Genomic DNA, 57,671 nt, shown 5'->3' on the forward strand with positions numbered 1-57,671 from the left:
GCGATGACTAGAATGCACAACAGTAGAGCAGCAGAGAGAACTTCAGACAGCGGTTCTATAGTCGCGTAGAGCTGATCGAGCTTCATAGAAGTATTACGCACCTGCGCTGATGCTTGGTCAAAACGCTTCTGCTCGTAAGATTCTTGACCAAAAGCCCGAATGAGCCTCATACCATAAAACCCTTCAAGCATTCGGTTGGCAAGATGATCATTCGCTTGTACTGCCTGTTTCCCCAGCTGCTTTGCTTGGCGTGACACTTGCTGAATACTGAACGAAATTAATATCAAGGCTACTGCAACCAACAACGTTAGTTGCCAAGAGACAAGCAGTAACAGCATGACAAAAACAAAGACTGTACAAGCACTAATAATGAGGTCAACCAAGACTGACAGGGCATCACAGGCTCGCCAGGTTTCGGTAGCTAGTGTGTTCAGCAGTTTACCTGATTGATGAGAGTCTAAAAAGCCATAACTTACGTTCAGTAGTTGCTTAAAAACACTGGAGCGTAATCGATAACTGATGTGTGAGTAGAGCCAAGAAAAGAGAATCGCATTGCTGTAGGAAAGGCAATTCTTGAGAAGAACACTACCGAATATGCATAAGGGAATAATTAAAAGACGATGATTGGATGGAACGTAAATAAATAATTGATTGAGAAAATTTAATAATAAATTGCTGCTGACTGATTGAGAAGTTGTTTGCTCCAAACTTTGAAGAAAAGGGATAAATAAACTAATTCCCAATCCTTCCGACAGAGAAGACAATAACCCTAAGATGATAATTAGTGGAATTACCCAAGGATAAGGCTTGAGTAGCGGTAGTAGTTGCCTAATTGTCTGTGCCTCTTTCATTGAGAATAACCTTCCATATAAGTTGGAAGGAAATTAATCTGTTTCACTATATACAAATGGTGATTAGCAACTCAGATATCTTTGCTAACTGAAAGTATTGAGCTTGTTATATTATAAAATTTGCTTTTACGTATCTCTTGAGAGCTTATAGCTGGTAGTAATTCTTAACCTCTGTTAGGTACAAGGAAGCCACACATTCTGATGAAATTTCGCCAATGATGTTGCAGATGCTTACCTATAAGAGACTTGGCAACTTGCTCACTTCTCTCGGGGCTATCACTGTGAAAATACTTAATTTTTTTCAGTCTTCATAACTGTTTTTTAGCTTTATTCATTTTTCTTTAACTTCGCCTACTTTAGTTAAGTATGCAAATGACCTGTTTGCGATCGTGTATATGAATAGGTATAAGTTGTGATCTCAGTACATTACAAAAACTCACAAAAGTAGATTTGCAAGACCAATCATTAATGGATCATTACTTATTTAGCACTACCCACAGCCAGGTCATAGCAACACTACCGTAAAATCACTCAACTAAAATTCACCTGTGCAGAATTTACTGAATTATACTGAAGTACTTCAAGTGACAACGAAAATATAATTTAATCACTAGTTCACAAAAGCTAGTTTTTGTGAACATACCCTAGTTGATTTCAGGCAATTTCAGAAATTATGTACATTATTTGTTGGACAGGAATAAAGAAGCTTCTACTGCCTAGCAAAACTGCACTTGTTCTGAGTATGGCGGTTGGTATTGGTGTTGGAAATTATTCAACAATAGCTGCTAATAAAACTGCTAACTTTAACCGCAATAGCGGTACTAGTGATAATACCATCCTTGCTACGAATAAACTACGTCCTACACGAGATAAGTGGTTGTGGCCTTTTGCATCCACATCTCCTTGGAACATGCCTATTGGCTCAAACGCACGCTACGTGCCAGCAAACATTCAAAAGGCAGAATGGGCGGTGGCGGATGTGGAGTACTTTTACAAGATCCAAGCAAACGATCCCTTAAGGTCAGTCTATGTCCCTGGTGCTTGGGGATCTGGACGCTGCACAGGCACTATTTCTCAAGGAAAGCTACCGGTTCCTGATAATCTAATTGTTCCAGATGCTGGCAAATACAGTACGCCTAACAATCCTGCTGCTTTCCTCTTGCCTGATGGGAAAACGCTCGTACAGCTCAACCCACTTACACGTTGTACTGCGGGAGGAAATGTGTACGGATGGCGCACTGAGGACGTCAGTATATACGGAGATGGGTTACGTGGAGGTCGCGGAGGATCTGGTCTTTCAAGTATCGGTGGCTCAATTCGTCTAGGCGAACTCACGGGTACTAAACCTATTCGTCATGCATTGAAAATAAACCTTTGGGCAAACAAATACTTACACTATTCCTCATCTAATCCAGGATATCGCTGGCCTGCAGATCGTGCCGATGGCTACGCGGCTGAACACTACAAAGGTACTAATCCTAAACTTGTGATGGGGACACTGCTAGCGATCCCACCAAATGTGACAAAAGCGAGCCTTGGTCTTCAAACACCAGCTGGACGAAAACTTTTCCACGCACTGCAAAATTATGGGGGTTACGTTGTCGATGATTCTGCTGGGGACGCACACTACTTATCAGTAGAAAACGGAGTCTTGGAAGAGTTCCGTGCTACCTACAGCTATGACTTTGGTGGCACAAGCGGTATTTTTTACAACGACCTTATGAAGCTATTCAGAGCGCTTCATATTGTTGAGAACAACGGACCGAACAGTGTCGGCGGTGGTGGTACGCCACGAGTTCGTATGGCACCGCCAATTGGAAACTGAAGCGCGTAAGATGACTAGGACGAGTATTAAAGGGTAGGCTTTGCCTATATCCCTACCTTAAAAATATAACTTTACAGCTGATAAGCTTGAGTAAAAAATAGATAAATTTTTCTGATAATGATTTTTAAAATTAAGCCTTGAGTATAGACTTCTAGCAGAATCGAAGGTTATATGCAGATTGCCTTCAATATTTTCCTCACTGCCAATCTCAGACTATCAAAATTACTTTTATACTTCAAATATTGTTTGCTAAATACTCATAATTTGACACGCATTTAGATTAGAATTTTTGAAGCTTAAACTTTTGATAAAAAGGCTTTCGAGCGAGAAAAATAAATACATAACTGCTTAGCCCTATGCAAGTCTCTAGCACTTGAGATATTAATGCTTTAGAGAACCAACTTTAAACGCGCGATTAATCACAGTTAGCATACTCTTACTTTAAATCATACTCTCTAATTTAAATTCGTAAGGACACTATACACAAGTTGGGTTTTGAGGTAAAGCTTTTTCACATACATTTTTATTAGCATAATGAGTTGCTGCCTCAAGAAATAGTTCATATCTAATATAAAAATTCTTACCTGAAAAATGATAGAGCATTTACAAGCCATTTCGTGTTTGAATATAAAATTTCTTTTGGACATCTTTATAGCATAATATCCGTTTGAGTTTTTACATTCAGGGCTATTTACATCAGGAAAATTACTTTGCCAATCTTTCCACCATAGTTTAAGGGCGTATGGAGGTTTTTCTTGCAAAATCATTTTTACATCTTGATTATTTGTTATCATCATCATTCTATTGTGACGAGCCAATGAGTGAGCTTGACCTTTTAACTCACTATACAAGTGAGGTGCAAGTTTCCATTTGTTCTTAAATTCAACATCAGATTCAAATAATTTTCTAAATAGTCCATCAAACCAAAAATAACTATCGGCTTCAGTTCTATTTCTCCAATATTCATCGCATGCACTTTTCCATTTACTTATCATTAAAGAATTTTTTTCAGATATAATTAACCAAATAGCTGGTCCGTTTTTGCCACTCATTCCAGCACCATGACCGTGATACATCCATAAGCCTGCAGGCTTTACGGCTTCTTCTACCCATGTACTTAATGGTTGCATGCATAGCATAGTGGCATCAGCCCAAACGCCACCATAATTTTTTAATAAGCTTAGCCGAATAATATCAGCTTTATGTTGAGGACTTATGTTTTTACTTTTATCATATATGTAGTCTATATCATTAACATATTTATGAATGTTGTCTAATGTAACGTGTTTAATATTCCATTGCGGATTATTTATCTCCCATGATTCTGCAACTTGTTCAACTAACCAAGGCACATTCTCCCATCCTTGTAACCAAAGTAGCCATATAGTTTTATTTAACATATTTCAAAATTATGAAACTATACTTTTTAAAATTATCTCATGAAGATGCAATGCCCTAATCTATATATCCAGATTCTCGGGTAGATTGTCGAAATAGCTAGTTTTGCTGCTAAATTTCCTATGTAACTGTTTGAGAGGATTTGATGCCAGTATTTTTTAATTTAAATTGTCAAAATTGTAATTAATCCAAGGCTTTAAAAGTATTTTGAGTTGCCCAGGTACTAAACAGCAAAGTTAGTATTTGACAAACTAATACCGTTATTGCTACCGATAATACTCCCCCTCTTACAGCCAGTAATAAGGTAGAGGCAAAAACTATGGTGTAGATGATATTCCACTGCAATGTAAGTTTAATTTTTCCTACTGAATTTAGTAGTTGGTAAGTTGCCAAAGTAAATGCTAGAGGAATTGCCGATAGACAAATAATCATTAAAATTGGAATAGCTGAGTTCCATTTGGAGCCAAATACAATTGGTACATACAGTGGTGCTAAGCTAGACTGCAGTAGTACTAAAGGCACAATAATCATTGCTATGGTTTTAAAGCTACTAAAACAGCGTTCTCTAAGCTTCTTCAAGTTATCTCTAACTTCACACAAATAAGGAAATAATGCTGAAATAATAGCATTAACAACATTCTGGCTTATGCCTAATCCAGCACTAAAGGCAAAAAAGTATATACCAAGAGCTTCAATACTTAAAAAGCGTCCAACGATCAGGTAGTCTAAATTTAGTCTGATTTTATCAAGTAATTCGATGCCCAGCATACTGCTACCAAAACTGGTAATATCGCGCCACTGCTCAATTGTAAAAGCTTTTGAAGGTCGCCAAGAATGATTGCGGTATGTAATGAAAATCCATACTGGTGTAGATAAAACCATTGCCCAGACAACTGCCCATACTCCACAACCTAACAAAGCAAGACAGACGATAATAAGATTACTAATAATTGACTGAGTAGCAGTACATATAGCAATAATTTTGAGTCGATTTTCCCGTTGAACCAGGGCAGACTGCACCATGAATATAGGAAACATCAAATACATCAAACTAAGAACACAAATGGGAAAAATTAATTGGCGCTCCTCATAAAATAATGCAACTGGATAAGCTAAAAGACACTGAACTATAACTAGTGCTATGCAAAACAGCCAGTTAAGCCAATAAGCAGTTTGGCATATTGATTCTAGTTGTGGTTCCTCAGCTTGAATAATCTTAGCCCCAATTCCAGCTCTGAGACTAAAGACATCTGCAAAGCTGTGAACAGTGTAAATGATAGCTACTAGACCATAATCATGGGGGTCGAACAAGCGAGCAAGTGTAACTGTTGTACCAAGGCGAAATATACGATTTACCAATTCAGCTATTCCAAGCCAACCGATGTTGCGTGTGAACTGCCCTGTAAATCGCTGTTTTAATTTAAGAGATATCATCCTAGACTTATTAGTCAAATAAACTTTTGGCAAGATGAATCCTGGTAGTTCTAACGAATCAAGAAAGGTCGGCTAATATTTAAGACAGATTGGCGGAGAGAATAAAGCTGCTCTAGCAATTTTTGATATCCGTAAGAACCAAGCCATTGCAGCAGTCTAATCGATAAATTCAGGCGGAGATATTCAACAGAATATTGTCTTTGAGGGGCGCAGGCAATAGCTTCCTTTTGAAAGTAAAGTGCCTGCTGGCAGTCTCCATTCTTAGTTGCCAACCAACTTAAATAAAAATACAAAGAATTGTAAGCTTGTTTTTTTATGTAGAGCAAATCCTTTGGAACAGATTGAAAAGCTTTCTCAATCACCTTACAGGAAGATTTCCACATTGATAGATAAGATTTTGACAAGCTACTGGAGTTTGCTCTGTAGCGAACCAGCGGTTCTTTGATGACAGCAAAAGAATAATTTGCAGCAATTTTTAACCACATGTCCCAATCTTCCGCAGGAGTCAACTCAGAATCGAATAAACCAACTGTCTTAAAACAAGACTTACGGATTAAAGGTGTACTGCCACAGCCAATAAAGTTAAATTTGATTAGCTGCTGCCAGACATCTCCTTCTGCATTAGAGGTAACAAGACGACCAGTTGGTTTTCCGTCTCGGTCTGCTAATGCTGTCCAAGTATAAACTAAGCCTACTTCAGAGTAAGCTTCTAAACAGCAAACCTGTGTTTCTAATTTAGTTGTCTCCCAAAGATCGTCAGCATCTAGGAAAGCAAGATACTTTCCTTGTGCGTGGGTGATTCCCGTATTGCGAGCAGGTGCTACACCCTGATTGACTTGGTTGATTAATTTTAAGCGAGGATCGGCTAGGGAAGAAACATATTTCTCTGTTTCATCTAAGCTGCCATCATTGACAACAATAATTTCAAAATCTTGAAAAGTCTGTTTGAAAACACTTTCCAGGGTTGACTGCAGATATGGCATTGCATTGTAAGCAGGAATAATTATGGTAACTTTTGGCATTTTGCAAGTTCTTATTGTCAATTTTTCTGAAAAAACTCAGCATTCTAATTTAGAAAATACTCTTGGATGAAAAAATATGCAATTTATTCTGAGAAAAAAGATGGGAATTAGATTGTAAAAGTACATGATTGCAATGATTAGCTTTAAGTTATTGTCTAATTAAAGCAACTTGTCCTTTAAATCTTCGTTGTTTTTAGTAGTTTTTTGGATATTTTTCTACTGTTTCATAATTTTAAAAATATTTAGCTAGATGAGATGTATCGGCGGAGTGAGTAGAATAGCGATCGCGTTTTTTCATAATTATTGGATTTGAGCAATCGCATTAACGCGATTGCCATACTCAAACGGATATATTCTTTAGTGAAGCGTAACTGAGGATAGTACTTAAGAGCTTGCTGTCTAAAATATATGGCTTCACGATAATCTTTAAGAGCACTTTGTAACGGCTTCCAAGCTAAACAGAGATAAACAAAACCATAACTTTGTTTTCTTAGATGTTGTAACTCAGAGGAAACACCAGCCAAATTTTTTTCAATAACAAGGCAATAGCTTTGTTCCATTCCTTGCCAGTTTTTAGAGACATTGTTTGAGTGGTCGCGATAATATACTAAAGGTTCCTTAATTACCTTAAAGGGATAGCGAGCAGCTATACGCAGCCACATGTCCCAATCTTCAACATAAGAACCGAGATTTCGGTCAAAATTTCCCACGGTTTCAAAGCAGTGGCGACGTACCATAGCGACGCTACCGCATTCGACAATGTTATGCTTTGTCAATTCTTGCCAAACATCACCTTCTATATAATTAGCGAGAATTTTTCCAAGTGGCTTACCTTTAGCATTAATCAATGTCGTCCAAGTATATACTAAACTAGCTTCAGGATTTTCATCCAGAGATTTTACTTGTTTTTCAAGCTTAGTTGGCTCCCAGAGGTCATCTGCATCTAAAAATGCTACATATTCTCCTTGAGTGAGGGCAATTCCTGTGTTTCGGGCTCCAGATAAACCTTGATTTTCTTGGGAGACTAATTTAAAGCGCAGATCGGTTATCTCACTAGCCCACTGCTTAATGTTATCCGAACTTCCGTCGTTAACTACAATAACTTCAAAATCTATGAATGTTTGACTAAAAACACTATCTAATGTTTCTGGAAGAAAAGTCATTGCATTATATGCAGGAATAATAACTGATACTTTTGGCATAATTATTCTGGATAATAGGAATTAAGAATTTGAATAACAACTGTAGTAGTCAAGGAGCAGCTCGTGACTTAACTTAAAGACTTTCTATTACTTGTGATATTTTAGAAGCAATTATCTGCCAGTTAAGCTGTTCTTCTACTCTGGTTCTGGCAGCTTTTGACATTTTTTCCAAAGTGCCACAATTGCTTAGTAGATCAATAATTTTGCTAGCAAGCATATCGAGATTTTGTGGCTCTAGGACTATACCATTTACCTGATGTTTGATAATTTCTGGCATTCCATCCTGATCCGTAACTACACAGGGAATTCCATAATTCATTGCCTCGATTAAAAATTGACCTAAGGGTTCGCAGCGAGCAGGGGAAACTACTAAATCTGTCTCTAAAAATAGCTTTTCCATTTCTAAAGGCCATGATAGATGTCCTAGACTCGAAACGCCGTCTTCTTTAATCGGTAACTTGTTCCCAATGATAATCAATTTAGCTTCAGGAATAGCTTGTTTAACTTTACGAAAAGCATTGAGTAGTATGTCGCCGCCTTTTCTTTCAAAATGAGAACCGTTAAATAGAATTTGCTTACTACCAAAAGTTTTTTCTCCCTGATAAGGTTTTTGAAATTGACCCGAGGGAGTTACAACTGTTATATTTTCTGAGTTGATACCATAGTATTCAATTAAAGAAGACTTAACGCAATTACTATAAGTAAAAAGGTGTTTTGCATTTTGATAAGCTTTACGTTCGCAGTTTGTCCAAGAAACATATTCTTTGTCTAACTTAAATGGTGCCCAAGGAGACCAATTTTGCTTAGCTAAAGCCATAGTATAGTCAAGGTAATATGTATATGGAATGTCGAGTTTTTGCCAAAAAGGACTAAACATTCCATAAAGTTGAAATACTAAATCAGGACTATAGTTTAATTTTCTAATTCGCTGTTCTACATAACAGGATTGTTCAATATACGTGCGAGAATTTTTGCGTAGTGAGCTTGCTGGTTTAAGTGGAATTAAGGGAAGCCTGGACTGAATACTCTTAACAAAGTTTTTGAGTGCTTTCATATTAAACTTGCTATCAACTGGTAGATAGTCTACAGCTTGATAATAAGAACCCATAGCTTCAAATAAGAAATTATGGCGGAGAATCATTTCTCTATCACCAGTAACCAAAATTTTTTGTGTTTTCATCATTTTTCAAGGTTGAAGTAACAAATCGTTATAAAAATTGAAATTTGAATTATATATAAAAAGTGAAAGCTTAGAGATTAAAGTAATAAAAGATAAAAAAGTGTCTTTTATGATAGATAATAAGTGTTTCATTAAGATGATAAATATTTATTTAGCCTTACCAACTTATAAATTTTATCATGCTTATTTTTTATCCATAAGTTAATTTTGTTTTTGAAAATATCAAAGCTTGATTATTCAACAACAATTATTTTTATTTTTCATAAATCGTTCTGCCATATTTGAAGACTTATATTTTTATGAAGTACCTAAAATTTATTTATAAATTACAGAAACTACAAATAAGATGCATGTTTATTTATTGATGGTTTACTCCAGTCCCAAGAAATAATCGCAAAACAAGTCCACCAGTAAAAGAAAAGAGTAGTATGACTCCAAATATTCTCAGTCAACATTCCTATAATTGTTGCTATAAAAATAGCTATTAAGACCCAACAAAGATTGCGCTGTGGACTTCTATGATCTACAGACCGGAATAGCTGAAGCAGCCGTGAGAACTGAACTGATAGAAAGAGCAAAAAAATGATGAAACCTACAATTCCTGTTTCAGCTAAAGCCCTAATATAATCATTATGGGCATAGTTAGTTAGTCTTGTTAAGAAAGGGCTAGAATGCAGTCCATAACCAAAAAGGGAAGAGTTTTGCCAAGCTTTTAGTAAGAATGTCCACTGCGCAATCCTCCAGTTGAAACTGTTGTTATCAAACTGTGATAGTAAAATCGATTTTGATACGTCGATGTCTGGATTAAAGAGTAGTGTGTTAGTAATTGAGCTGAGGCGTTCTCGTCCAAAATCACTGCTAGCAAATAGTCCTATGGCAAACATTAACAGTATTGTGGCTCCAAGTAGATTAACTATGCTTAACTTGGGAGCAATCAACACCAAAAGAAATACACTAAGCATAACTAATATAAATAATGCTTTGGTCATGACGATGAAAAAGACGAGAGTGCCTAGCAAGAGAATCCAGGGCAAGCGACGATTTGATTGATCGAGCTTCCAATGGGTCAACCCAACAAACAGTAATAGAAACGTAGCAAAGCCATTTGGGTGCCCCAGGGTTCCACTCAGGCGAGAGCCTACTTCAAAAGGAAGTGAGGCAGATTCGCTTCCTCCATATATAAGCATGGGAGGAAGCAGCGAAACAGGCAAAATTATTTGCAGCAACGCTACTGCAAGAGGCAAAACAAGACCTAGAAACAAACACGTAATAACCTTCTCTGGATGAACTCGCTCTCTAAGCTGCATTACCAAAAGGTAAACCATTAACCATGAAAATAAACGTAACCACTCACGAACGCTAACTAGCAAATGGGAACTATCTAGCCCTAATCCACCCAAAGGCAGGAGGATAACCCATAAACCTTGTAGCGCTACCCAGCCAGCAAAAAACCACCAAAAGCGATCAGTCTGTACAGTCCGGTGTGTTAGCAACTGTACAGTTATATAGAGCAAAGTTAAAGCATTAACTCCAATGGCAAATGCAGCTGGAACCTGCTGAGCAGAAAAAATATCCAGAGAACTGCGTAGAATCAGCAAGCCTAGTACTGCTCGCTCGAAGTCTGCAAAAAAGTAGATAATTGCTACTATTGCACCTATAGCTGAACCCAAGTAAAGCGGTTGAGCGCCTGCGAGAAATCCTGCAACTATACCTACTACCACACCTCCGATACTAACCCAGAAGGCTAAACGTGAGGAAGGCAGCTTGAGATCACTGATCAACATTTTCTAATACTCTTCGCTCGTAATTTTGGTGTTCTAGGGGCTGGTCATCTTTGACCGGATAGCGATAGTGCTTTTCTGTCTGTGAATTTATTCCATTTACAGTAATTCCTAAAATAGGTACTTGATTATTAGTTAAGTCGGAAACTACTTGCACCAGCGTGTCTTTTTGCGTGAAGTTTGAACGTGTAACCAGGAGTAAACCGTCGCTATTGTGACTTAAAGCGATCGCATCAACAGAGCTTGTCACTGATGGAGTATCTATAATAACTAAGTCATATTGGGCAGCAGCTTCAGCTAATAAAGTCTGCATTCGGGCTGAATCTGAAAACCGTGAGGGATTAGCGTGTGGTTCACCACACCCTAACACCCAGAGATTCTTGATACTTGTCTGCTGTACTGCTTTAGCCAGGGTAACACGACCATCGATCGCATCTGTCAACCCTGATCGAACAACTAAATTAAATAGTTTTTGCTGTGTAGGACAGTGTAAATTTGTATCAATAAGTAAAGTTCGACGAGACGACATTGCTGCTACGGCAGCTAGATGCGAGGCAACAATAGACTTTCCCTCTCCAGGCTGGGGGCTACTAACAACGAAGACCTGTAGGTGTTTATCGCTGCGAAATTGTATTGTCCAGAGGAGTTTACGATAAGGCTCAACTAATCCTGAATTATTTAGAAATTCGGAGTTCTCCCCATTTAGCGAAGAGTCGGGTAGCACAGGTAACACCCCAATGATGGGTAGCTTTACCAGCTTGCCAACTTCAGTAGCATTACGTAGTGTGCCATCTAAAAAATCTAGCAGCACTACAACGCCAACTGACAGAAACATACCAGCTAGCGTAGCTACGATCAGCACAACTGGTTTATTAGGCCAGTTAGGGTTTACGGGTGGTGAAGCCGTGTCGATTATACTGATATTACTAGCTAGTTGAACCTCAGCAATCCGCGCTTCTTCTAATTTTTTTTGCAACAAATCGACAGAGGCGGCAATGTCTAGGCGCTGACGAGATAAGGCATTTAGTGCTTGCTCTTTAGCTGGAAGTTGATTAACGCGAGCCTGCAACTGTGCTTTGGCATCGCGCACTTGAGCTAGTTTAGCTTCAAGTCCTGCCTTTTCAATCTCACTCAAGATAACTTTTGTCGCCAGCTCCTGGCTAACCGGATCAGATGCTATATCGGCAGAACTGTTAATTGAATTGTTCTGAGGCGACAGCTTAGACAGGTTTTGAGTGTAGAGGGTGCGGGTAGCATCCCGCTGTTCGATTAGCTTAATTAGGGTTGGATTGTTGTCCGTAAACCGCTTACGAGCGATCGCTACTTGCGATTCCAAATCTGCCAACTTAGCACGTAATTGCTTGAGTTCTTCATCTTGACCAGCGCGTACCATTGCGTAGGCGTTTTCGCGCGTGTCAGCGTCTGTTGTCTGCCGCAGCGAGTTGTTACGCACCATTGCATCTTGCAGTTGAGTATATAAGGCTAGTTCTTGTCGATCTAAATCTGCAAGACTTGTGACTAAATTTTGTGTTTGAGCGCTATCATTACCTTCAGAATCAGAGATAGAGACAATACCTTGTGATTGTTTGTATTGTGCGATCGCTGCTTCAGCAGAGGCAAGTTGCGATCGCTTTTTAGGCAATTCAGTTTCCAAAAATTCTCGTGCTGAGCGAGCTTGAGAGCGAATTACTTCGGCATTTTCCTTTACCATTGCCCCTGCAACCGCATTAAGCACGCTAGAAGTCAATACAGGATTTTGACTTTTATAGCTTATTCGCAAAATATTAGTAGCGGGAATAGTGGTGACTTGCAAGTCTTCTTTGAGTGTTTCAGCTTTAGGAACATCATTTACTCCCTTCAGGGAGACTTGGGTTACGGCTTGCACTAAAACTCGTTCTGAGCGAGCTAATTCTGCTTGAGTTGCAATTGGATTAGATTGCCCTATTTCAGAAAGTTGAGTGAGATCGCGACCAATGTCAGAAACGCTTAACTGCTTGTCGTTTAGCATGACTCGCACTGACGTTTCATACTTAGGTGGTGTGACAACAAGGTAGACGAGCGAACCGCAAATAACAGAGATAAAAGTGACTATAGCAGGCCAGCGATGCTGCTTAAAGACTGATTTTAAGGAAGATATACTCTCTTGCATCACTAATAAAAATTGTATTTTTTATACCAAACTTAGAAAAAATGTACTGAGTTAATCGCAATAAAATCTAGCTGTATAATTAATCCATTAAAACAAGTTGATTTTAACATCGCGCCTGCTCTATAAAATCTACAACCATAGGTTTGAAATCAGTCACATTAACTAAACCTTTATCAGAGTCATTATCCTTAATGCATATGTATTTTTTTTAACATGATTTATTTCGTTAGTATGTTTCTTGGGGTTATGTTTGGACTTTAAGATAAAAGCATTAATTAATCCGTTTGAACTTTAAGTTGTGGCTCAAGTTTGTTAGACGAAGCATAAAGGCTTGCGTATAACCTCAAAGTTTCAGTGGTAATGTAATTCCAGTTATATTTTGCCTGGATATAGCTTTGTGCATTTTTGACCATTAGCTTCAAGTTCTGAGAATTATGAATTGCCCAGTTCAAACTATGAATAAAGGATTCTAAATTTCCTGACTGGAAGAGCATTCCCCGCCCCTCAGCTAAGAGTTGCTGATGGGGTGGAATATCGCTAGCTAGCACTGGGACTCCTTCTTGCATTGCTTCTAGCATTGCCAAAGGTAGCCCCTCCAGCTCAGAAGGAAGTACAAATAACCCTGCCCCGCGAACAATTTCTGCCAGACGGCTGCCATGAAGTTCGCCTGTGAACACGATATCTGTACTCTTGGCTACTATCTCAACTAACTTTGAGACGAATTGATTTGTATCGCTAACACCGCCAGCAAGAACGAGTTTCCATTCCAATGGTTTAAGAGCTTGAAAAGCTTTAATCAGTAGATCGGGGCGTTTTTCAGGGACTAGTCTGCCAAGAAATAGAATGTAGCGCTTTTGCTCTAAACCTAGCGATGTGCCATAAGAGAAATCAGGATCTGAGTCGGGAAATTTTGCCGGAGCATTGGGGATATAAGTTGTTTCTTTACCATAAGTTTGCGTAAAGTAAGAACGCAGATCTTCTGAGACAACAACTAGGCGATCGGCAAACCTTACAGCAGTTTTCTCTCCAAGCTGTAGTAGCTGGGAAGAAGCTTTACTCCACTTGGCTCGTTGCCAGTCTAATCCATGACAGGTAACAACAACTTTTGCAGAAGTGAATTTTGGTAGCCAGCTAAACAAACTCGGACCCAAGGCATGAAAGTGAACGATATCGTAGTCCATTTTGCTAGAAGCAACTCCTGCAATTGCAGAACAAAGTAAAGCATCTACTCCTTTGAACTTTACAGAAGGTATAGGAAATACCCGAATACCTTGAACATCATAATGGTGCAATGATTCAGAGTATGAGGAGCGGGCGAATAAGTCCACAGAGTGGCTTTGCTTGACTATACGAGAGTAGAGTTCTTGGCAATGATGCTCAATACCACCCTGCTTAGCTGGTAGACCTTTCGCACCAATTACAGCAATTTTCATTATTAAAGATTTATGTGAAACTTGTAAAACAGTTTTGGACATTAGAACCGAGCTTTTGCTGCTCCCAGTGGTGCCACATATCTCTGTAAACAGCACCTACTACAGCACTAGCACTGTAAGGATCGGCAGCTCGAACACAAGCCTCGATGGGATAATTTTCTGCATGTCGCAGAACTTGGCGTAGGGCATCTGCCACTGCAACCGGAGTACGTTCTTGACAAATAACTCCACAACTGGCAGGAAGTAGTTTGGAAATTTCGCCACAGTCAGTTGTCACGACTGGCTTACCACAGGCAAGTGCCTCAAGCACAACCAAAGGTAAACCTTCGTAAGCACTGCTTAAAACAAAGACATTAGCAAGCTGATGTAACTTTGTCAGTTCGTTTTGGACAACTGAACCCAACATTGTTACTCTTCTAGACAACCCAAGTTGCTCAATCTCATGGCGTACATCGGCAGCCAATTCTCCATCACCGGCAATCAGTAGATGTACATTCAAGTCAGTCAGAGCAGATATAGCTCTGACTAGGAGAAGAGGATCTTTTTGAGGATGCAAGCGACCAGCAAATAGAATAAATTGGGTATTTGCTGGTAGTTCTAACTTTTGAGTTAGGGCAACTTTTTTTTCTTGTTGTTCTTCTAAAGATAATGGACAGAATATTTGGCTATCTACTGTATTTTTGATGAAAGCAACGCGATCGGCAATGGTTGGATATCGCTGTTGATAAAGTTCTACAGATTCAGAGTTACAAGAGAGAATTTGGTTAAATTGCTTGACTAAAAAACTTTCAAGCTGGTAATACGCTTGCGGAAATCGTCTCCAAAGGATTGCATTTGCATCTTCTTGAGACTGCATTTGTTTTTGAATATCATTATGAATAAACAGAGTTTTATTTCCTGACCAATGCAATGCTGCTAAACTTGGTTCAAGACGATGAAAGTGCATAAAGTCAGAAGCAAAACAACGACCTAGAAGGGCTGCTGTATATTTCAATGTTGTGGGAAATAGGTGTCTGAAATTGTCATTTTGTAGAGTGAAAAGAGGCATAAACTGTAGCTCTCTACCAGCAAGCTCGGCTGCTTGCCACTTTCCATTAGGTTGGGTTGTATCGTTACTAGTTCCGACGAGCCGAACCTCAAATTCATCTGGCGCATACTTGATAAAATTAGTAATGACTGTCTGAATCCCACCAATAGTGGAGTGCCAAGGATTAAACTGATAAAAAATAGTTAAAACAGGTTTACGCATGAATATAAAGCGTCGATTCTGCTAATTACTTGAATAAAGAGCTTGTTATCGGTGTTAAGGTATCTATTTACAAGTATGCAAACAGCCTATTTGCGATCGCGTTTAAGAACGTGAATGACTTGATGTACAATTTGTGTCATTTGTTTGTTTTTTTGTTTGACTTTAGTAGTCCTTAAGTACCGATTAGTTTCAGAGGCGCTTTCGCTTGGGATGTGTTGCAAAAAATGGTAGAACACCTCACTCTGCGCTCTATAAAAGATTCATGGCGAGTTAATGAAACATATACGAAGGTGAGATGTTGCTGGCAACACGATCGTCTTTATGTTGAGTGCCAAAAGAGGTAAAGGAGTAGCCAAAAGTTCACTCGGCAGAGCTTGCCAAGCAACTCACACTCAGCCACTAAGAGTTATTAATGTAAATAAGAATGCTGTTTATCCTACCGCTGTTGATAAAGCAAAAAAAGAAGAAATTGTGACTAAAAGTTTTATACTTACGGCAAAGCAACCCCTTAAATAAGGTAGTAGAACAAGACCGTCACTTCATTAAAAAAGGAGTTAATTCTAGGTGATTATGCAAAATATTTTATACAGCTATATAAAACTATTGGTAGTTAGGAAACTACGCAGCTAATATTGCAAAGGATACATCTATTTTTTTACAGTACAGTCCAAATAACTTCTTCCATAAACTTTAAAAAATAACAGTATAGCTAGAGTTGCTCAAACAAGCCCCAATTTTAAGTACTTTGATTTGGTACTTTCTAACAATTTTCTACTCTCGCTTGAAGGCAACAACAAAGTTTTTTCAATCTGTTGTCGCACAGTAGAACTAACTTCACCACTACTCTTTAAGCAATGTAGTAGTAAATGTTGGATAGCATAGTATTGCTGAAGTACTTGTTTTTGTTGTTCATTAAATTGCCACTGATAACCAACATTGCGATACCAAATTATTTGGGACTTTAATTGATTAACCCAAGTTTGACCATGAGCATTCCACCATTCTTTTAGTTTGTCGTCATCTTGGTTGAATGTAGATATTTGATTTTTAAGTTCTTGTAGTAGAAGTTGCAATTTAGAGTGACAAATAAGCGCTAAATCATGGGGAAGGGCAGAATTTAGGGCAAGGATTTGTTCGCAAGAAGGATCGTCGGGTAGAGCTAAAATTAGGGAAAGTGTACGGATCGCAGCTAAATCCAAAGCTAACTCAGGAGCGAGATTACTAGCAAGTTTTGTATCAATAGCAAGTGCAAGAGATAAATCACGGGCTAAGGAAAGTTTGCTGCAAAGATCCAATGTCAGATAGAAAGCACGAATCGCTGCAGGTTTGTAAGGTGCTTCAACTGAAAGAGACTTTTGGTGAACCCAAACCAGAAACTGATGCAATTTTTCATCAGATGCCATTAGTTCCTCACTATATCGCTGCATTGATTGCATCAAAGCGTCTGTATTTTCCAGCATTTCCACTATCAGTAGAAAAACTTCGCGCCAGCGAGGCTTGCTCATGTGGATAGTCAACTTTATGAGGTTCTGATTGAGTTGTTCTGGTTCAAAGCTAGCAACAATGTTTCTTGCTGTTAAATACTCTTGAAATGTGAGATGGGAAAAAGAGTAAATTCCCTGTGCTTGCTCTACTAGTATTCCATGCTGTGCTAACAGTGACCTTAACACTGCCTCGCTCATCAGTTGTAATTCTTCAAGATCATCTGGAATATTTGGTAAGGTGCGCAGATAGTCTTTGATGTAGCGTAAGAGATTACATTGCGTAAAAAAGTAATGTCCTTGTTCAAAGGTGATGATAGCGATCTGACTCAACAGTTTGATCTTGTGCAGCAAAGGTAGGTGATAATAGAAACTGCTATCTCGTTTAACCCCCCTCACTTCATCCCAGCGAACTAACAAAACGTCTAATGCTTGTTTGTATACTTTAGAGCGTTTAGCTGAGAAGTCTAACCCAGCTTGAAACATGGAGCAGATCAAGTGAAGTAAAAGCGGTGTTTTAGCAAGTTCGCGAATTGGCTGATTTTCTGGTAGCAGAAGTTTCTGTATGAACTGAGTTGCTATAGATTCTTCTTGTCTAAAGCTGTTGTTGGTGTTGACAAACCACTTCTGAGTAAAGGCTTCAATTTGTGAAAAGCTAAAATCAGCCATTTCAACATCAGTAAATTCCTCAAACCAGTACTGCTGGGCAGCAATCCGACATGTGATTATGAAATGATTTTTGTCGTACTTCTCAGACAACTTGCGAATTTGTTTTTGAACCTCTGCTTTGTCTTCCTCTGGAACTTCATCTAACCCATCCAACAAAATTAAAGCTTTACCACTATCGAGCAAAGTTTCAACTTGTTGAGCTGAAACATCAATTTTACCTAACTCTTGGCTAATATAGTCCAATAAATTATAGTTTTGAATTTCGTTAGCATCTTCGGCAAAGTTTTGCAGCCGGATAAAGATAGGAAATCGATTTGCTAGTAATTCACCCTGATTGCATTTGATCGCAATCTGCCGCAATAGTACAGTCTTTCCAGAGCCAGGTTTACCCAAAATCATCAGCTTAGAAGAGGTTGCAACTGCCTGCATTGCTGAAATTCGTTTCTGGTACGCTTGACTGCAACTATAGCGATTCAATTTTTCAACATGAAGGCAATGTAACTGTGATGCATCTAACCATCTTTCGTTAGTTTTGTCTAATACATCAGCGCTGACATAGACATCGTTTAGCTCAATTGGTTGAGCAGTATCTAATAAACGTATAACACCACACTGAGTGTGAATCTTGTCGTAACGACGCGATCGCACTGTTTGTAACAAAGTATCAATATGCGATTGATGTTGTTCCTCTTCGACTACCGATGTATTATCACTTGGCAGAATGGCAACCTCTTGCCAATCTAGATCTAGACGAAAGCAAATTTCTAGAAAGACCCGTCGCTCAATCGGTTTACCTGTAAAAAACTTCCAAATTGGTTGACGAGTTTCAATGCCTACCTCACACGCTAAATCTTCTTGCGTCCATCCTGTGCGTTTAAAAGCTCTCTTCGCTTTTTCTATACCTGTTACAGATGCTTGTAGCGATCGCCGTGCCATATGCTATTCAAGTAGTTTATTTCAAAAAAGGTTATAAAAAACTAATGTGCCTAATATCGCTTGCAAATACTGTTTATGTTTAATCGAGCGCAATGCAACTTGACCTTTGGTAGTTGACCAATCAAGTTATTAGGTGAAATTTAGGCTGCACGATTGTTTTGCAAAGTCTTAATCTAAGTAAAAGCAGCCTAGTTAAGATTTTCGTGCTTTGTAAACAACCTATAGAATAACTATTCCTTTTGTGAGTTGAGATACACAACTTCTACTGCAGAATTTTGTAGCGATTCAACGATATACTGGTTCACTTCTCACTTAGACAAAGAACACTGCTGGAATTGCGCTACTATTGGATGTCCTCGAATTAAGTCAGATTGACGACGAGACAATTAACATTCGTCTAGCTTGTGCTGAGTTGGTACAGGTAACTTTGTGAATCCATATTCAAACATATTTTTTCTTATACAAGCTGGTAACACTTCATCCTGCCTGACACTCAATTAAATTGCAGGCACATGATCAAACGTAGACGTTTAGCAATGATTCAGATAGGCTGTGCTTGAAGAATAAACAACATTTGATCTGTTAACGTCACTTCAATAGTTGCAGGTGGCTAAAGTTTACTATTTGTTATCTAAAATTACAAAAATAATCTCAATCTTGTACTATGTGGATTATTTATTCATGATTTGCAATTAAAAACATAATTTTCCCTATTGAAAATCTGCGAGTAGTATGTTAAACGACGTTACCTGATAACTTTATCGGTTTTAACTCGATTTGGCTAGCAGAATAGATCAGAACAAAGTTTTGCAAAAATCATGTGCAAGTCGGATTAAATTTAATGAGAGTTTTAATATTATATTGGTAGTATAATGTGCGTATTTTCAGCATAAGATCAATTAAATATCCACATAATAGCTATCTAGGAGGTTTCATATCTTACTTAGCTGGCTTAAGAGTATTCATTTCTCAAGGTCGAATGACCTTGCATCGTGATAGAGTCATATCAAAATTTTGTAGCTATTGAAACAAGTCTGCTTCAAAATTCAGCGAGTACACATCAAATCATTACAGGTACTCACTTTTAGGAATTTAGTTATTTTTTAAGTCTAGATACAATAGCTCGAACAAAGCTTACTTCTGTCTTGCACTACCCACTTTAAATAAAGCATTATAGGTTAATGTATTCGATATATTAACTTAACTATCTCTTTTTTGTTGGAATAACTGTTTTATTATTGCTTCTTTGTATTGTGAATTTTGTTTTAAAGCTCAGTGGTCTTGCTGAAGAGAAACAAGAAAAATAATAAGGAGGTATGTTGCTAACAAAAATGGATTTTAAGGTGAATAAGATAGAGCTTTTATCCTGCTTTGAAAACTCTATTATTTTTCTATAAAAAAATTGATAAACAGTTTTTATGCTCGCAATAAAATTATAATTTTAACACAAAATAAAATTGCTATAGACTGAAAGTAGCTTTAAGCTTATTTTTTAGGAAAAAACGCATTTCTAATCTGCATAATCATAATTTTGTTGTATTTATTCGTGTTACAGTCTTTGTTAAGATGTTTTCAACGCAAAATACGTTAAGCTAGTTATATTAATACTTATTAAATAGCAATATTAAAGTTAAGGTTCTAGCAAACATTAATACTTTAAATCATTTGTTAATCTTTAATGATTCGAATTAGACTATATTTACTGCGATCGCCTACTACAAAATTAAAACAATTTGCTTTTAGCAATTGCAAGCATGATTAGTTGGGAGTAGACCACTTATACTAATTTAAATACAGAAGTATTAGTAGTGTATCTAGCTTAATAAATAGTCTGAGCTAGGATTACCACAATCGCGATCAAAACTTTCTACTCTAGGGCTATCAGTACTACAGTGATATTGTCTTTTCCACCGCTTGCTAAAGCAGCTTCTAGCAAGGCTGCAGACGCTTTTTCTATAGCAGGATGAGATTGAAGTTGAAAAGCAATGTGTTCGTCAGAGAGTTCTTCTGTGAGTCCATCAGAGCAGAGTAGCAGGCGATCGCCTAGTCGGACGTTAATTGTTTGAATATCAATTAGATCTAGCTCTTCTCGACCCAAGCAGCGTGAAAGAATATGTCTCCAAGGATGATTGCGGGCTTCTTGTTTAGAGATATCACCTTGGTGTAAAGCCATGTTGATCCAGGTGTGATCTGTGGTTACTTGTTGTAATGCCGCTTCTCGAAACAGGTATAAGCGTGAGTCACCAACATGTGCGATCGCAGGCTGTTGTTCTCGAAAAACTATAGTGACTGCGGTTGTTCCCATATCACTACATTGTGGCTGCAGCTTTTGTTCGCGGACAATTGCTAGATTAGCTTGCTTGAAAGCATTTTCTAATAAAACTTTAGTTTCCAGATCGCTCTGCCAATGCTGCAGGAGATAATCTCGAATGATTTGAGTAGCAATTCGACTCGCTTCTTCACCACCTGTATGACCGCCCATACCATCAGCGACAATAAAAAATCGCCCTTCCGGATCAATGTAATAAGCATCCTGATTCGAGAAGCGTACCAACCCTGGATTGCTAAGACCCGTGAAGCGCAGTTTCATAGTTGCCTAAAAAATTAATACATGCGGTCGTATCGGTCAAGGCGGATGAGCAGTCGCACAAGCGCTACCCCTACAGCTACAGCGATTGCTGCCGCAATTATTGCCAACCATATATAATGATTGACGAATAATAACGTAGCGGATAGAGTAAAAGCACTGATAATTATTGCGTAGTTTGTTCCTAATTGCAGGTTACTTTGACGACGTAGTAGCCGCTCAGTTTCAATCGAACGAACGCGCACGCGAATATCACCTCGCTCTAGCTTTTCTAGTGTATCTTCTAAACGTCGTGGCAGACCAAAGGCAGTGCTACCTACCTGTGCTGCTTGGCGACTTAGTTCATTTAAAAAGCTATTACCATCAACACCATTGCCGTTAGTCATAAGATCCATCGCAAAAGGTTTAGCAACTTCCATAAAATTAAACTCTGGATCTAAGCCCTTACCAACACCTTCTAAAGTTGAAAATGCTCGCATCACAAAGGTAAACGTTGCTGGAAAGCGAAAGGGCTGATCGTAGGCGATTTCGTACAAATCGTCACTAATTGCTGCCACTGATTGATTCTCAAATGGCTTATCCATAAAGTGATCGAGCATATACTGAACTGAGCGCCGTACTGGTCCCATATCATCGGTGGGTGCCAACGCTCCTAATGCTACTAAAGAATCTACGACTTGTTGAGCATCTTTCTGAGCAATACCAAACAACGTCTTCATGAGTTGTTCTCGGATGCCAGTTTTGATCTGCCCCATCATGCCAAAGTCATAAAATATTAACGATCCCTCTGGACTAACAGCAATGTTACCTGGATGGGGATCGGCATGAAAGAAACCATCATTAAGTAGCTGTTGTAAGTAAGCCTCTGCACCTTGACGTGCAATTAATTTTCTATCGATTCCCGCAGCTTCTAGTGCTTCATAATGACTAATTTTAATTCCTGGAACATATTCCAAAGTCAGTACTCTGGAAGATGTATAGCGCCAGTAAACTCTGGGAACTTTCACCCAATCGTAAGCTCGAAAATTGCGACGAAAAGTATCCGCGTTTCGTCCTTCGTTGATGTATTCAATTTCTTCCCACAAAATACGGCAGCACTCTTCATAAATTCCAATCCAATCGCGACCGCGTCCCCACTTAGGATGGTTTTGGAAATACTGCGTAATTCCTCGGAGAATTTTTAAATCGATTTCAAATAGCTTACGCAATCCAGGTCGTTGTACTTTGGCTACGACAATTTCGCCTGAATGCAATTGTGCTTTATGCACTTGACCTAAGCTAGCTGCTGCAATAGGAATTGGTTCAAAGCTTTTAAATAGTTCAGGGATTTTCTTGCCCAGTTCTTGCTCAATAATTGTCTCTACCTGCGCGTAGCCAAAAGCAGGGACTTTATCTTGTAACTTGGCAAGTTCCTCAACGTATTCACTAGGAAATAAATCTGCACGCGTCGAAAACAGCTGTCCTACTTTAATAAAAGTTGGTCCTAAATCCAACAATTTATTACGAATCCAGATAGCTTGTCGTTTGCGTCTTGCACTGCGCTTAGCTTCAGTAACTCCACCTGAGTAGCTCCATGACTTGTTGTTGTACCAAAAACCAGTAAGCAATCGAATCACAAACAGCCAGATGTCTACAAAACGGCGTTTGCTAGAGTAATTTTCCCGATTCCAACGGTAAGACTTTTCTCTGTAGCCCGTTTCCAAGTCATTAGTGTACCGTAGAGTTTTCACGGAGTCAGCAGGAAGAACAGACACTCAACGTTCCTAAGTTTGTTTTGTAAAGATTTGGTCAGAATAACTATTTATTATCAGTAGTAGAAAATTGTCAGTTACACATCTACCCTGATGTTTAGTTATTTGTACCAGAGCTACTGCGATAACGCTGTATTTCTGTACGTAATAAAGCAATTTCTGCACGGAGATCGTCAATCATTGCCTGTGTGTCTACAGGCTGTGTATCTGGTGTAAAAATTGTCGTTGAAGTTCTACCTCTAGTAGTAACTTCCATTTCTCGGTTAGCCCGTTCCATGACTTCCTCAGAAAACTGGCGCATCCGTTCTCTCAGTTCAGCATCAAGTTTACCCAACTCGCTCAACGTGTCTGTTAGGGTATTTTCTAACTGTTCGTTGAATATTTCAGCAACAGCTCTACCCACAAAAAAAGCTTGTACCAAAGGATTACTCATAAATATTTTTTTACACACATCCGCAAAAATTATAACTTGCCTGTCTGCTCTACTGCTGCGGCTAGTGTCGGGAGCTTGAGATTTTTGTTGAAGTAATTTACTGAGGATAGCGGTTTTTGACAAAAGCGATCGCCCAATTACGGCGATCTTCAGAATTTGTACTGTGCTTAATAACACCATCGAGAGTTGCTGCTAGTAACTCCTCTAATATGATGCGATATTGAGGTCCAGGTTTGTAGCCTAAAGTCTTTAGATCGTTGCCGTTGAGTGGTGGCTCAATCATGCTCCAGTGAGTAAAATACTGCCAAATTAGACGCCTAACATCACGGTGAGTGCGGATAGCAATTAAAATCAGCGTTGGCACATCGTAACGGCGTAGTAACTGTACTACTTGACTTGGTTGCTGATAGGAAGGCAAAAGTTTTTCAACCTCTGTTTGTGCCTGGTCTAGCAATCCTAAACGCTTGATGCTGTCATCAGGCAGTTGTAGATTTGTGGCTACTTGAACGCGGTATTCAGGTGATAGGTAAGCAGCGATCGCTTCAAGCCGCAATAACCAATGATGCAAATTTTGTTGCCGATCTCGTTGTTGTAAACAGCGTTCTAGCAAGCGAAGTTGTCGCCACAATTCGCGATCTGGTTCTAATGTAGGGTGAATACATTTGAGAGCGCCTAAATCTGAAAGTAGCTTTAACGCACGCTTCCAGTACGGTGCTTCGAGAATATATTTCAGTTCACCTTTAAGACGGGTAGATAAGCCAGGGAGTTTATCTCCTTGGACGCGGCTGTAGATACCACTTGCGATGCAGTAGCGAATATAACTTTCGGTTTCCGGCTCAATTGTAAAATCTAGCCGTACCGCGAACCGTACCGCCCGATAAATCCGTGTGGGATCTTCAATAAAACTGTTGGCGTGTAAAACACGAATTTGCTGAGCTTGAAGATCGAGAAAACCACCAAAGAAATCTAGCAACTCTCCAGCGCGTGGTGATGTCAGTCTGACTGCCAAGGCGTTGATTGTAAAATCCCGTCGATATAAATCTTGGCGAATTGAACTGGCTTCAACTTCGGGATTAGCTGCTGGGTAAGGATAAAACTCAGTTCTGGCTGTGGCAATATCTACCCACAGAGAATCAAACGTTGAGTCTTTATGCCATAAAAGTGCTGCAGTTTGAAACGCACCGTGAACTTCTAGGCGAGTATTTGGGTAAATTTGCTGTAGTTCTTGTGCAAGTTGGACGCCTGCACTAATACCGTTATTGGCAACGTAACCATCTACTACTAAATCAATATCGGTAAGGAGTGATGAGCTATTAAAAGTGCTTTCTGGCGAACTGCAGTTACTTTGTCGAAAGTGTGTTAGCAGTAAGTCGCGTACTGCACCGCCAACAAGATACAAGTGCCAACCGCGTTGTTGTGCGTGTGTTGCTGCTTTGGTAAGTAATTCCCACAGTTGAGGTGCTAAGCGATCGCGCAATAGTTGATATGCACCTTGTCGATAATTAGGTAAAGTATCTCGATCAACGTGATTCCAGTTGACTTCCTCCTGATGAATTTCGCGTAATACATCGGTGCGCGTGACAATTCCTATTAACTCGCCATTGTCTAGAACTGGAAGACGTCCGATATCGTAAGTCACCATGAGCGACTCGATTTCAGGCAATGTTGTTGCTGGAGTAATTGTTTTAACATTAGTTTTCATGTATCCCTTAACGGGTGCATGACTAAAGCCATGATGCAGCGCAATATCAAGATCCCGTCGAGAAACGATACCGACAAGTTGACCTTCAGGATCTGCAACACATAACCCAGAATGACCATAGCGCAGTAGAATGCGCTGTGCCTCACCAATTGTTGTTTCAGGGCGAATTGTCCGCACGGGCGAAGACATCAAATCTCTGGCAATTGGTGGTTGAGGAGTTTGTTGTTTGAGTTTGTTTAAGATGGCTGCTAAGGTTTTTCTGGTATCAACACTCCGTAGCGAAATTGATGCTGCTTGCGAATGTCCACCACCTCCGAATTCTTGAAAAATTTCACTGAGATTCGTTCCAGGAATTCGCGATCGCCCGATAATCGTCACTCGTTCGTCAGGTTCTATGAAATGCTGCGCTGCTAAAATTAAGGCATCGCTTTCGGTAATTTCCATTAGCTGCGAAGCAAGGCTAGACAAGCCAGTTACATAACCTTTTGTCTCTAACATCACCCAAGCCAGAGTGTAGCCGCTAACGGTTTCAGTTTGAAGCTCAGCCAAGGCAGTTGTCAGTAATTCTTGCAGTTGGGCAGACAATCCTGGATCGATATAATCGCGAATGACGCGTAAATTAGCTCCTTGCTGCATTAACCACGATAATGCGATCGCATCGCGTGCGGTTGCTTGAGCAAAGGTGAGCGATCCGGTATCAACATGAATGCCTAAAGCCATCACTGTTGCTTCAACAGAATTCAGACTGATATTGTGTTGTTGCAACTCTTCAACAACTAATGTTGTTGCTGAACCAACAGCCGCAATTTGAGTTTGAGTTGCTGGAATATCTGTTGAGACACCTATGTGATGATCGTAGACGCGAATTGCTTCTAAGTGTGGTAGATTTAACCACTCGGCTGCTTTACCCAGGCGATCGCGCTTTTGTGTATCTACTATCACTAAAGAACGAATTTGTTCGGGATGAACTGCACGACGCTCAATTAACGGATATTCATCGCGATGTAGCGCTAAAAAATCGCGCACCGCCGGATGGCTACCACCAGTTAAAACAATTTTTGCCCCAGGAAACAACCTAGACACTCCTACTGCTGCACCGAGTGCATCAAAATCTGCTGTTGTATGACACAAAATTAAGTCCATCTCTCTATTGTGTAGTTTTTTAGAGCAGGGGAGATGGGGAGTTATGAATGTTGAGTTATGAGCTTAAGAGAGTTACTCGTAAAGAGTGCTGAGTTGTGAGTTAAGAAAACTCAAAATAATTGCCTTCCCAACTATGAGCACTTTCCAAACTAGCTACTAGTGACTCTTTCCTTCTACATTCACAACTTAAAACTATTCAAAGCGCCAAAGCCCCGCTAACTACTCTTTCACTCGTTTCTAGTCCCTTACTTTAATTTTTTACCTAAAAAGCTCGCATTTCTGATAGCGTACAAATAAGGAATAATCAGAAAATAGTCAGTTTTACGCTCAACACATTTGTCCACCTTGTTGCTGTCTTGGGAGAAGCACCTATGTTCTCAATTTTATTTCAAATAGCTTTAGTTGCTTTGGTTATCATGTCATTCGCTATGCTGATTGGCGTTCCAGTTGCTTACGCTACGCCTCAATACTGGGGTGAATCCAAACGGCTGCTTTGGGTAGGTTCGATTGCTTGGATTGGTTTAGTTTTTTTAGTTGGGGCTTTGAACTTTCTAGTTGTTTAAAGCATTTTTCCTTGACTAATATAAACAGTGTGAAACGATTTCACTAGAGACATCAAGATACACTAGTACTCAGGGGCAGTTAGCAATTGCCCCTAAGTTGTCAAGTAAGGTCGTCATAAAACGATCTGAGGTAAATAACAGCAGATTTTAGTGATTCAGCTTCCCTGCTGCGATCGCACTTACTTTCTGCAAGACATTAAGCACACGAGATTTTTACCGAAATTATAGTTATGACAGTTTTTGAGGGGACTTTTGCGCAAACAGAACCACTCCACTTAGCAATCGTGATTGGACGATTCAATGATTTAATTACAGGAAAATTACTAGAAGGATGTCAGGATTGCTTGAAACGTCATGGTGTTGATGTTAATCCTCATGGCAACCAAGTCGATTATATTTGGGTTCCAGGAAGCTTTGAAGTCCCTATAGTAGCAAACCAACTTGCTCAATCTCGGCGCTACGATGCCATTATTTGTCTGGGTGCGGTAATCAGAGGACAAACACCTCATTTTGATTATGTTGCTAGTGAAGTAGCTAAAGGAATTGCAGCAGCTGGATTTCAAACAGGAGTACCAGTTGTTTTTGGCATTTTAACGGCTGATACAATGCAACAAGCATTAGAAAGAGCAGGTGTTAAAAGTAATAAAGGTTGGGATTACGCTATGAATGCTCTAGAGATGGGTAATTTAATGCGTCAACTGCATTCCAGGTTAAAAGCAGAACCGTATCGAGATCCTCAACTACCGGTAGCTCTCAGAAGCGCTCAAGCCCCAGATGTTTCAGTGGCTCCAGAAGCAATGGGTTAGAAGCTACCGACAGCAATTAGTATTTAGCTAATAGCTCTAAACGAAGCTTGACAAATTACGGTCAATTTGAGATGATAAGAATTACACAAATTTTGCGGGTATAGCTCAGTGGTAGAGCGTCACCTTGCCAAGGTGAATGTCGCGCGTTCGAATCGCGTTACCCGCTTAAGAAAAATAAACAACAAAGTTGGGTAAGGAAAGAGTAAAAGCTCCTAGGATAGATCGTAGGAGTGAAGTAGTGCATAAGTTTTAGGAAATACTGTAAAAAGTAGAATAAGAAACCAAAAAGCATCAAGATACAGTTGGTCATATAGGATCGGATTTAGATACACTCGTGAGATAGCTACTTTTTGCCTTTACTAGTTGTCGTGCAAGCTCAAAAGGGAAAAAAAATCGATCTTAGTTCAAACTATCCATGCCCGTGTCGTAGACGCGGTCATCTAGTACCGATTATGCTAACAGAAGCATTTGGTTGCGATCGCTGTCAGCAGTTATTTGTTGTAGAAGACAAAGGTTATTTGTTAGAACAACTTTCTACAACCTATCCGTACAAACGTTCATGGCGTTGGATGGGAGGTCGTTGGGTTGTTGCCCAGCCGCGTCTTGGACAAACGTATCTACCCATAGCATTGGGAATTATTTTAGTATTACTGATTGTGTGGTTGCCTTTGGCACTAAGATCCGATAATACAAACACAAATATTCTCCTTTGGGCAATGGTAGCAGTACTATTAGCTGTATTACCAGCATTAATGGTATGGCTTACTTATAGACGTTAATTAAATGACAGTTGATGCTTTTGACACCCCTGATGCAGTTGCGGTCGCCAATCATGCTTATCAAGCTTCCCTAAGGCTGGGCGTCACTAAGGGAACCGAACGAAGTAGTGCTGTGCTGGCAATGGCAAAAGCGCTAGAGCATTCATTTAACGACATACTAGAAGCAAATACTCTAGATTTGGAAGCTAGCCGCGAAATGGCAGTTCCCGATCTTATCTTGGATTGGCTAAAACTGACACCAAAGCGCTTACAAGCTACAGTGGAAATTTTAGAAAGGCTTGCTGCACTATCCGATCCAATTCGGCGGGTAAGAAATGCTGATTATCAATTACCAGACTCGCAAACGTATTGCCAGCTAATGCCATTAGGAGTCATTGCACTCATCTATGAAGCATTTCCTGAGTTAGCTGCGATCGCGGCAGGATTATGTATTAAAACGGGTAATAGCTTAATTTTGAAAGGCGGTAGCGAAGCAAGTAATTCTAATATAGCAATCGTAAATGCTTTACAGCTAGCCCTTGAAGAAGCCGGCATATCGCCAGGATGCTTAAATTTATTACCAGTAGATCGTGGTGGTATTGTTCGAGATTTAGTGACACAGGATCGGTACTTAAACTTAGTCATTCCTTATGGACGCCCTAGCTTAGTACAACAAGTTGCCAAAGTAGCAACAGCACCAGTATTGCGCTCAGCAATGGGAAATTGTTATCTTTACTGGTCAGGTTCAGGAAGTCTTGATATGGCACGCACGATTATTTTAGACAGTCATCAAAGCGAACCCGATCCTGTCAATGCCATCGAGAAGGTACTTATTCACCGCGCAAGTAAGCCTTCGTCTTTAGTAAGCCTCTGGAGTAATTTACAAGAAAAGGGCTTTCAGATTAAAGGGGACACAGAATTAGTAGCAGCATTTCCCGAATTACAGCTTGCTGCTGAATCTGAGTGGACAGGCCCTTATTTAGATCGAACAGTCGCATTCAAAGTGGTCGATCATTTAGAAGAAGCGATCGCGTGGATTAATCGACATAGCAGCGGTCATGCTGATTGTATTGTCACCGAATCTTACCAGGAAAGCCGCCACTTTGCCTTAGGAGTGAATAGCGCTTCAACATATATCAATGCTTCTCCACGCTTTTCGCGGAATCCAGCCCAAGGCGATACTGTATTTTTGGGTATGTCCAATCAGCGAGGACAAAGACGAGGGTTTATTAGCTTGGAAACGTTAACAACAGTGAAACACATTGTTCAAGGAAACGGAAAATTCTAATTTAGGTTTCCTAAGGTAGTGGTTGGTGAGAGTACATCACCATCATAAATATTGTGATCCCCAATCCACAGATCAGCAGTAGTAAAGAACCCCAACTGGCTGAATGCTCTGTCATCTGTTGCCATACTCTATTACGGGTTGCCATAAAATTATTCTCCAAATCCCTTTTTCTTAATCTATCGTTAAGGGATCGGCAATCTTCGATGAGATAAGAAAATTAACAGTACGGGGATCAAAAGAAGTCAGGGGATGTACTGGAGATTAAGGGGGACGTGGGCGCAGAACTGTAGTTCAAGGAAACTCAATGAATGCAATGAATGCAATTAATGAGGAGTTCCACTCTAATAGCTGCGACGTATTCAAACGATTTTTCCAGTTTTTCACGAATGAATCTTGGGGCTGGAAATCAAACAGCGATCGCCTGTCTCAACTTAGCTTGGCTTTGAACTGAACGTCTGCGCCAGCGTCCTCCGACTGAACTCTAGTTCAATGATTCTTTAGCAGCAAGCTTAACTTTAGTTGCAAGACCTAAGGTTTGCAGTAATTGAATCGTCATCCAAGTCATATCAATTTCCCACCACTGTAAGCCGTGACGGGCAGAGTATTGAAATGCATGATGATTGTTGTGCCAACCTTCGCCGTAGGTAACTAAAGCGACCCACCAGCAATTTTTTGAGTTATCGTTTGATTCATAAGTACTGTAACCAAAAATATGGCTAGCGCTATTAACAAACCAGGTGCAGTGCCAAACTAAAACAAGGCGGACAAAAATTCCCCAAACAACGAAAGACCAACCGCCGATAAAGTACAGTAAAAGTCCTAAAGTGAACTGGATAGGAATAAAATACTTATCGAAGAATTGATACACTGGGTCATCTCCGATGTCTTTAATGTAGCGGGGAACTTCAGATTGCATAGGTGCATGGAATAACATCCAACCCATGTGACTCCACCAGAAACCTTGGTTGGAATCATGGGGATCTGGTTGTTGATCCGAGTACAAGTGATGTAGCCGATGTAGTCCTACCCAGTCTAATACCCCTCCTTGGCAGGCAAGTGTACCGCAGAAAACAAAGAAATACTCTAACCACTTGGGGGTTTGAAAACTGCGGTGGGTGACTAAGCGATGGAATCCTAAGGTAATTCCTAGTCCGCCTGTTATCCAGTGGAGTAATAAAGCTAAACCTACAGCACTCCAACTAAAATTGCTAGGCAGTAGGGCAAACGCAGCACCAATGTGAACAAAGGCGATAAAGAGAATAAACGCCCAATTTAGAGGAGGTTTAGTAGAGGTGGCAATGGTCATGCAATTATCTCGTATAAATCAGCTCAATCTCGGCAATAATAAACACCGCGTAGAAAATGAATTATGAGGTGTTGATGAATAGCTCTGAACAGCTACAAGCAGCCGAACAGGCACTATCTCCGATTTTTTCTGGAATTGACGCTGCAGTCAAGCAAAATTTACAACGCGTGTTGAGGGCATTTCGCAATCAGCGTGTGGGAACACACCATTTTACTTCTGTTAGTGGTTATGGTCATGACGACTTAGGACGTGATGTTTTAGATCGTGTTTTTGCAGAAGTTGTACAAGCCGAAGCTGCAGCAGTACGGGTGCAATTTGTTTCAGGGACTCATGCGATCGCATGTGCGTTATATGGTGTCCTCCGTCCTGGTGACGAAATGTTAGCAGTTGTAGGTTCCCCGTATGACACGTTAGAAGAAGTGATTGGATTACGTTCTCCTGGTCAAGGTTCCCTTATTGAGTTTGGCATTCGCTACCGCGAATTATCTCTAACCGACGAAGGAACTGTCGATTGGCACGCTTTAGAAAACGCCATTAAAAATGATACCCGTTTGGTGCTCATTCAGCGATCTTGTGGTTATTCTTGGCGTGCGAGTTTGGCGATCGCCGAAATTGAAAAAATTGTCCGCATTGTGAAACAGCAAAATCCTAAAACAGTATGTTTTGTCGATAACTGCTATGGTGAATTTATCGAAGATCGCGAACCAACAGCGGTTGGTGCGGATTTAATCGCTGGTTCGTTGATAAAAAATCCTGGGGGGACAATTGTCACTGCTGGCGGTTATGTTGCTGGAAAAGCAGAATTGGTAGAAGCGGCAGCTTGTCGCTTAACTGCGCCAGGAATTGGAAGTGCTGGGGGTGCAACGTTTGATCAAAATCGTTTACTGTTTCAAGGATTGTTCCTCGCCCCACAAATGGTAGGAGAGGCGATAAAAGGTAATCACTTAACAGCGTATGTCTTCGATCAGTTAGGGTATCCGGTAAATCCGGCACCATTTGCCTCCCGACGCGATGTGATTCAAGCAATTAAGTTAGGTTCGCCACAAAAGTTAATTGCATTTTGTCGGGCAATTCAGCAGAATTCACCTGTAGGTTCTTATCTCGATCCTGTTCCCGCAGCAATGCATGGTTATGATAGTCAACTCGTCATGGCGGGTGGGACGTTTATTGATGGCAGTACATCAGAATTCTCGGCAGATGGTCCCTTACGAGAACCATATATTGTCTTTTGTCAGGGCGGTACGCATTGGACTCATGTGGCGATCGCGCTTGAAGCAGCGATTGAGGCGGTACAAGTAGTTAATCAGTGAAAGATTAAATTCCTATGCCGTTTGTTATCAAGATTAACGAACCACATAGGCGTAGCCGAAGGCTAGGTCGCAAAGGTTACACAGAATTAAAATTACTAGAATTACAAAAGCACTTGATGAGGTTTTGTATTGTAAATGAATAATGAAGCTTTAGATGTTCCAACGAAGGTTTCTTTTAAAGAAGCGATTGATTTAACTCAATTATTGCTGGATCAAGTTGGATCTGGGCAGTTGCAAGAATCGGAAGTCAAAGCCGTTGTATCTGATTTGGTGAGAACGCAAAACGGTGCTAGAGGCTTTTTTGTGACTTATTTAACGACTGATTTACTTATAGACGATCGCCTAACAAATTCGGTTGTGGAAGCTTTGCGATCGCATCCTGAAACTGTCGCAGAATTATTAGTGAAGAACGTTGCGATGTCGGCAGCTCAAGCATTGTATCACCGTCGCAATCAAGCTGAGGAAATGGTACAAGGTTCGTTACGAGTTCAACAGCGTACGCAAAAACTAATTCAATTGGTTAATCTTACTGCTGTATACCAACACGCTCAGGATTTGTTAGATACTGCTACAACTGGAGAAGGTCACTATCAAGACTTTCTCAATCGCTGGGGTTACGATACTGAACAAAGACAAGCCATGTGCCAAGCACTACAACAAGTCTTATCCCGCGCACATTAAAAGTCACGACTCCAATATTTTCACCCCATAATTTGCGATTCATAGCTGTACTGAGGTGTCTTTCAAGGAAAATCCAAAAATAGAACCCAAAATGGAAGGACAACACTATTCAAGGAATTTTCTGACCCCTGATCCCTGATCAATACAATTAGCCGCTAAATCCTACTAAGAATACGGCGATCGCACCAACAACTGCCAATATTGATAACACTACTCCAGCATTAGGGCTGCCTTTGAAGGAATAATTTTTGTCTTTCATGGAAGTACCTATGTGTTAAGCTTCTATATCTATTGTTACATTTAGTAATAAATTTTTCATTAAATGTTTGTGGCATCTCAAGTTAATTGTTCGCAAACCAAATAGCTACTATATTCCTCCTACACCAGGGTTAAGCTGAATCAGCACCCAAGTGAGATATGTACCGATTGGTCCCCAAAGCATATATGGTAGAAGTAACCAAGATGCTGCTGTTGATATCTTACGGACAGAAATCGCTACAACATAAGCTAATATCGTTGCTAATCCACCAAAAATCAGTCCGCCAAAAAGACTGCGTAATTCAACGACAACAGGGCTGTAGAGAGTTGTGAGGAGGGCGATCGCAATATATAAGCCCATGAATAACCACGGGCGATCGCGTCTTGTGCGACGAGATTTCTCCCAGACTAAAATTGCCGAAATTGTGCCACAAATCCAAACAACTGCCCAAATCAAAGGAATCAATGATTCAAAAGTTAGCCATCCAGGGCGAGTTAAGTTTTGAAACCACGGATCGCGCAGTGAAGTCAGGAGATTTCCTCCAAAAAAAATTGCTACTGAAACGGCAAGAATTATCCATCTAGCTTTCATGGTAATTGGTGAGTAATTAGTAATTGTTTGCTATTTGTTACTATGTTGGTTAGCAGTAGCTAAAGGTTTTGTAAAAATCATGATATGTTGTGATGGCAGGATATTTTGAGTTTTTTGCCATTGCAATCCTACAAATTTCATTTCCTTTTTTACTTGATTTTGAGTCATTTTGTGTAATCCCTTAATTGGGATCAAAGGATTTTCTCTACGGTATTCAACTAATACGACTCTTCCTCCAGGTTTGAGAGCTTTTGTAATACCTTGCATAACTTCATATGGATAAGAAAATTCGTGATATGCATCTACCATTAGAGCTAAATCAATGCTATTTTCCGGTAGGTTAGGGTTAGTAATATTACCTAAGATTGCCTCGACGTTAGTAATTCCTGTATCTTTTTTCAGGAATTCAATAATATCCAACATTTCAGGTTGAATATCCACTGCCAATACTTTTCCATCAGGTAACTTTTGAGCCATCCGAAAGCTAAAGTAACCTGTCCCTGCACCAATATCTGCTACAACATCTGTGGATTGCAGATCAAGCGCGTTTAACACCTTTTGTGGTTGTTCTTCTGTTTCTCTACTTGGACGTTCTAGCCATAGTACTTCTGTATGTCCCATCACTTTGGCAATTTCACGCCCTTGGTAAAATTTACCAATACCGTCAGGGCTATGTATGGTGTGATACTGATAATTCTGACTGCTATCTACAACTGGAGTAGCTGCGAGTGTTGTGCAACTCACCAAAACTGTGCAATACAGTAATGCACACAATGGTAATATTTTAAGTCTTAGTTGGCTCCAAAACATAATTCAAGAAATAAAAGTGATTAGACAAGGGTAGCTTGACGGTTGCACTTCTTGCTCCAACGATATCGTCTATCTTGTGATAGAAACGCGGATGTGTGTAGCTGATCTAATATCAAGAAAAGTAGTTTAGATTACAATCAGGCTACGAAAGCGTATGAATCCAGATAGCGATCGCACAAATAATTTTACTCAGACAGATGTGACTGAAGCTGAAGAACAAGAAACAATTCAAGCTGCGGATCAAAAAACAAATAGTGTTGCAGATGTCGTTTCACCGGAAACACTTGTGGTTAAGGAACCACCACCATCACCAGATTATCCTCGATATCGAATTAGCCCAGATGAAAGCATCAGACTTGCTGAGATTAATCCCAATGCTTGCGAACACTACAGAAAAAAGAAAGACGTTGTCAAGGAACTAGAAATTCAAAGGAAGCGGCTGGCACTTTTACAAGAACGCTTGTACGCTGAAAATGAACGCAGCGTTTTGATTGTGTTGCAGGCAATGGATACAGGAGGAAAAGATGGCACAATCAAGCATGTTTTTCAAGGTATCAATCCGCAAGGTTGTCAAGTTTGGTCGTTTAAGAAGCCTACCGACGAAGAACTAAGTCACGACTTTTTGTGGCGCTATCACCGCCGCGCACCGCGTCGAGGAATGATTACTATTTTTAACCGATCGCACTACGAAGATGTTTTGATTGTGCGGGTGAAAGATTTAGTTTCTGAACAAGTATGGCGTCAGCGCTATCGCGTTATTAACGAGTTCGAGCAAATGCTAACGTTGGATAATATTGTTGTCATTAAATTCTTCTTACATATTTCCAAAGACGAACAACGCCGGAGATTAGAAAGCCGCTTGGAAGATCCGAATAAGCGCTGGAAGTTTTCGATTAATGATGTCAATGAGCGCAAGTTGTGGGATAAGTATCAACAAGCTTACGAAGATGCGATTAATAACTGTTCGACGGCTTATGCACCTTGGTACGTCGTGCCATCGAATAAAAAATGGTATCGTAATTTAGTCATTGCTAGAGCGATCGCCGATACTTTAGAAGCAATGAATCCTCAATATCCGGCTGCTGCCCAAGGATTGGAAAGCGTTGTTATTCCAGTATAAAGTTGGTGAATAAGTAAGCAGTGGTGATGCTACTTAGTTTACAGGTTGTCAATCCTGATCCACCACCATTTAATTAGGAGAATTGGTAAATCTATTTGTTCGCGATAGCGATCGCTTTCCAAGGGTGGTTCATTACTCCACAAATTCTCGTCTGGAAAAATTAAGTCTGTGGCGATCTGAGTTGAAGTAACCACCTGGGGCTGAGATATAACCGCGATTTCTGACGCTGTTTTTTTTACCCTATCCTAAACTTTCAGGTGAGTAGTGGAGAGTAGGGAGTTGTGTTGTTGGTTTAAGTGATAACTGCTATCCTCTATGCCTGAAATCAAAACTGCGTTGTTATAGAAGATAATTAATGAGAATATATCTTATTAAGCGCAATAACACTTCAGGAATGCAATCAAATCATGCCTCTCATTCTCTCAGATCGAGATTTAAAAACTTCTGACCCAAGCAGATACAAACTGAGTGTGAAGTGTTCTCAGTCTATTAGTTCGGCTTGTAAGCGATCAATTAATCTTGGTCATGGGTTACATTTACTCATTCGAGATTATCAACTTCAAGAACCTTTACTAGAAGAGATCGTCCACGCCTACTCAACAGTTGAACTTGAATTTGGTTTTAACTTGTCTGGTAAACCGCATCACCAAACGAGTTGTTTCAGCTACCCAGGTAGTTTTTTACAGTTTGAGCAAACAACTTCTCGGACAGCAATAGTAGAATGGTTGCCAGGACAAACTCTTAAGATCGATCTGCATTTGACTGCACCTAAAGATAGTTATGCATTCAGTCCAAAGCAGATGGAGTTGATTCCACTAGAGTTAAGACAGCAACTCGAAAATCCAGATGATGAATTTTATACAGATTTAGGTACTCTCACTCCTGAAGTGCATTTGGTGCTACAACAAATTCTCAATTGTCCGTATCAAGGAGAAATTGAGCAAATTTATTTGCAAGCCAAAGCATTGGAACTGATTGCATTGCAGTCAGCCCATATACTAAAGCATAGCGATCGCAACCAACCTGTTAAGTTAAAATCTTGTGATATTGATCGCCTTTATCACGCTAGAGATGTATTACTAAATAACGTTGAAAATCCACCTTCATTAATTGATTTAGCGCGATTGGTTGGAATGAACGACTGTACATTCAAACGCGGATTTCGGCAGGTATTTGGCACAACTGCATTTGGTTATCTCCGAAAACACCGGATGATTCAAGCACGGCAATTTTTATTAGAAAATAAAATGAGTATTGCCGAAGTAGCGTGTGCGGTTGGTTATTCACATCCTGGTTATTTTGCTGCTGCATTTCGTCGCGAGTTTGGAATAAATCCTAGTTCTTTGCGGCGTGATGTTCCGGCTTGTGACTAGAAATGTTCCTTGCTTAGGAGATGCGATCGCGCGATCGCAGATAATCATATTAGAAGTCGTAAGGACAGATTCAATGAATAGTGTTGTCCTCAATCTAGAACCAATTGCACACTTGAGCGATGAGCAATTCTATCAACTGTGTCTTGCCAATCGCGATTTAAACTTAGAAATGAGTGCAGCAGGAGAATTAATTATTGTGCCACCTGTGGGAGGCGAAAGTGGAAATCGAGAAGCTGGGCTAATCGCTGATTTAGAAATCTGGAATCGTCAAACTAAATTAGGTAAAGTTTTTAGTTCATCAACAATTTTCATTCTGCCCAACGGTGCTAAACGTTCTCCTGATGCAGCTTGGGTAAAATTAGAACGATGGGAAGCTTTGACGCCTGAACAGCGTAAAAAATTTCCGCCACTCGTCCCTGATTTTGCAATCGAACTGCGTTCCGAAACGGATCGACTGCAACCGATTCAAGCGAAAATGCAAGAGTACATCGAAAATGGTCTGCGTTTGGGTTGGATAATTAATCCTCAGGATAGCCAAGTAGAAATTTATCGACCTTCCCAAGCTGTAGAAGTCGTTCAAATGCCAGTGATTCTTTCTGGAGAAGATATTTTGCCTGGTTTTGAGTTGCAAGTGTAGCTACTTGGGTGCGAAGAAGCAGGTATGTTCGGTAACAGGTAATCGGTCATCGGTAACTGGGGAAGATATATTTTTACCTATTTACTCGCATAAATGTTCCGGCTAGTGACTAAAAAATTCCGTCGCGTAGCAGACGCGATCGCCCAAATCACTCTATAGTTTGCTTTAGCTTTCTTGCAAAGAATTTGCAATGAGGTGTTTGCAGGGCTAGTGATATTGAGGGTGGGTGTGAGTAATATGAGGCACCAGCGATTGCTTGGGTTGATGCTATTAGGAACGGTGTGGGCGATCGCGCTTCCGCCTGTTGCGGCAAAAGACGAGATACCGAGTAAAACGCTTACACAATGGATTGTAACAACGAGGAAATCACAAAATTCTGACATCGCTCAAAATGTTCCTATACAAGTCACCGGTGTGAGTGTCTTTGAGACAGATACAGCTTTAGAAATAGTTCTGGAAACCGCAGGGCAATTGTCGCAACCTACGACGTCGGTTGTTGGTAATACTTTAATTGCAGATATTCCGAATGCAGTACTGAACCTACCAGAACCACAAGAACCTCAATTTGTCAATCCAACAGCAGAAATTGCATCGTTATCGGTAACAAATTTGCCAAATAATCAAATTCGAGTTGCCATTGAGGGAGTCAACGCACCACCGACAGCACAAGTTAGTGCATCTGCGCAAGAATTGATACTCACTGTAACGCCTAGTACAAACGCAGCGATAACTGACGACGAGGAAGCGATTCAGATTGTAGTCACAGCAACACGCACTGAAGAAGCTGTCGAGAATGTCCCGCGTTCAGTTACAGTGGTAGAGCGCGAACAAATCGAACAACAGGTAACAGTATCGCAATCAAGAAACCTGCAAGATATTCTGGGTAATCTCGTTCCTGGTTTAGCACCGACAACGCAAAGTAATAACAATACAAATCAAACACTTCGAGGCAGACAAGTTCAAGTTTTAATTGATGGCGTACCGCTGCGTTCAAACTTAACAAACCAACCGCGAGATTTTAGAAGTATCGATCCTGATTCGATTGAACGTGTGGAAGTTGTACGCGGACCAAGTGCAACTTATGGTGATGGTGGTACCGGAGGCGTGATTAATATTATTACCCGCCGACCTCCTGAAGGAGAGATTCTAAGTACTGTAGAAGTTGGCGTGAATGCTGCTGCGGGTGGGGGAAATTCATTTTTATTAGGCGACAGTTTTGGTAACTTCTTTAAATACGGGCTTGCGGGCGATGAAGGCGTTGTGGATTTTGTTTTTGATTTCTCGCGATCGTATACTGGTGGCTTTTTTGATGCGCGTGGCGATCGCATTCCGCAATTTGCCCAAGATTCTGATGCTGACACATTAAGTGTCCTTGGTAAAATCGGCTTTGATTTCAGCGAAGATCAACGCTTACAGTTTAGTGCTAGCTATTTTGAAGCCAACGAAAACTTCCGCATCATTAGCGATCCTAGCATCGAAGATATTCCAGGAATTCAGTATGCCCGTGCGCTTGAAGTTCCAGGCATTGAAGTTATTGGTGGTAATGAAGCAGGTAATCACACGACTGTTTTTAACGTAAACTATACGCACGCAAATCTTTTAGGTAGTCGAGTCCAAGCACAAGCATTTTACCGCAATGGTCCCGTGTCATTTACACCTGAAGACTTACGACCGTTTGATTTTGTCGATCCTGGAATTTTTCAAAGTACAATTGAGCGCGAGTTATTTGGCGGTAGACTCCAGGTAGAAACACCTGTTTCTTCAACATTGAGCGTGTTGTGGGGCGCAGATTACCTCGATGAAGATATCTCGCAGGTAATTACGTTCTTCGATCCTGAAGTGTATGATGCGACAAACCGTCGAGTGTTTCAAGCAATTGGCACGCGAAGCTATATGCCTCCGCATAATTTTAGTAACCTTGGCTTATTTGCCCAAGCCCAGTGGAATTTAACCGACGCTTTGCGTCTTAGTGGTGGAATACGTTACGAACGCTTTGCCCTAAGTGTGGATGATTACACAACGGTTGGGTTTGGGTTGACTCCAGATCGGGCGATTGCTGGTGGAGATGTTAGTTTTGACGATATTTTATTTAACATTGGCGCGACGTACAACTTAACTGAGAATCTCAGCGTATTTGCAAGCTTTGCACAAGGCTTTTCCGCACCAACTTTTGGAACGATTTTGCGCGATCCACCCGAAGATTTCACCTCAGTTACGGATGATTTTGATGTCATTAGTCCGCAACTGGTGAATAGTTATGAAATTGGAGTGCGGGGAAATTGGGCAAATATCCAAGCTTCGCTTGCGGGTTTCTACAACGAGTCAGAACTCGGTATCGGATTTGAAGAATCTCCCTTGGGTACTCGCATTGCGCGTCAACCGCAACGGTTTATCGGGTTGGAAGGAACTGTAGATTGGCAACCTATCAATAATTTGGCATTAGGTGGAAGTGTAACGTTACTTCGAGGTGAATTTGAAAATGAAGATGGCGATTACTTAGCAATTGATGGATTTACGGTTTTTCCACCGAAATTAACGGCTTACGTACAACACGAAACTGATTTTGGCTGGCGCAATCGATTGCAATTGCTGTATGTTGGCGATCGCAGTGCGGCTTTCGATGATGGTGTTGATCCGGTTCCTGTGACAGGTTACACAACCCTTGACTTGATTAGCAGTATCCCATTACTTGGAGGTAGACTATCATTTAGCGTTGAAAATCTCCTCAATCGACAATACGCGCCTTTCTTGAATCAGGTTAATGGTGGATACTTTGAACCTGGAAACGTTGCTGCACGAGGTCGTACGATTAGTGTTAACTATTCGATTGATTGGTGACATTTTGAAGTTAGGGAATGGGTAATGGGTAATTCTAGATGAATATTATTTCCAATTACCAATGACCAGTTACCAGTTACCAAGCTTTTAGTTACGTTTATTGACCGCCAACTTGTTTATGAATCGTTACTTTTGTGCTGAGGCGTCACGTCAAGCAGGGGAAGATCCAATTGGATGGGCAAGTTTTGATGAAATCTTTGTGATGATTGAATGTCCGCCGCCTTGGAGTACAAATGAGTTTGAGTCTAAAGCCGCACCTGCAACTCTAATTTCTTTGGTAGATAAACTCGATAACGCTGAAGTATCTATCAGGATAGTGTTAATTTATGGTGAAGCACCCCAACAAAGTCCACACTTAATTATCTTTCGCCAAACACCAGGAATTTCTAACAGTTATTGCAAACAAGAAGCACAATTTTCGGATATTTATGCACTGGTGCAAGCAATACCAGATTACTTGAGCGATTCGACACTCGGTGCTAATGCGACACCAACACGAGATATTTTAGTTTGTACGCATGGTAGTCACGATCGCTGCTGTGGGAAGTATGGCTATCCTTTTTATCGGCAAGCTTTGGCAATTGTACGCGATTTAGGTTTAGAAAATGTCCGAGTTTGGCAATCAAGTCACTTTGGCGGACATCGCTTCGCGCCTACAATCCTTGATTTTCCTGATGGGCGTTGTTATGGAAGACTGACGCCAGCAACTTTTCTGTCAATTTTGACTCGTCAGGGTGATATTCAAGCGTTGAAAAACGTCTATCGCGGTTGGGGAATCCTTGCCGGTTCTGAGTACCTGATCGCATCCCAGGTGATGGAACGCGAATTGATGTTACAACACGGTTGGGATTGGTTTAACTACAAAATTGCCTATCGTATTGTTGAAGAAAGTGCAGATGCCGTCTTTAGTCGAGTTGAATTCACTGTTGTTAAGCCAGATGATTCAATACAATGCTATCAAGCTGAAGTCATAGAAGATGAAGGTCGGGCGCTTTACATAAGCGGAGATTGTGACGGTGAAGTCGAAAAACTACCACATCGCATTGTCAAAAATTTAGTTGAAATTGAGGTTTGAGTGTTAGGAGCGATCGCACATTACAGCCGACGAAAACTGATCGCATTGAGTATTCTCACCTGCTTGCTAGTAACGGCTTGTGGCACAATTCAACAAATTGATTTTTCTAACTCTTCTTTATCAGAAAACTGCCAAATTATCAAGCACGACATAGGTGAAACTGAAATCTGCGGTCAACCTGAAACGATTGCGGTACTGAGTCCGCCACTACTTGATATTTTATTATCACTGGGAATACAACCTGCGGCGTATGCAGAAGTCAATCCGTTACGCGATCGCATCTTCACTCGCCCTAGTACACAAATTCCGTATTTAGGCAAGCGCGTCACAACTCAGCCTGTTAATTTAGGCGATCGCAATAATCCTTCCATAGAAACACTGCTGCAACTCAAACCTGACTTGATTTTGGGTGAAAATTACCTTGAAATTAACTACGAACTATATTCTAAAATTGCCCCTACACTACTGTATGAGGTACAAGGCGATCGCTGGCAACAAGTTATTTTGCAAGTTGGTCAAGCTTTAGGACGCGAAGCACAAGCACAGCAAACACTTACCAATCATAATCAGTGGCTTGCACAAATCAAAGCGCAATTAGCGCCTATCGTTGCGCAGCAGAAGATCCTTGTATTGGGCTTTGCTAACGAAATTTCTAGTTCTTTCTTATTTGATCGCAACGATTTTGTCTGTAGCTTACTTACAGATCTAGGTTTTCAAGTTGTCAATCCTGAAGAAGAACGTAGTAGCGGTATCTTTTCGGTGGAAGTGTTACCGCAAATTGCCACCGATGCAATTTTAGTATTGCCTTCAGGAGAAAATACGATAGAGAATGCTAAACGTCAATGGAGTCAAAATTCAATTTTGCGATCGCTTCCCGCAGTCCAAAATCAAAAAGTTTATTTCATCGACTATCAACTTACCCGTATTCGCGGACCAATTGCTGCTGAAGTCTTGATTAATCGAATACAAGAACTATTACAAGCAGATAAAATAAAAACAAATCCATAATAGGTAGTCTTGATGGCAAGCCAACTGAAGCAAACCAAAGCGCTACAACCGATGGTATCTTGCGAAGCTTGCCCGACGACTTTCAGCTAGAAGAAAGACGAATCAGTAGAGAATACAGGTCAACCAATTTTGGTTGGTGCGTTGCGTGAAAGCTTAGAAATCAGTGGTTTTATCCAACCTCAAATGTTGATGGCATCGAATTTTGGTCTGCGTGCAATTGTACAATGGGCAATTCATTGTTAAAGCACCAGATTGGGTTTATGTTCCTCGGTGGGATGACGGAGGCAATGTGTTACCTTGGGCGGTAGAACTGATTGAAAGTAAACGCCAACGCGCTGAAATTGAACGTCAGCAAAAAGAACAATTGATCGCTTTTTTGCAATCTCAGGGCATTGATCCGAATAATTTGCCCATAGATTAAACATGACTTCCCTGCTCATTTTGTTGATAGTGCATGCGTTGTATTTTTGAGCAAAAACTTGACTATTATTGATAAATAAGAATAAATTGCATTTAACTAAAAATAAATTTATCTGTTATTGCGGACACGAAAGGAGCCGTCTGTGACAATTACCCTCTTGGAAAGGGAATACGATGAACTGTGGCATAACAGTCACCTTCTGGAATTAGAGCCTTTTGAAACTGTGAAAAAATGCCCTGAGCAATTGGGTACTGGTTATCAAAGATGGATTTTTCTCAATGGAATTGACTTGTTAATTCATGACTACGAATTTTGTGATGACCTTGCCATTGTGCAAGAAGAAGATCCTGGCTGCATTGAATTTGGATTTCAGGTGTTGGGTAACTACCAATACCGCAATCGCACTCGACATAGCGGACAAAATTTTGTGGAGTGGGGTGCAATGCAAAAGGCGATCGCTCAAAAGTCGGCAGGGAAAATTCTCCAAGTAGACATTCATCTCGATTCGCCGGAACTCCTACACTGCTTTTGTACATCTGGATCAGATTCTCTACCTTTAGCCATTCAACGGCTAATCGCGGGTAACGAACAGCCTTACGATCATATCGGTAGCATTACACCAGCGATGAAGTTGGTGCTTGAGCAGATTCTTAACTGTCCTTATCAAGGTGCAACGAAGCAGATGTATCTTGGGGCAAAGTGTTTAGAACTGATTGCGATGAAGATTGGGCAACTGAGTAATGTTAACCATAAGATTTACCCTCGCTTAAGCCGCAGCGAAATTGACCAAATTCATCAAGCAAAAGACATTATCACGCAGAATTTGTGCGAACCACCTTCTTTACTCTCGCTAGCACGGCAAGTTGGTTTGAATGACTGTACGTTGAAACGCGGATTTCGCCAAATCTTTGGCACGAGCGTTTTTGGTTACTTACACGATCGCCGGATGGAATATGCGCGTCAGCTGTTGGAAGAACAAGCAATGACAATTACAGGCGTCGCGGCGATGGTTGGTTATGCCAATCGCGGACATTTCGCGGCTGCATTTCGCAAAAAGTTTGGCGTGAGTCCGAGTCATTATTTATCGCAACATGGCAATAGGTAATCGGTAATAGCAGAACTGTTAGCAGTTTTCACTTGCTTACTTAACAAATTCCGTTTTGGGATCTAATCATTCCGCTTTGAGTCGCATCACTACGCAGAACGCTTTAATATTTTGATCTGAATTAATTAGGAAAGTTTTTCAACTTGTGGGTTAGGTGGGGAGTGATGGAGCGATCGCATTTTCGGTTTGTGGCAATAGTCAGTATTGTATCGGTGATGAGTACGCAGTCAATTCGTGCGCAAGAATCACCAACAGTGCAGCAAAAACCTGCAAAGATAGTTGCTGAGTGGTTAGCACAATCGCAACCAACTGTTATACAAGTGACAAACGTCGAAGTGAGTGCGACTGCTGAAGGCATAGAAATAGTTTTGCAAACCACAGCGGGAGAAATACCAACTCCGACAACCTCAGTTATTGACAATACCTTAATTGCAGATATTCCCAACGCAGTCTTGATACTTACTGATGCTGAACAATTTCAAGCGACTAACCCAACTTCAGGAATTACATCCGTTTCGGTAACAAATACAGAAAACAATCAGATTCGAGTCGCAATTTCTGGTGAGACAACTCCACCTGTAGCTGAAGTGATCACCGCAGATCGAGAACTTATATTCAGCGTGACTCCTGAAGCTGATACGGCAGAAGCACCAATCGAGATCGTTGTCACCGCAACCCGTACCCCCGAAGCTGTGCAAAATATACCACGTTCGGTAACAATCATCAATCGCGACCAAATCGAGCAACAAACAGCGTTACGAAGAGATTTGCAAGATATTTTGGCGCAAACAGTGCCAGGTTTAGGCGATGTTTCTCCCGATGGTAATACGTTTTCGCAACAATTACGCGGTCGGCGGGTGCAAATATTAATTGATGGTGTTCCAATTAAATCGAACCTTTCAACAGTACAAGCCAGAGACTATCGCAGTATTGCACCCGATGCGATTGAAAGAATTGAGGTTGTGCGCGGACCAACCGCGATTTATGGCGATGGTGGAACTGGTGGCGCGATCAATATTATTACCCGTCAAGCTGGCGATCAACAATTTACTTCGACTGCTGAAATCGGAATCGATGCCGCTGCGGGTGGAGGAAACTCATTTTTAACTGGAGACAGTTTCAGTAACTATCTGGAATACGGCTTTTCGGGAAATGAAGGCATTTTTGACTTTGTATTCAATATCTCGCGTAACGATGTCGGTGGCTTTTTTGATGCACAAGGATCGCGCATTCCGTTTGAAAGCGTCGCCGATACGGAAATATTTAATGTATTTGGTAAAGTAGGAGTTAATTTAAATTCGCAACAGCGGCTGCAAGTTTCGCTCAATCACTACAACGAAGGCGAAAACAGTACAGTTAGACCCGACGAAAGCATTCTTGATATTCCTGGAATTCAAAAAGCACGGGGAATCACCGTTCCAGATGTCGAATTTATCGGCGTTCCTGGTCGTGGTAATCGTAACACGGTCGCCAGTCTCAACTATACAAACGACGCACTTTTTGGCAGCCAGTTGCAAGGGCAATTATACTATCGTTTGAACTCGCGTAGCTCAGACGCATTCGACTTTCGAGATTTTGGCGATCCGATCCAGCAACAGCAGTTTGATAAAGAACAGTGGGGCGCACGACTTCAGATTCAAACACCATTATCGCCAGCAGCAAGTTTGTTGTGGGGTGCAGACTACTCGAACGAAAATATTAGACTTGATTTCAATTTTGGTGATGATGCCGAGTTTGATAATACACAAGGACGAGTGTTTCGTCGCGTCGGCGGCATATCGATTCCTTACGATTTTAGTAACTTAGGATTATTTGCGCAACTGCAATGGGATTTGAATGACCGTTGGTTAATCAGTGGTGGTGCTAGGTATGAGCGATTTAACTTGAGTGTAGATGATTTTCAAACTCCTTTTGTCCCCTATCGCAATATCACTGGCGGCGATCTCAGTTTCGACGATCTGGCGTTAAATCTGGGTACTCGATACCGCGTTACTGACGCAGTGAGTTTGTTTGCAAATTTTGCGCAAGGTTTTTCTGCGCCTGATTTTGGGCGTTTACTACAAGGTCCGCCCGATGAGTTAACTTCGATTGAAGATGATGTCAATGTGACGCAGCCGCAAAAAGTTGATAATTACGAAATTGGCGTTCGCGGCGAATGGACAAACGTTCAAGTATCACTCGCTGGATTTTACAATGAATCAGAATTAGGAACGCGATTAATTCCTGGTGCAGCCCTCGCCGAAATTATCCGCGTTCCCGAACGCATTTATGGCGTTGAAGCCACTATTGATTGGCAACCAGGGGGAAACTGGCAACTTGGCGGTACAGCGACTTGGCAAGAAGGTGAATTTGAAGAAGATGACGAATTTTTGGCGATTACTAGCGAACGCATTTCACCATTGAAACTGAGTGCATACGTTGAACACGAAACTTTACCAGGTTGGAGTAATCGATTGCAGTTACTTCTTGTAGGAAATCGCACCCGCGCCTTTAACGATGGAACCGAAGAAGTCCCGATCTCCGGCTACGTCACTTTAGATTACATTGGTAGCATTCAACTTGGACTAGGAACCCTCAGTATTGGCATCGAAAACTTGTTGAATGAACAGTATTTTCCTGTAACTTCTCAATATTTGGGTGGCTTCTATGAACCAGACAACATCGCAGCCAGAGGACGCACGCTGCGAGTCGGCTATCGCGTAACTTGGTAAAGCAGAAATAACCCCTCCCCTACTCTTCCTTTGTGTTCTTCGCGCCTCTGTGGTTCGTTAATGTATAAACTCCTTGCCCGCATTCTACTCATCTTGTGTTTTACAGCCGCCTGCGATCGCACTCCTCCTAAATACACAACCAGCACATCTTGTCAAGACATCCAACACGAATTTGGTTCAACGCAAATTTGCAAGACTCCTCAAAGAGTCATTGCCCTTGATCCGCGATCGCTTGACTTGTTACTTTCGCTCGACGTTCAACCCATAGGCTATGCTGAAGATGCCAGAGTTTTACTCAAGACTCCGCAATTTGAGACGACGATTGATGTTAAATATTTAGGCGATCGCATTACTACTAATCCTGTATACGTGGGGACTTGGCAAGCACCATCACAAGAATCGGTATTAAAACTCAAACCCGATTTAATTCTGTTGGGGTACGGCGGCGAACAATCGCTGTACATGAATTTTTCCCAAATCGCCCCAACATTACCTTTATCGCAAAGCGATCGCCACTGGCAAGAAGATTTACTAACGCTTAGTCGAGTTATGAATCGCGCACAACGGGCGCAACAAGTGATTCAAAACCACAATCAGCGAATTGCAGACACGAGAGCAAAACTGAAGGCTGTCGCAAAACAACAGCTATTACTGTTATCAATCTCAGGATTGGACAGTATTGAAGTCTTTACCGAAGAAACTTTTGCCGGTAATCTCCTCACAGAACTTGGATTTGAGTTAGTTGTTCCCAAACTACCTGTGCGCTATGGTGCAATACCGACTTCTCTAGAAATTTTACCACAGCTAGATGCAGACATTGTCATTGTGATGGCGAGTGGAGATAGTACAGTTTCACAGATCCAAAAACTTTGGGAACAAAGCCCCGTGTTGCGATCGCTTCCGGTTTATCAAGCAAATCAAGTACATTTTGTTGACTATCATCTCTGGAGTCGAATCACAGGACCAATTGCCACTGAGTTGATTACTAAGCAACTCCAGCAAATATTAAGTATATAATCCCGTTACTTACCGCGAGTGTTCCCACTTCCAAAAGTAGCTAGAAAATAAATTTGTGATGACGTGCGCCACGATTGGTACTAATAAGTTACCTGTATATAAAGCACTACACCCTAGTAAGAATCCTACAGCTGTTGCCCAAATAACATAAGGCCATTGCTCAGTTCCACTGAGGTGAAGAACGCCAAAACAAAGGCTTGATACAATCACCGCAACCAGATTCAAACCGAATGCGGGTAGCATGACACCACGAAACAACAATTCTTCGCTGAGTCCTGGAAGTAGCCCTACCCAAATTAAATCAGCCCAGTTTAAAGGCTTGAGAACCAATTCCAGGTAAAAATTGGCACTACGGCGATATGCTGACCAAATGCGGTAAACTACCCAACTTGCGATCGCAATTGTTAACGCGACAGCAAACCCCTTCAGCAAAGCTGTTATGGTAAATTGCATAGGTAGTAAAGCAAAATTACCAAATTGCAGCCATAGCTTAGAAACAATTAATAACAACAACGCGGTGACACCCATAGCAATTAAGATCTGGGTACGCGACAAGGGCTGAATGTTCGGGTCAAAATTTTGTTTTTCGGTCACTGTCTTAAAGGGCGAAGGCTTGTACCTGGCATCGTTATGTTATGTCGATAAGTGATGCATCGATGAAATAACAGGGCTAAGTGCAGTAGGTGCAATTCCTGCTTTGTGAGTCGCTAAAATACCTATTGCTTCTAGGTAAGAGTTTACACATGTTGTTTTCAGTCCTAAAGGTTCTGGAGGAACATAAAGTTGTGTTTGATTTTCTTGTACTGTAACGATTTGCACCTTTGATTGACTAAGACTTAAAACTGCGCTACCACCACAAGCAGTTGCAGGAATAATAACAGCGTCAACTTGATTTACCCAAATGTCATGTGGTGCCGATTGATGTTGTGACGTAACGAACTGTGGGGCGCGGCTTAAGCCTACAAGTACACTAGGTAAGAAGGTATAGCCAATTTCTTCTGCAGCAGAACGTGGTGAGATATCAGGATCGAGGGGTAGCGGTAACAAAGCGGGTGCATGGGCACAAGGAACCTGAAATTCACGGACGATTAAATGACTAATGACAGCTTCGGCACCCGCAAGCGGGTCAATACCTTTGCCGTGACGATATTGTTGTAGTGCAGGACTGTCCATATCATCAGGAAAACGGGCAACAACAGCGATCGCATCTACTCTTGCTTTACTAATTAAAGTCTCTGCTGCACGCAGTAAAGTTCCCGAGTTTTGAATCGTACCCCAACTTGTCCCTGAATCTGAAGTACGTAATTCTACGTTTATTGGCGCATCAGTAACAACATAATCGAGTAAATTTAGTCCGAGAGTAGCACGAGTTGCTTCTGCAGCTTGAAGTTGCCGTAATCGGAGATCTGGCTCAATACCTTGGTCTAAGATTAAACCAATACGGTTTTGATGCACCGGACGCAAACCCCAATATCCTGCAGCAAATTGATCGAGTCCATAGCCTTCTACATAGAAAGCATTAGGCAAAGACCAGTATAGTTGTGCGCCATTGAGAACATTCGGGTGAGTAATCAGGCGATCTGCAACTGAGGCGATCGCCCGCGCTACTGGTATAGCATCTCCGGCATATCCACCAATTGCGGCACCAATACCAGTTGGTATAATTAAGATAACAGTGTAAGGACGCTGGTTCACGCAGGTTTTGAGTTAATCATCTAAAGTAACAACGGCTTCGACAGTAGCTGTTTGTCGTTGGAGATCCAAAGCTGTAATTGCCCAGCGCAGCGGTTCCCCTGATAAGCGTAATTCTGCCTCAATTACTTTAGAAAGCAGCGCTGGAGAATCGTGAAATTTGACTTCAGTGGTAATAAAATGCGTAGTCATTTTTACTTACCCTTATTAACTGCGTTGAAACTGACCAAACTGTAAGTCGTACACTTCGTCTTCCTTTTCTGTCTCAATCTTTAGATTTGAGCGTGGATAGGAAACACAGAGTAAGGCGTATCCTTTTTGCTGTAGCTCAGGACTAAGACCCATACCGTCACCTTGTTCTACAGTACCTTCGACTAGTAAAGCAGCACAAGTAGTACAAACACCTGCGTTGCAAGAACTAGGCAGATCTAAACCAGCGGCACTTGCAGCACGTAAAATGATTTTGTCTTCGGGGACTTCAATTGTATGCGTTTGACCTTGGTGTTGAATTTGAACAGTATAAGTTTGAGGCATAGACTAAAAAACCGTTTTACTAAATGCCGATTGAACTACGTAATGTCAGCCATAATTTATTACTAATAAGTCATTGTATCCTGAGCAATTAGCTATTGGCTTGTTAGGGCTTAGTAAGCCTTGCACCATAGTGAACCCATGACTTCTATAGAAAAGAAAACGCGCAGCATCTTTATTCAAGCTACCGACTTTCAGATCGTGGAGTTCAGCTAATAGCTAAAAGCTAATCACCAATCGCTTTTTTTGATAGACCGTATCATGGTCAACTGTAATTGTGGTAATGCGGCGTTAACCTTGCACTAAAAAGACAAAATGCCTGATTTAATGGAGATGAGAATGCTGGAAGAATATCAGCAACACGTTGCCCAACGGCAAGCGATGGGAATTCCCCCTTTACCTTTGGACGCCCAGCAAATAGCGACTGTGTGCGAACTACTCAAAGCACCACCAGCAGGGGAAGAGGAAACTTTATTGCATTTGTTACGCGATCGCGTTCCTCCTGGGGTCGATCCCGCAGCATATGTGAAAGCAGGATTTCTGACAGCGATCGCTAAAGGTGAAGCAACAAGTCCCTCAATTTCTCCCATCTACGCAGTTGAACTGTTAGGCACAATGATGGGTGGATACAATGTGCGATCGCTTGTTGAGTTTCTCTCTAGTGATGATGAAGCGTTAGCAACTGCCGCGACAACGGCTTTAAGTAAAACTTTGTTAGTTTATGACGCTTTTCATGATGTTGAGGAATTAGCAAAAACAAATTCCCACGCGCAAGAAGTTATGCAATCGTGGGCAGATGCAGAATGGTTTACAGCGCGATCGCCTTTACCAGAAGTAATCACTGTCACAGTTTTTAAAGTACCAGGCGAAACCAACACTGACGATCTTTCACCGGCTACGCACGCGACGACACGCCCTGATATTCCCTTACACGCGCTAGCAATGCTAGAGTCACGGATGCCAGATGCGTTAGATACAATTGCCCAACTCAAACAAAAAGGGCATCCTTTAGCATACGTTGGTGATGTTGTTGGTACAGGTTCCTCGCGAAAGAGTGCAATCAACTCGGTATTATGGCACATTGGGCAAGATATACCTTATGTTCCCAACAAACGTGCTGGAGGCTATGTTTTAGGAAGTGCGATCGCGCCAATTTTCTTTAACACAGCCGAAGACGCAGGGGCTTTACCAATTCAGTGCGACGTCACCAAGATGGAAACTGGTATGGTTATCACCATCTATCCATACAAAGGTGAAATTACCAACGAAGCCGGAGACGTCATTTCTACTTTCAGACTGACACCCGACACAATTACCGATGAAGTTCGCGCAGGTGGGCGTATTCCTCTACTCATTGGACGTACTCTCACCGACAAAACGCGCATGGCGATGAAATTAGAACCGAGTTCTGTATTTATTCGTCCTCAACAGCCTACAGATACAGGTAAAGGTTATACTCTCGCACAGAAAATGGTAGGTAAAGCGTGCGGATTACCTGGCGTTCGCCCTGGAACATCATGCGAACCGATTATGACAACGGTTGGTTCTCAAGATACTACAGGACCAATGACTCGCGACGAACTTAAAGAACTCGCGTGTCTCGGCTTCAGTGCAGATCTAGTGATGCAAAGTTTCTGTCATACCGCAGCATATCCAAAACCCGTAGATATTAAAACCCATCACGAACTTCCTGATTTCTTCGCGTCGCGGGGTGGCGTTGCCTTGCGTCCTGGTGATGGCATTATTCACTCATGGCTGAATCGGATGCTGTTACCCGACACAGTGGGAACAGGCGGTGACTCCCATACACGTTTTCCCTTGGGAATTTCTTTTCCTGCTGGTTCAGGATTAGTTGCGTTTGCGGCGGCTTTGGGTGTAATGCCATTAAATATGCCAGAATCAGTGTTAGTGCGGTTTAAGGGTGAGTTACAACCAGGTGTGACATTACGTGATATCGTTAATGCGATTCCTTATGTCGCCATGCAAAAAGGTTTACTCACTGTTACCAAGGAGAATAAAAAAAATGTCTTCTCTGGACGCATTATGGAAATCGAAGGCTTGCCTGATTTAAAAGTCGAACAAGCGTTTGAATTAACCGATGCGACAGCAGAACGCTCTTGCGCAGGTTGTACAGTTAAATTGAGTGTCGAGACAATTTCTGAGTATCTGCGTTCTAATATTGCGCTGATGAAAAATATGGTAGCGCGGGGTTATCAAGATGCACGGACAATTATGCGTCGCGTTGCCAAGATGGAACAATGGCTAGCAAATCCAGTACTTATGGAAGCGGATGTAGATGCGGAGTATGCAGAAATTATTGAGATTGATTTGAACGAAATTAAAGAACCAATTGTTGCCGCACCCAATGACCCTGATAATGTCAAGTTGTTATCTGAGGTTGCCAACGATCCTGTACAAGAAGTCTTTATTGGTTCGTGCATGACAAATATTGGTCATTACCGCGCTACAGCTAAAGTACTAGAGGGCGCAGGTTCAGTGCAAACTCGATTGTGGATTTGTCCTCCTACCCGCATGGACGAAAATCAACTGAAAGAAGAAGGCGTTTATGGTGTCTTTGGTGCGGCTGGGGCGCGAACAGAAATGCCTGGTTGTAGTTTATGTATGGGAAATCAAGCACGAGTTGCTGACAAAACAACAGTGTTTTCTACCTCTACACGGAACTTCAACAACCGCATGGGTAAAGATGCACGAGTTTATCTTGGTTCTGCTGAATTAGCCGCAGTTTGTGCGTTACTGGCACGGATTCCCACAGTAGAGGAATATATGGATATCGTGGCACACAAGATTCATCCATTTGCAGATAATTTGTATCGCTATCTCAACTTCGATCAAATTGCTGGTTTTGAAGATGAAGGAAGAGTGATTCCTCTGGAAGAAATGCCTAAGATTGAGGATATTTTAGGAATTCCCGCAGGTACATTATCTTAAACAATAGAGTTACACTGCCCACTTGTAAGTGTAAATAACACCTGAATCTACATGTTTTTAGCCTACAAATGTAGGCTTTTTTCATATAAATCCATCTATGGTTAGGCTTTATTTGTGTAAGAAGCTAATTATTCTTAAATGGAATTATCCGCTGTGTTAAGTAAGAATGAAAGCTTCAGAAACGACTCTCCGCAATTTACTAGAAGGTACAAAACAGTTTCAAATCCCACTTTTTCAGCGACCATATTCTTGGAAAAAAGAGAATTGGGAAACGTTGTGGGAAGACTTGATGAGTCTTTACAGAGAAGAAATTAAAGGATTTTATTTTCTCGGTCCAATAGTAACTCAGGCTATACCTGGAACTGCAGATGGAATTTCACCATTTGTTGTCATTGATGGGCAACAACGCTTAACAACGCTGACGATTATCTTAGCAGTTTTGCGAAATCATCTCAAAAAATCTGATAAAAGCGTTGCAGACGAAGTACAGGAGTTGTACTTAATTAATAAATTTAAGAAAGATAATGATATCTACAAGGTATTGCCAACGCAGGGCGATCGCGCAGTATATCAAAGTATCATCACAGGAAAAACAGTTAAAGATTTGGGAAAAACAAGCTCAATCTACGAAGCTTATAAATTTTTTGAGGTCAAGTTTAAAAAGCCTGATTTGGAGGAAAACATTACTTTAGACTTTACTAAATTTAAATCAGTTCTTTTAGAACAAATTCTATTAGTAAATATTACTTCCGACGACAGCGATAACCCTTATCTTATTTTTGAAAGTTTGAACAACAAAGGAGAAGAATTAAGTCAAGTAGATTTAGTGCGTAATTATATATTCATGAAAATACCGACTAATGAGCAAAAAACTGTATATGATAAACTTTGGCTGCCTCTAGAAGAGAAATTTAAGCAAAATTTTAAAAAGAGAAAAGGTACTGATGATAATAGTAATGAATACGCACAAGAACTAACAAACGCATTCTGGTTTTATATTCGTAAAGATGGTAAAGCAATTAGTCAAAAGGAAGTCTATAAAGCTATCAAGCAAAAATTTGATTCTTCTCAAGTAGATACTATAAGTCAACTTGAAGAAATTATCCAGTTTGCTTATTACTACTTACGCTTGAACTTTGAAAATGAAGAACTAAATACCACTCTCAGGAGATGGTTTAAACGGTTAAAAAGGCTTGATTTTACGACTTGTCATATATTCCTGCTAAATATATACCGCGATTATGAGGAAGAAAGGTTGTCTTTAGAAGAGTTTGAGAAAATTATTAGATATTTAGAATCTTATTTTGTACGTCGCTGGATCGCAGGAATTTCTACTAAAGCCTTAGGCACTGTTTTTAATGATTTATATAATAAAGTCAAGAAAAATCCTAGCAACTTGGTCAATGGCTTACGTCAGACTCTTACAGAATTTAAAGCTAGTCAAATTTTTCCAGAAGATGCAAAGTTTCGCGAAGCTGTAATTCAAAAATCACTATATAGCAAAACTTCTGGAGTAAATGATAGAGTTAAGTTACTTTTAGAGAGTATCGAAGCAGAACTTAGTAAAGAGCAAGTTAATCCTGAAAATTTAACATTGGAGCATATTATGCCTCAAACTTTAGATGTGAAATGGAAAACAGTTTTAGGCACTAATCATAGCAATATCCATAAAAAATGGCTACATACTTTAGGTAATTTAACATTAACAGGTTATAATTCAGAGCTATCTAATAAAAGTTATGAAGACAAACTAAATTATTTACATACTAGCAACGTAACTTTAAACCAGTATTTTAAAAATATAGATACATGGAATGAGGAAGCAATTAAGAACCGTGCTGAGTACTTAGCTGATATAGCGCTTAAAATCTGGCTGCGATAATTGTAAGAGTATTCAGTTAGGTGTACTAAAAGATTTCTTTAATTTGACCAAGAAGAAGCTTGTTTGTTATTAAGTGATACTATTCGGTCTAGTCGAATTTCGGTGCCATCATCTACCTTCAAGAAATCAGCTTTATTTGCCGCATAAATATCTACAATTAGACCTTGTACTTTTACTAATTCACTTGGTACCTTTTGATACACAATCTGGCATTCTTTACGCAAGGTGGCTAATGCCTCTAACTGATCGTGAAAGTCACAATCAACTGGAACATAGGCGTCCATCGTTTATGTCTCCTAAATTAGGCTGATATCTTAAAATTATATTGACAAAAATATCAGCGATCGCGTGCTGGTCAACTCATCCCTTAATTCTCCTTCCTAGCGCTGAGATACATCCTCAAACAAGAGGTATAGAAGCGGGTTAGTTTCTGGTCACTAATGCTAAACCAATTCTCGATCGAGAAAAGTTTCTGTCTCTTCTTGTTTGTCTCTAATGTAGCTAAATACTCTTGCTGTAAACAGTGCATAAGCAATAGTCTGAGCATAGATATCTACAAAGCTATAATCTTGTTTGTTATCTGCAGTCAGTTGCAGTGTTTGCAGTAGCTCTCTTTCAGAACTTTCTAGCAGTTTATCCAAGGATTCATCTGTCTTTTCGGCTACATAAACTTGAGGTATTGCTGATTTAAGATGACGTGCAACTTCTCTAAATTTGATGGCTAGTTTACTCACAGTTTCTACAAGTTTGTAAAAACTCCCTTAACAAAGGAAACCGAAAGGACTGTTTTTTACTGCTAGTGGTTTAATTTCAATCGTGCATTCAATTCTTACTCATTGCAATTCATAGTTTGTCATGTGATTTTTTATCTTCAGTTAATAACACCAACGGTAATAGCACTATACTAGTGATATGTAATAATAGATACATTAATTTTCCTCTAATCTTAGACGTAGTGTGTGAACAAACTTACTCGTTTTTAATTATCTGTACCTTAATTAACATCTCTTTTAAAACAAACTACTTGATAGTGAATAATATAGATTGCTTTGTATCGTATTTATAAATAATAAAAATGCCCTCAGTACACTCACGGTAAAGAAATAAACCAGAAAAATTGCGGAGATTTTATCAAACTTTTAAAATAGTAGCGAGGCAAAAGCAGAAAATTTACTGAAATTAGATGGATAGTGGCTAAAAGAATTAAAAACTGGCAAATCAATTAAGTTGCTAGTTCAACTGAATATAATGTAAATTTTTCTACCTGCGGCAATTCTCATGATTTTGATTACAGAACGCCTTATCATTGAAAATCTACTATTTTTCACACTCGCTACGTCTTTTTTGATTTTCGCAGGTTGGTTGTGGCGACACGCTAAGCCTTTTAGCCTTCCTCAACCACTCCCAAACTGGTTTAAAGCTTGGTTTGCAACTGTCATAGTATTGGGAGTACTACTTCCATTAGTAACAATATTGTGGGCAGCGTCGCAAGGCGATCGCATTGTTGTGCTAGTGCTTGTTTCCTACTTTGTCATGCTGGGGTTACAAATTTTATCTGAAAGCTTGACAGTCAACCGTTTTCAATCTTGCGTATGGGTGACAATTCCTTGCTTGTACTTACCCTATCGTCTCTGGCAGCTATATAGTGGGTTAACACTAATAAACCTAGAAAATGACTTGTGGGTACAAAGCATATTAATCGCTGAGATGGTTTTATGGACGTTCAACTATGGCGTACACTTATCGCAAATTCCCTGGCTATTGCGCTGGGAGACTTCTCAAAATAATTAAATGTCTAACTTGACGGGCGAATTCGCAGCTTTATCTGCCGCTTTTTTATGGGCGATGGCTTCAGTCATCTACAGTCGTATTGGACAACAAATTCATCCACTCGAACTCAACTTGTTCAAAGGCGCGATCGCAGTTGTTCTCCTTCTTTTTACAATCCTCATTAGTGGTGACATACTTCCAGCATTAGCCCTTAATAATTATTTCCTCTTAATCCTCAGCGGAATGTTAGGCATCGGTTTAGGTGACTCTGCCTTTCTCACGGCGCTAAAATACCTCGGTGCACGCCGTACTCTACTCATAGAAACTTTAGCACCGCCCTTGACTGCAATTTTGGCATTGCTCTTTCTTCAAGAACAATTGAGTTTAGCTGCGTGGTGTGGTATTATTACGACTATTCTGGGAGTGGCGTGGGTATTAAGCGAAAGAGTACCTGGCACAAGTACACATCACTCAACACATTTATTACGTGGTATCGGTTTTGGGATTTTAGCGGCGATCGCTCTTTCCACAGGTGCTATACTTTCCCGTGCTGTCTTTGCAACAACATCTATTAGCTCGTTATGGGCTGCACTCTTGCGTTTGATGGGTGGTTTACTCATTTTGATACCGTGGGTAGGCATAAAACGCCGTTCTCAGGTGAAACTTCCCTCACTCCAAATTACAACCGCAATTTTCTTAGCATCTTTTGCTGGTACTTATCTAGGAATTTGGCTACAACAAACGGCAATAAAATTTACTGCAGCCGGAATTGCTTTAACACTGACAAATACTAGCCCTCTCTTTGTATTACCGATAGCCGCAGCAATGGGTGAGAGAATTAGTTTCAGGGCGATCGCGGGTGTTGGAGTTGCGATCGCCGGAATCGCCATTTTGTTTTATCTGCAATAATTAGTAATTTTCAAGACAAAATATCAGTGATTTTT

At 40.7% G+C, this 57,671-nt stretch carries 50 protein-coding genes and 1 tRNA gene (2 of these 51 cut by a window edge); 25 read left to right on the plus strand and 26 right to left on the minus strand.

Annotation, left to right across the window (positions count from 1 at the left end; translation table 11 throughout):
- Positions 1-851, minus strand: the 5' portion of a protein-coding gene (locus tag IQ230_RS00230; RefSeq protein ID WP_193929699.1) for an ABC transporter ATP-binding protein. It extends 943 nt beyond the left edge of the window; 851 of the gene's 1,794 nt are visible here — the first part of the coding sequence; its start codon is at positions 849-851; the stop codon falls past the left edge of the window.
- 673 nt (positions 852-1,524) lie between these two features.
- Between IQ230_RS00230 and IQ230_RS00235 the strand changes: the two genes are divergently transcribed.
- Positions 1,525-2,676 (plus strand): hypothetical protein, encoded by a 1,152-nt coding sequence (locus IQ230_RS00235; RefSeq protein WP_228054450.1) that lies wholly within the window; start codon positions 1,525-1,527, stop codon positions 2,674-2,676.
- A gap of 455 nt (positions 2,677-3,131) precedes the next feature.
- Here IQ230_RS00235 and IQ230_RS00240 read toward each other — a convergent pair whose 3' ends face one another.
- The 9 genes from IQ230_RS00240 to IQ230_RS00280 all read right to left on the minus strand — a co-directional run bounded on the left by IQ230_RS00240 (position 3,132) and on the right by IQ230_RS00280 (position 15,524).
- A complete protein-coding gene (locus tag IQ230_RS00240; RefSeq protein WP_193929701.1) occupies positions 3,132-4,076 on the minus strand; it encodes a capsular polysaccharide synthesis protein in 945 nt (314 codons plus the stop codon).
- Between the two features lie 181 nt (positions 4,077-4,257).
- A complete protein-coding gene (locus tag IQ230_RS00245) occupies positions 4,258-5,508 on the minus strand; it encodes a lipopolysaccharide biosynthesis protein (RefSeq protein ID WP_193929703.1) in 1,251 nt (416 codons plus the stop codon).
- A gap of 50 nt (positions 5,509-5,558) precedes the next feature.
- Entirely contained in the window at positions 5,559-6,530 is a 972-nt protein-coding gene (locus tag IQ230_RS00250) for a glycosyltransferase family 2 protein (protein ID WP_193929705.1), read from the minus strand.
- A gap of 242 nt (positions 6,531-6,772) precedes the next feature.
- Complete coding sequence (locus IQ230_RS00255; RefSeq protein ID WP_193929707.1) at positions 6,773-7,732, minus strand: glycosyltransferase family 2 protein; 960 nt, start codon at positions 7,730-7,732, stop codon at positions 6,773-6,775.
- 73 nt (positions 7,733-7,805) lie between these two features.
- Entirely contained in the window at positions 7,806-8,915 is a 1,110-nt protein-coding gene (locus IQ230_RS00260) for a glycosyltransferase family 4 protein (RefSeq protein WP_228054451.1), read from the minus strand.
- Positions 8,916-9,247: 332 nt separating this feature from the next.
- Positions 9,248-10,696, minus strand: a complete 1,449-nt coding sequence (locus IQ230_RS00265; protein WP_193929709.1) for an O-antigen ligase family protein — start codon at positions 10,694-10,696, stop codon at positions 9,248-9,250.
- A complete protein-coding gene (locus IQ230_RS00270) occupies positions 10,683-12,842 on the minus strand; it encodes a GumC family protein (protein WP_193929711.1) in 2,160 nt (719 codons plus the stop codon). The genes IQ230_RS00265 and IQ230_RS00270 overlap by 14 nt, the downstream gene beginning before the upstream one ends.
- Before the next feature lie 275 nt (positions 12,843-13,117).
- A complete protein-coding gene (locus IQ230_RS00275) occupies positions 13,118-14,275 on the minus strand; it encodes a glycosyltransferase family 4 protein (protein ID WP_193929713.1) in 1,158 nt (385 codons plus the stop codon).
- A gap of 10 nt (positions 14,276-14,285) precedes the next feature.
- On the minus strand, positions 14,286-15,524 hold the full coding sequence (locus tag IQ230_RS00280; protein WP_193929715.1) for a glycosyltransferase: 1,239 nt from the start codon (positions 15,522-15,524) through the stop codon (positions 14,286-14,288).
- Positions 15,525-15,845: 321 nt separating this feature from the next.
- Between IQ230_RS00280 and IQ230_RS00285 the strand changes: the two genes are divergently transcribed.
- Positions 15,846-16,040, plus strand: a complete 195-nt coding sequence (locus tag IQ230_RS00285) for a hypothetical protein (protein WP_193929717.1) — start codon at positions 15,846-15,848, stop codon at positions 16,038-16,040.
- Positions 16,041-16,243: 203 nt separating this feature from the next.
- Here the strand turns inward: IQ230_RS00285 and IQ230_RS00290 are convergent, their stop codons facing one another.
- The 5 genes from IQ230_RS00290 to IQ230_RS00310 form a co-directional block, all read right to left on the minus strand.
- The gene (locus IQ230_RS00290; RefSeq protein WP_193929719.1) at positions 16,244-18,610 is read right to left on the minus strand and encodes an NACHT domain-containing protein; all 2,367 of its coding nucleotides are present in this window, start codon (positions 18,608-18,610) and stop codon (positions 16,244-16,246) included.
- A 1,867-nt stretch (positions 18,611-20,477) separates the two neighbouring features.
- Positions 20,478-21,200: a Stp1/IreP family PP2C-type Ser/Thr phosphatase gene (locus tag IQ230_RS00295; protein WP_193929721.1), complete on the minus strand. Its 723-nt coding sequence runs from the start codon at positions 21,198-21,200 to the stop codon at positions 20,478-20,480.
- Between the two features lie 14 nt (positions 21,201-21,214).
- Entirely contained in the window at positions 21,215-22,927 is a 1,713-nt protein-coding gene (locus IQ230_RS00300; RefSeq protein WP_407646591.1) for an ABC1 kinase family protein, read from the minus strand.
- Positions 22,928-23,045: 118 nt separating this feature from the next.
- On the minus strand, positions 23,046-23,381 hold the full coding sequence (locus tag IQ230_RS00305) for a DUF6825 family protein (protein ID WP_193929931.1): 336 nt from the start codon (positions 23,379-23,381) through the stop codon (positions 23,046-23,048).
- A 97-nt stretch (positions 23,382-23,478) separates the two neighbouring features.
- Positions 23,479-26,226 carry a CBS domain-containing protein gene (locus tag IQ230_RS00310; protein WP_193929723.1) on the minus strand — a complete coding sequence of 916 codons (2,748 nt, stop codon included), beginning with the start codon at positions 26,224-26,226 and terminating at the stop codon, positions 23,479-23,481.
- A gap of 371 nt (positions 26,227-26,597) precedes the next feature.
- Between IQ230_RS00310 and psbZ the strand changes: the two genes are divergently transcribed.
- From psbZ to IQ230_RS00335, 5 genes are all read left to right on the plus strand, one after another.
- Positions 26,598-26,789: a photosystem II reaction center protein PsbZ gene (gene psbZ, locus IQ230_RS00315; RefSeq protein ID WP_105218355.1), complete on the plus strand. Its 192-nt coding sequence runs from the start codon at positions 26,598-26,600 to the stop codon at positions 26,787-26,789.
- A 230-nt stretch (positions 26,790-27,019) separates the two neighbouring features.
- A complete protein-coding gene (gene ribH / locus IQ230_RS00320) occupies positions 27,020-27,595 on the plus strand; it encodes a 6,7-dimethyl-8-ribityllumazine synthase (RefSeq protein ID WP_193929725.1) in 576 nt (191 codons plus the stop codon).
- Between the two features lie 94 nt (positions 27,596-27,689).
- Positions 27,690-27,761: transfer RNA gene (locus tag IQ230_RS00325), tRNA-Gly, on the plus strand.
- Between the two features lie 202 nt (positions 27,762-27,963).
- Positions 27,964-28,374, plus strand: coding sequence for a hypothetical protein (locus IQ230_RS00330; protein WP_099700689.1), 411 nt, complete (start codon positions 27,964-27,966; stop codon positions 28,372-28,374).
- Between the two features lie 4 nt (positions 28,375-28,378).
- A complete protein-coding gene (locus IQ230_RS00335) occupies positions 28,379-29,641 on the plus strand; it encodes a glutamate-5-semialdehyde dehydrogenase (RefSeq protein ID WP_193929727.1) in 1,263 nt (420 codons plus the stop codon).
- 10 nt (positions 29,642-29,651) lie between these two features.
- On the opposite strand, the gene IQ230_RS27240 is transcribed toward IQ230_RS00335, so the two are convergent.
- Positions 29,652-29,786, minus strand: a complete 135-nt coding sequence (locus IQ230_RS27240; protein ID WP_265576173.1) for a hypothetical protein — start codon at positions 29,784-29,786, stop codon at positions 29,652-29,654.
- 159 nt (positions 29,787-29,945) lie between these two features.
- On the opposite strand from IQ230_RS27240, the gene IQ230_RS00340 reads away from it, so the two are divergent.
- On the plus strand, positions 29,946-30,092 hold the full coding sequence (locus IQ230_RS00340) for a hypothetical protein (RefSeq protein WP_193929729.1): 147 nt from the start codon (positions 29,946-29,948) through the stop codon (positions 30,090-30,092).
- A 30-nt stretch (positions 30,093-30,122) separates the two neighbouring features.
- On the opposite strand, the gene IQ230_RS00345 is transcribed toward IQ230_RS00340, so the two are convergent.
- Positions 30,123-30,947 carry an acyl-CoA desaturase gene (locus tag IQ230_RS00345; protein WP_193929731.1) on the minus strand — a complete coding sequence of 275 codons (825 nt, stop codon included), beginning with the start codon at positions 30,945-30,947 and terminating at the stop codon, positions 30,123-30,125.
- A 74-nt stretch (positions 30,948-31,021) separates the two neighbouring features.
- On the opposite strand from IQ230_RS00345, the gene IQ230_RS00350 reads away from it, so the two are divergent.
- Both IQ230_RS00350 and IQ230_RS00355 read left to right on the plus strand, forming a co-directional pair.
- A complete protein-coding gene (locus IQ230_RS00350) occupies positions 31,022-32,257 on the plus strand; it encodes a methionine gamma-lyase family protein (RefSeq protein ID WP_193929734.1) in 1,236 nt (411 codons plus the stop codon).
- Between the two features lie 135 nt (positions 32,258-32,392).
- The gene (locus IQ230_RS00355) at positions 32,393-32,938 is read left to right on the plus strand and encodes a hypothetical protein (RefSeq protein ID WP_193929736.1); all 546 of its coding nucleotides are present in this window, start codon (positions 32,393-32,395) and stop codon (positions 32,936-32,938) included.
- Between the two features lie 367 nt (positions 32,939-33,305).
- Here the strand turns inward: IQ230_RS00355 and IQ230_RS00360 are convergent, their stop codons facing one another.
- Positions 33,306-33,788, minus strand: a complete 483-nt coding sequence (locus IQ230_RS00360) for a TspO/MBR family protein (RefSeq protein WP_193929739.1) — start codon at positions 33,786-33,788, stop codon at positions 33,306-33,308.
- A 30-nt stretch (positions 33,789-33,818) separates the two neighbouring features.
- Entirely contained in the window at positions 33,819-34,598 is a 780-nt protein-coding gene (locus IQ230_RS00365) for a class I SAM-dependent methyltransferase (RefSeq protein ID WP_193929741.1), read from the minus strand.
- Positions 34,599-34,752: 154 nt separating this feature from the next.
- Here IQ230_RS00365 and IQ230_RS00370 point away from each other — a divergent pair, with 154 nt between their 5' ends.
- The gene (locus IQ230_RS00370; RefSeq protein ID WP_193929743.1) at positions 34,753-35,718 is read left to right on the plus strand and encodes a polyphosphate kinase 2 family protein; all 966 of its coding nucleotides are present in this window, start codon (positions 34,753-34,755) and stop codon (positions 35,716-35,718) included.
- Positions 35,719-35,756: 38 nt separating this feature from the next.
- Here IQ230_RS00370 and IQ230_RS00375 read toward each other — a convergent pair whose 3' ends face one another.
- On the minus strand, positions 35,757-35,912 hold the full coding sequence (locus tag IQ230_RS00375) for a hypothetical protein (protein WP_193929746.1): 156 nt from the start codon (positions 35,910-35,912) through the stop codon (positions 35,757-35,759).
- A 213-nt stretch (positions 35,913-36,125) separates the two neighbouring features.
- Here IQ230_RS00375 and IQ230_RS00380 point away from each other — a divergent pair, with 213 nt between their 5' ends.
- The 9 genes from IQ230_RS00380 to IQ230_RS00420 all read left to right on the plus strand — a co-directional run bounded on the left by IQ230_RS00380 (position 36,126) and on the right by IQ230_RS00420 (position 47,903).
- Positions 36,126-37,091 carry an AraC family transcriptional regulator gene (locus tag IQ230_RS00380; protein ID WP_228054453.1) on the plus strand — a complete coding sequence of 322 codons (966 nt, stop codon included), beginning with the start codon at positions 36,126-36,128 and terminating at the stop codon, positions 37,089-37,091.
- A gap of 73 nt (positions 37,092-37,164) precedes the next feature.
- Positions 37,165-37,728 carry a Uma2 family endonuclease gene (locus IQ230_RS00385; protein ID WP_193929933.1) on the plus strand — a complete coding sequence of 188 codons (564 nt, stop codon included), beginning with the start codon at positions 37,165-37,167 and terminating at the stop codon, positions 37,726-37,728.
- 237 nt (positions 37,729-37,965) lie between these two features.
- Positions 37,966-40,566: a TonB-dependent receptor domain-containing protein gene (locus IQ230_RS00390; RefSeq protein ID WP_193929750.1), complete on the plus strand. Its 2,601-nt coding sequence runs from the start codon at positions 37,966-37,968 to the stop codon at positions 40,564-40,566.
- A 118-nt stretch (positions 40,567-40,684) separates the two neighbouring features.
- The gene (locus tag IQ230_RS00395; RefSeq protein ID WP_193929752.1) at positions 40,685-41,641 is read left to right on the plus strand and encodes a sucrase ferredoxin; all 957 of its coding nucleotides are present in this window, start codon (positions 40,685-40,687) and stop codon (positions 41,639-41,641) included.
- Positions 41,642-42,649: an ABC transporter substrate-binding protein gene (locus tag IQ230_RS00400; RefSeq protein ID WP_193929754.1), complete on the plus strand. Its 1,008-nt coding sequence runs from the start codon at positions 41,642-41,644 to the stop codon at positions 42,647-42,649.
- A gap of 211 nt (positions 42,650-42,860) precedes the next feature.
- Positions 42,861-43,070, plus strand: a complete 210-nt coding sequence (locus IQ230_RS26280; protein ID WP_228054454.1) for a hypothetical protein — start codon at positions 42,861-42,863, stop codon at positions 43,068-43,070.
- Between the two features lie 142 nt (positions 43,071-43,212).
- Positions 43,213-44,175, plus strand: coding sequence for a helix-turn-helix transcriptional regulator (locus tag IQ230_RS27605; protein WP_193929756.1), 963 nt, complete (start codon positions 43,213-43,215; stop codon positions 44,173-44,175).
- Between the two features lie 164 nt (positions 44,176-44,339).
- Positions 44,340-46,886: a TonB-dependent receptor domain-containing protein gene (locus IQ230_RS00415; RefSeq protein ID WP_228054455.1), complete on the plus strand. Its 2,547-nt coding sequence runs from the start codon at positions 44,340-44,342 to the stop codon at positions 46,884-46,886.
- A 60-nt stretch (positions 46,887-46,946) separates the two neighbouring features.
- Positions 46,947-47,903 (plus strand): ABC transporter substrate-binding protein, encoded by a 957-nt coding sequence (locus tag IQ230_RS00420; protein WP_193929758.1) that lies wholly within the window; start codon positions 46,947-46,949, stop codon positions 47,901-47,903.
- Between the two features lie 9 nt (positions 47,904-47,912).
- On the opposite strand, the gene IQ230_RS00425 is transcribed toward IQ230_RS00420, so the two are convergent.
- The 4 genes from IQ230_RS00425 to IQ230_RS00440 all read right to left on the minus strand — a co-directional run bounded on the left by IQ230_RS00425 (position 47,913) and on the right by IQ230_RS00440 (position 50,129).
- Entirely contained in the window at positions 47,913-48,431 is a 519-nt protein-coding gene (locus tag IQ230_RS00425; RefSeq protein WP_193929937.1) for a CPBP family intramembrane glutamic endopeptidase, read from the minus strand.
- Positions 48,432-48,536: 105 nt separating this feature from the next.
- The gene (locus tag IQ230_RS00430) at positions 48,537-49,598 is read right to left on the minus strand and encodes a DUF3326 domain-containing protein (protein WP_193929760.1); all 1,062 of its coding nucleotides are present in this window, start codon (positions 49,596-49,598) and stop codon (positions 48,537-48,539) included.
- Positions 49,599-49,610: 12 nt separating this feature from the next.
- Positions 49,611-49,787 carry a hypothetical protein gene (locus IQ230_RS00435; RefSeq protein ID WP_193929762.1) on the minus strand — a complete coding sequence of 59 codons (177 nt, stop codon included), beginning with the start codon at positions 49,785-49,787 and terminating at the stop codon, positions 49,611-49,613.
- 15 nt (positions 49,788-49,802) lie between these two features.
- Positions 49,803-50,129 (minus strand): 2Fe-2S iron-sulfur cluster-binding protein, encoded by a 327-nt coding sequence (locus IQ230_RS00440; protein ID WP_099700548.1) that lies wholly within the window; start codon positions 50,127-50,129, stop codon positions 49,803-49,805.
- A gap of 336 nt (positions 50,130-50,465) precedes the next feature.
- On the opposite strand from IQ230_RS00440, the gene acnB reads away from it, so the two are divergent.
- Both acnB and IQ230_RS00450 read left to right on the plus strand, forming a co-directional pair.
- On the plus strand, positions 50,466-53,075 hold the full coding sequence (gene acnB / locus IQ230_RS00445; protein ID WP_193929764.1) for a bifunctional aconitate hydratase 2/2-methylisocitrate dehydratase: 2,610 nt from the start codon (positions 50,466-50,468) through the stop codon (positions 53,073-53,075).
- A gap of 166 nt (positions 53,076-53,241) precedes the next feature.
- A complete protein-coding gene (locus IQ230_RS00450) occupies positions 53,242-54,957 on the plus strand; it encodes a DUF262 domain-containing protein (protein ID WP_193929767.1) in 1,716 nt (571 codons plus the stop codon).
- A gap of 38 nt (positions 54,958-54,995) precedes the next feature.
- Here IQ230_RS00450 and IQ230_RS00455 read toward each other — a convergent pair whose 3' ends face one another.
- Entirely contained in the window at positions 54,996-55,241 is a 246-nt protein-coding gene (locus tag IQ230_RS00455; protein ID WP_193929770.1) for a hypothetical protein, read from the minus strand.
- Positions 55,242-55,400: 159 nt separating this feature from the next.
- The gene (locus tag IQ230_RS00460; protein ID WP_193929774.1) at positions 55,401-55,691 is read right to left on the minus strand and encodes a hypothetical protein; all 291 of its coding nucleotides are present in this window, start codon (positions 55,689-55,691) and stop codon (positions 55,401-55,403) included.
- A gap of 544 nt (positions 55,692-56,235) precedes the next feature.
- Between IQ230_RS00460 and IQ230_RS00465 the strand changes: the two genes are divergently transcribed.
- The 3 genes in view from IQ230_RS00465 to IQ230_RS00475 are tightly spaced (at most 26 nt apart) and all read left to right on the plus strand, a layout consistent with a single transcriptional unit that may run on beyond the window.
- Positions 56,236-56,748 (plus strand): hypothetical protein, encoded by a 513-nt coding sequence (locus IQ230_RS00465; protein ID WP_193929776.1) that lies wholly within the window; start codon positions 56,236-56,238, stop codon positions 56,746-56,748.
- Positions 56,749-57,636, plus strand: a complete 888-nt coding sequence (locus tag IQ230_RS00470; RefSeq protein ID WP_193929779.1) for a DMT family transporter — start codon at positions 56,749-56,751, stop codon at positions 57,634-57,636.
- 26 nt (positions 57,637-57,662) lie between these two features.
- Positions 57,663-57,671 carry the start of a 2-phosphosulfolactate phosphatase gene (locus IQ230_RS00475; RefSeq protein ID WP_193929781.1) on the plus strand. Its footprint extends 723 nt past the window's final position, so 9 of the gene's 732 nt are visible here — the first part of the coding sequence; it begins with the start codon at positions 57,663-57,665; its stop codon lies beyond the right edge, outside the window.

It is taken from the genome of Gloeocapsopsis crepidinum LEGE 06123 (assembly GCF_015207655.1).
In the GTDB taxonomy this organism is placed as follows: domain Bacteria; phylum Cyanobacteriota; class Cyanobacteriia; order Cyanobacteriales; family Chroococcidiopsidaceae; genus Gloeocapsopsis; species Gloeocapsopsis crepidinum.

Excerpts from the sequence above, each read along its gene's own strand:
- IQ230_RS00235 (WP_228054450.1), top strand. The coding sequence starts at position 1,525 with ATGTACATTATTTGTTGGACAGGAATAAAGAAGCTTCTACTGCCTAGC.
- IQ230_RS00240 (WP_193929701.1), bottom strand. The coding sequence starts at position 4,076 with ATGTTAAATAAAACTATATGGCTACTTTGGTTACAAGGATGGGAGAAT.
- IQ230_RS00245 (WP_193929703.1), bottom strand. The coding sequence starts at position 5,508 with ATGATATCTCTTAAATTAAAACAGCGATTTACAGGGCAGTTCACACGC.
- IQ230_RS00250 (WP_193929705.1), bottom strand. The coding sequence starts at position 6,530 with ATGCCAAAAGTTACCATAATTATTCCTGCTTACAATGCAATGCCATAT.
- IQ230_RS00255 (WP_193929707.1), bottom strand. The coding sequence starts at position 7,732 with ATGCCAAAAGTATCAGTTATTATTCCTGCATATAATGCAATGACTTTT.
- IQ230_RS00260 (WP_228054451.1), bottom strand. The coding sequence starts at position 8,915 with ATGATGAAAACACAAAAAATTTTGGTTACTGGTGATAGAGAAATGATT.
- IQ230_RS00265 (WP_193929709.1), bottom strand. The coding sequence starts at position 10,696 with ATGTTGATCAGTGATCTCAAGCTGCCTTCCTCACGTTTAGCCTTCTGG.
- IQ230_RS00270 (WP_193929711.1), bottom strand. The coding sequence starts at position 12,842 with ATGCAAGAGAGTATATCTTCCTTAAAATCAGTCTTTAAGCAGCATCGC.
- IQ230_RS00275 (WP_193929713.1), bottom strand. The coding sequence starts at position 14,275 with ATGAAAATTGCTGTAATTGGTGCGAAAGGTCTACCAGCTAAGCAGGGT.
- IQ230_RS00280 (WP_193929715.1), bottom strand. The coding sequence starts at position 15,524 with ATGCGTAAACCTGTTTTAACTATTTTTTATCAGTTTAATCCTTGGCAC.
- IQ230_RS00285 (WP_193929717.1), top strand. The coding sequence starts at position 15,846 with ATGTTGAGTGCCAAAAGAGGTAAAGGAGTAGCCAAAAGTTCACTCGGC.
- IQ230_RS00290 (WP_193929719.1), bottom strand. The coding sequence starts at position 18,610 with ATGGCACGGCGATCGCTACAAGCATCTGTAACAGGTATAGAAAAAGCG.
- IQ230_RS00295 (WP_193929721.1), bottom strand. The coding sequence starts at position 21,200 with ATGAAACTGCGCTTCACGGGTCTTAGCAATCCAGGGTTGGTACGCTTC.
- IQ230_RS00305 (WP_193929931.1), bottom strand. The coding sequence starts at position 23,381 with ATGAGTAATCCTTTGGTACAAGCTTTTTTTGTGGGTAGAGCTGTTGCT.
- IQ230_RS00310 (WP_193929723.1), bottom strand. The coding sequence starts at position 26,226 with ATGGACTTAATTTTGTGTCATACAACAGCAGATTTTGATGCACTCGGT.
- psbZ (WP_105218355.1), top strand. The coding sequence starts at position 26,598 with ATGTTCTCAATTTTATTTCAAATAGCTTTAGTTGCTTTGGTTATCATG.
- ribH (WP_193929725.1), top strand. The coding sequence starts at position 27,020 with ATGACAGTTTTTGAGGGGACTTTTGCGCAAACAGAACCACTCCACTTA.
- IQ230_RS00335 (WP_193929727.1), top strand. The coding sequence starts at position 28,379 with ATGACAGTTGATGCTTTTGACACCCCTGATGCAGTTGCGGTCGCCAAT.
- IQ230_RS27240 (WP_265576173.1), bottom strand. The coding sequence starts at position 29,786 with ATGGCAACCCGTAATAGAGTATGGCAACAGATGACAGAGCATTCAGCC.
- IQ230_RS00340 (WP_193929729.1), top strand. The coding sequence starts at position 29,946 with ATGAATGCAATGAATGCAATTAATGAGGAGTTCCACTCTAATAGCTGC.
- IQ230_RS00345 (WP_193929731.1), bottom strand. The coding sequence starts at position 30,947 with ATGACCATTGCCACCTCTACTAAACCTCCTCTAAATTGGGCGTTTATT.
- IQ230_RS00350 (WP_193929734.1), top strand. The coding sequence starts at position 31,022 with ATGAATAGCTCTGAACAGCTACAAGCAGCCGAACAGGCACTATCTCCG.
- IQ230_RS00355 (WP_193929736.1), top strand. The coding sequence starts at position 32,393 with ATGAATAATGAAGCTTTAGATGTTCCAACGAAGGTTTCTTTTAAAGAA.
- IQ230_RS00360 (WP_193929739.1), bottom strand. The coding sequence starts at position 33,788 with ATGAAAGCTAGATGGATAATTCTTGCCGTTTCAGTAGCAATTTTTTTT.
- IQ230_RS00365 (WP_193929741.1), bottom strand. The coding sequence starts at position 34,598 with ATGTTTTGGAGCCAACTAAGACTTAAAATATTACCATTGTGTGCATTA.
- IQ230_RS00370 (WP_193929743.1), top strand. The coding sequence starts at position 34,753 with ATGAATCCAGATAGCGATCGCACAAATAATTTTACTCAGACAGATGTG.
- IQ230_RS00380 (WP_228054453.1), top strand. The coding sequence starts at position 36,126 with ATGCCTCTCATTCTCTCAGATCGAGATTTAAAAACTTCTGACCCAAGC.
- IQ230_RS00385 (WP_193929933.1), top strand. The coding sequence starts at position 37,165 with ATGAATAGTGTTGTCCTCAATCTAGAACCAATTGCACACTTGAGCGAT.
- IQ230_RS00390 (WP_193929750.1), top strand. The coding sequence starts at position 37,966 with ATGAGGCACCAGCGATTGCTTGGGTTGATGCTATTAGGAACGGTGTGG.
- IQ230_RS00395 (WP_193929752.1), top strand. The coding sequence starts at position 40,685 with ATGAATCGTTACTTTTGTGCTGAGGCGTCACGTCAAGCAGGGGAAGAT.
- IQ230_RS00415 (WP_228054455.1), top strand. The coding sequence starts at position 44,340 with ATGGAGCGATCGCATTTTCGGTTTGTGGCAATAGTCAGTATTGTATCG.
- IQ230_RS00420 (WP_193929758.1), top strand. The coding sequence starts at position 46,947 with ATGTATAAACTCCTTGCCCGCATTCTACTCATCTTGTGTTTTACAGCC.
- IQ230_RS00425 (WP_193929937.1), bottom strand. The coding sequence starts at position 48,431 with ATGGGTGTCACCGCGTTGTTGTTATTAATTGTTTCTAAGCTATGGCTG.
- IQ230_RS00435 (WP_193929762.1), bottom strand. The coding sequence starts at position 49,787 with ATGACTACGCATTTTATTACCACTGAAGTCAAATTTCACGATTCTCCA.
- IQ230_RS00440 (WP_099700548.1), bottom strand. The coding sequence starts at position 50,129 with ATGCCTCAAACTTATACTGTTCAAATTCAACACCAAGGTCAAACGCAT.
- acnB (WP_193929764.1), top strand. The coding sequence starts at position 50,466 with ATGCTGGAAGAATATCAGCAACACGTTGCCCAACGGCAAGCGATGGGA.
- IQ230_RS00450 (WP_193929767.1), top strand. The coding sequence starts at position 53,242 with ATGAAAGCTTCAGAAACGACTCTCCGCAATTTACTAGAAGGTACAAAA.
- IQ230_RS00455 (WP_193929770.1), bottom strand. The coding sequence starts at position 55,241 with ATGGACGCCTATGTTCCAGTTGATTGTGACTTTCACGATCAGTTAGAG.
- IQ230_RS00465 (WP_193929776.1), top strand. The coding sequence starts at position 56,236 with ATGATTTTGATTACAGAACGCCTTATCATTGAAAATCTACTATTTTTC.
- IQ230_RS00470 (WP_193929779.1), top strand. The coding sequence starts at position 56,749 with ATGTCTAACTTGACGGGCGAATTCGCAGCTTTATCTGCCGCTTTTTTA.